The sequence below is a fragment of the Rathayibacter sp. AY1B8 genome (assembly GCF_002932775.1).
GTDB lineage: Bacteria > Actinomycetota > Actinomycetes > Actinomycetales > Microbacteriaceae > Rathayibacter.
Map to the genome: position 1 here is coordinate 110,667 of NZ_PSWJ01000004.1, position 54,451 is coordinate 165,117.

Sequence of the window (54,451 nt, forward strand, 5' to 3'; positions counted from 1 at the left end):
TTCGCGACGAGCTCGGTGCGGTTGAGCGACTTGTCAGCCATGGAGTGTCCTCCCAGGACGTTCTCGCTGTCGGAACAGCTGGTTTCGATGGATCGTCCTCGGCCGGGGACGGACGTCCTCAACCGGTCGGACCGTCGGTAACCTACCAGCCCCGCCCCGGATCTCCGGCGATTCCGGCCTCGAGACGCCCGGAACGACGCCGATCGCGCCGGTCGGTCCCTCCACAGGAGGCGCTCGGCGCCTCTCGTCCACCGGTCCGCCGATCGCCTCTCCGCAGAGTCCGCCGCCTGACGAGGATCGGCTCATGACGACGACGGCACTCCTCCCTCCATCCGCTCCGGCCGACGCGGCCCTCCCCCGGCCGCCCCGGCGGCACCCTCCCGCTAGCCGGCAGTACGAGCCCGGTCTCGCCGCGCTCGCGCTGGGCCTGCTCGCGCTCGCGTCCTCCGTGCATCCGCTCTGGGCCCTCCCCGCCGTCGCCGTGGCGGTCGCCGCGGTGATCGCGTCCGTGCGGGCGCTGCGGTGGGCGGGCGAGCGGAGGAGCGCGGTGGCCGGGCTCGCCTGCGCGGCTCTCGCACTGCTCGTCTGCTCCGTCACGGCACCCGCCTCCGTGCGGGCGGGCCTGGCCGTGCTGGCCTGGATCACCGCCCTGCGGCCCGGCCCGTGAGCGGGCGCGGCTCCGGTCCAGCCCGCCTCGCTACAGTGACGGCGGCCCGCGCCCGAGCGGGCCGGGAGGACGGCCACGATGGCTCAGACGGACGGTTGGATCTCGACGGCGATCTGGTGGCACGTCTACCCGCTCGGCTTCACGGGCGCCGAGGCGAGCGCCTCGGAGGGTCCGGGTCCGGACGACGAGCCGCAGCACCGCCTCCGCGCCCTGCTCCCCTGGCTCGACGACCTGCTGGCGCTGGGCTGCAACGGGCTGCTGCTCGGGCCGGTCTTCGCCTCCTCCACCCACGGCTACGACACGGTCGACCACTTCCGGGTCGATCCCCGCCTCGGCGACGAGGCAGACCTCGACGCGCTGATCGCCGCGTGCCGCGAGCGCGGGATCCGGGTGCTGCTCGACGGGGTCTTCAACCACGTGGGACGGGAGCACCCCTGGTGGCGTGCCGCGGTCGCGGCCGGCGAGGGCTCCCCCGAGGCGGCGCGCTTCTCCCGCAGCGAGCGGTCGCAGGAGGTCGACGGCCTCCGCGTCGACGTGTTCGAGGGGCACGACGCCCTGGTCGAGCTCGACAACGGGAACCCCGAGGTCGCGGAGCACGTGTCGTCCGTGCTCGCGCACTGGCTCGAGCGGGGCATCGACGGCTGGCGGCTCGACGCGGCGTACGCGGTCGCGCCGGCGGCCTGGCACGCGGCGATCGACCCGGTGCGGCAGCGCTTCCCCGACGCGTGGTTCGTCGGCGAGGTCATCCACGGCGACTACACCGGCTACGTGCGGGAGTCCGGGCTCGACTCGGTCACGCAGTACGAGCTCTGGAAGGCCGTCCGCAACTCCCTCGAGGAGGCGAACCTCTTCGAGCTGGCCTGGTCCGTGAAGCGCCACGACGACTTCGTCCGCGAGTTCCTGCCCCTGACCTTCGTCGGCAACCACGACGTGACCCGGATCGCCAGCGCCGTCAGCGACGAGCGCCACCACGGCCACGCCACGGCGATCCTCGGCTTCGTCGCCGGCGTGCCGAGCATCTACTCCGGCGACGAGCGGGGCCTGCGCGGCGTCAAGGAGGAGCGGATCGGCGGCGACGACGCGATCCGCCCGGAGTTCCCGGCCGATCCCGCCGAGTGGCCGGGCGGAGAGGCCTACCGCGCCCACCAGGAGGTCGTCGCGTTCCGCCGACGGAACCCGTGGCTGGTCGGCGCGAGCACCCGCACGGTCGACCTCTCCAACACCGCCGTGCTGCTCGTGGCGGAGGGCCCGGAGGGACGCACCGCGCGGCTCGCGCTGAACATCGGCGACCAGACGGCGACCATCGGCGGCGTCCAGGTCGCTCCCCACTCCTGGTCGCTGCACGACTGACCCGGCGCGCGGGCGGCCCGGCAGTGCGCGACGGAGCGTCGACCTTCAGGGGCCTGTCCTCTACGCTCGGGCGCATGCCGAGACCTGCACGAGGACCCTCCGACGGACGAGCCGACTCGATCGACGACGCCGGGATGCCGGCGTCCGGACTCGAGCAGGCGTTCGCCGCCCCCGTCGACCCGGAGAGCGACCCCGGACCGGGCGAGAGGAGCGGCCTCTCGAGCCGCATCGCCCAGGAGCTGCTCGAGGACGGCTTCGGCCTCGACGCGAGCGACGAGGAGGCCCCGTCCCGCGCCGTCGAGATCGACGATCCCTCCCGCGCCGTCGGTGACGATCCCGCCCACCCCGTGCACGGCTCGATGTCCGGCGAGTTCGAGCGCCGCTGAGCCCGGCCGCCCTCGGTCGGTCGTCGTCGGCCCTGCTCCGCCCTCCGGCCGTCGTCACCCCGCCGGTACCGCGCCGCCCGCCGCCGGAGCCGGGTCCGGGCCGCCCGCCTGCAGCTCGGCGAGGAACCCGGGCCGGAGCACGCGCGCCTCGATCGACGCGGCTCCCGAGGTCCAGCCGTCGCCGAGCGGACGCTCGGGCGTGAGGAGCACGTGGCCCGGCGTCCCTGCTCGGCCGAGGACGGCGGCGACGCGGCCCTCCGGATCGTAGAGGGCGTGGTCGACGAGCGGCCCGTAGACGGCGTGCACCGCGAAGTCCTCGCGGCTGCCGAGAAGGACGGGCAGCAGCTCCTCGCCCGGGCGCAGGCCGTGGGGCCACCAGCGGAAGCGCTCGACGAGCTCGTGGCAGGCGGCGCACGAAGGCGAGAAGAAGACGAGGTGCGTCGCCGGGCGGGACAGCTCCTCGAGCGTCAGGAGCTCGCCGGCCACCGTGACGAACGCGAGGTCGGCGGCCGAGAGGTCGCCCTCATGCGCGGGCCCCGGCGCGGACTCCCTGTCGGCTGCGGACAGGCGGGCGGCCGCCCGGACGCGAGCGGCCGTCGACGCCGCACGGCGGTCGCGCACCAGCACGAGCGAGACCGCGGCGAGAGCGGCGGCGAGCCCGGACGCCGCCGCCGAGGCACCGCCGCCGCCGAGCAGCGCGGCCGGAGCGAGCCCGCCGAGCGCCCCGGCGACCGCCAGCGCGAGCAGCACCGCGTTCCTCGCGACGGTGCGTCCGGTCATCCGCGCCGAGCCCAGACCGCCGAAGCACTCGCAGTCGACGTCCTCCGCCGCGCGGACCGCGCGGACGGCGACGACGAGGAACACGGCGTCGAGGAGCGCCACCGGCACGAGGGCGGTACGGTGCGCCGGAGCGGGCGCCAGCACCACCGCGGCGCCCAGCGCGATCTCGACGACGGGGAAGGCGGCCGCGAACCAGCCGCGGCGCCGGAGGAGGAGGGGGACCCCGAGCGCCTCGAGGGTCGCCCGGAACCGCTCCGCGCGGCCGAGCTTCAGGGCACCGCTGACGACGAGCACCGCGCCCGCGCACCACCCGGCGATCGCGAGAACCGCCTCCAGCATCCGTCGCCCTCCTCGCTCGGCATCGACCCGCGCGACGCTACCGGCGCGGACCGGCCTCCCGCGGCCGAGGCGGGGAACGGGGCGGAGACGGCGCGATCCGGCGCGTTCCGCCCTCCGGACGAGCCGTTGCCGGTGCATCCGGTGCCCCGATCCGGCCAGGCGCGGCGCCCCCGGGCTCTCTCCCGGTCCCGGACGGCCGCTCAGCCGTACACTGCGAGAGGATCGGAGGGGTCATGCGGGGACGGCGAGCGCGCGACGAGCGGCACGGCACGGCGACGACCCCGCCTGCGGACGCCGCTCCCCCGGCAGCGGTCCCGGCTCCGGCCCTCGCGGACTCGCCGGACGACGCCTCGAGCGACGTCTCGACCGGGATGCGGATCGCCGCCGCCTGGTCGTGGCGCTTCCTCGCCGTCGCCGGGCTCCTCTACCTCCTCGTGCGCCTCGTCTCGCTGCTGCCCGTGATCGTCGTGCCGGTGCTGATCGCGCTGCTGCTCACCGCGCTCCTCACCCCGCTGCGGAACCGGCTCGAGCGCCTGCGGCTCCCCCGCCCGCTCGCGGTCCTGGTCTCGATCGTCCTGATGCTCCTCCTGCTGACCGGCCTCGTCGGGCTGGTGATCGTGCAGTCGCGCTCCGGCTTCAGCGGAGTGGGGCAGCGCGCTCTCGACGCGGTCGACGGCGTCGAGGCGTGGCTGCGGAGCCCGCCGCTGTCGTTCTCGGACGTCCAGCTCTCGGACTGGGCGCAGCGCGCGGTCGACTGGGCCGACGCGCAGGCGTCGACGATCGCGTCCGGGGCCCTCGCCGTCGGCTCCCAGCTGGCCGAGGTCTTCGCCGGAACCCTCCTCACCCTGTTCTCGCTGATCTTCCTGCTCCTCGACGGCCGCCGCATCTGGCACTGGTTCCTCCGCCTCCTCCCCCGCCGCGCTCCATCGCCGGGCGGGCGCGGCGGCGCCGCCGGCTGGCGGACCCTCAGCCAGTTCGTGATCGCGCAGCTCGGCGTCGCCGGGATCAACGCCGTCGGCATCGGCATCGGCGCGCTCGCGCTGCAGCTGCCGCTCGTCGTGCCGATCGCGATCGTGGTGTTCCTCGGCTCGTTCGTCCCTATCCTCGGCGCGATCGTGACCGGTGCGCTCGCCGCACTGGTCGCGCTGCTGTTCAGCGGGCCCGTCGCCGCGCTGGTGATGGTCGGCGTCGTGATCCTGGTGCACCTGCTCGAGGGGCACGTGCTGCAGCCGCTCATCCTCGGGACCGCCGTGAAGGTGCATCCGCTCGCCGTGGTGCTCGGAGTCGCGACCGGGCTCGAGGTGGCCGGGCTCGCCGGGGCGCTGTTCGCGGTGCCGACCATCGCGACGCTGAACGCGGCGGTCACCGCCATGCGGGCGCGCACGCCCGGAGCGGAGTGAGCGCGTTCGATCCGGCCGCCCGACCCGGATCGACGGTGCTGCCCGCCCTCGCCTGCCCGGTCTGCGGCGGCGCGCTCGCCCCCGACGCGCTCCCCCGCCCCTCCTCGCTCCGCTGCCCCCTCGGGCACAGCGCCGACCTCGCGCGCCAGGGCTACGCCTCGCTGCTGCGCGGGAGGCACGCGACCTCGGGCGACACCGCGGCGATGGTGCAGGCCCGCGCCGACCTGCTCGGCTCCGGCCACTACCGGGTGATCCAGGACGCGGTCGCCGCGGCCGTCCCCGCCGGCGCGCGGCTCGTGGTCGACCTCGGCTGCGGCACCGGGGCGTACCTCGCGGCCGCGCTCGAGGCGCATCCGGCGGCGGACGGGCTGGGCCTGGACCTCTCGGCCCCGGCCGCCCGCCGCGCCGCCCGCGCGCACCCCCGGGCGGCGATCGCGACCGCGGACCTCTGGCAGCCCCTCCCGCTGGCCGACGCCTCCGCCGACGCGCTGCTCACCGTCTTCGCGCCGCGGAACGCCCCGGAGATGCGGCGGGTGCTCCGTCCGGGCGGCGTCGCCGTCGTCGTCACTCCGCGCGAGAGGCACCTGCACGAGATCCGCGAGCGGTTCGGGATGCTCGGCATCGACGCCGGCAAGGCGGAGCGGCTCGACGAGCAGCTGGCGGGGTTCGCGCTCGAGGAGCGCATCGAGCTCGACACGACGGTGCTGATGAGCGTCGACGAGCTGCGCGCCGAGGTGCTGATGGGGCCGAGTGCCCACCACGTGGATCCCGAGGCGCTGGACGCTCGGCTCGCGGCGGTGGAGGGGACGACCGCGGTGACGGTCGCGGTCACCGTGTCGCGCTTCGTGCGCGCGGAGTAGCGGCGGGCGCGCCGCCGGCCCCGCGTCAGTACGTCTCGCGCAGGCGCTCCTGGTCGACCACCGCTTCGCGGTCCGCGAGGCGGCGCAGGCCCGCGAGGGGCTGGGCCATCCGGTGGTTGCCGCGGAGGACCGGCTCGGCCCGGTCGAGGAAGGCCCAGTACCCGGCGGTCACCGGGCAGGCGTTCTCGCCCAGGCGCACCTTCGGGTCGAAGCGGCAGCCGCCGCAGTAGTCGGACATCCGGTTGATGTAGGCGCCGCCCGAGGCGTACGGCTTCGTCGCGACGACGCCGCCGTCGGCGTGCTGGGACATCCCGATCACGTTCGCCGGCATCACCCACTCCGTGCCGTCGACGAAGACGTCCACGAACCAGTCGTTGAGCTCCGCCGGATCCCACCCCCGCTGCAGCCCCCAGTTGCCGAGCACCATCAGGCGCTGGATGTGGTGCGCCCAGCCGTGCCGGTGCACGTCGTCGAGCGTCTCGTGCAGGCAGTTCGCCTCGATGCCGCTCGGGTCGAGAGCGAGCAGCTCGGCGGGCAGCGGCGTGGAGGCGCCGAGCGCGCGGCTGCGGTTCCGGTACTCCGGCCCGAGGTGCCAGAACAGGTTCCAGACGTAGTCGCGCCAGCCGAGGATCTGGCGGATGAACCCCTCCGTCGCCGCGATGGGCGCGCCCCCGGCGGCGTACTCCGCCTCGGCCGCCTCGACGACCGTCCGCGGATCGAGCACGCCGAGGTTCATCGGGGCGCTGAGCAACGAGTGCGCCATCGTCCAGTCGCCCGAGAGCATCGCGTCCTCGTAGGTCCCGAAGTCGCCCAGGCGCGACGACACGAAGTCGGCGAGCGCCGCTTCGGCCTCGGCGGGCGTCGCGGCGAAGCGGCGCGGACCGTCGGCGCCGACCAGGCGGACCGCCCCCTCGGCCTCCCAGCGCGCGAGGTCGGCGCGCACCTCCTCGTCGATGTCGTCCTCCTCCGGCCACCACGGGTCGGGCAGGCCGAGCCGGGAGGCGCCCTTGGGCGGAGGCTGGCGGTTGTCGTGGTCGTAGTTCCAGCGGCCGCCCTCGGGCTGGTCCCCGCGCATCAGCACGCCGGTGCGCTCGCGGCTCCACCGGTAGAAGTCCTCCAGCAGCAGGCGCTTGCCCGTCCGGGAGAGCGCCCACTCGCGGAAGTCCTCCTCGGCCGTGATGAAGCCGCGGCTGGGCAGGACGCTCATGCCGAGCCTGCGGGCGAGGCGGCGGCCGCCGCGGGTCGGCGGGTCGATCACCTCGAGGTCGTCGCGCCCGGCGAGGGCCTGGCCGAAGGTCTCGGAGCGGACGTACTCGGCGCGGTCCCCGAGCTCGCGGGCGCGGTGGCGGAGCGCCGACAGCAGCAGCTGCGCCTTGGCGCGGTGCATCGGGCGGCGCCCGAACGCCGATCGGGCCTCGACCAGCAGCATCGGACCGCCGTCGTCGAAGGCCGGTCCGAGCTGGCCGATGACGCTCCAGCGGGTGCGAGGGGGTCTGCTCATCCTCGGAGGCTAGGCGGACGGATCCGGCGCCGGTAGGAGTTGCGCGGCACGGATGTGCAGCCGCCACGTCTTGCACCCCCGCCCCCGATGCAGAAGTCTCGGAGCGAGCGCGGCCGATCCGACCGCGCACCGACGCGACGAAGCGAGGAGGCCGCCATGGCCCACCACGACCACGACAACGAGCACCACGAGGGTCACGAGCACCACGACCACCACGAGGGTCACGACGAGCACACCGCCGGCCACGGCCGTCACGTCGCCGAGGGCACGAGCACGGAGGACACCGAGGGCGGCGAGTACACCTCGACGGAGGGCGTCTCGCACACCGCCGGCGAGGCCGAGGGCAGCTACGTCGACACCTCGGTGAACGAGCAGAGCACCGCCGACAAGGGCAGCTACGTCGACACCAGCGCCGCGGGCACCTCCGCCGAGGGCGAGGGCGAGTACACCGACCGCGACGAGTGACCCGCGCCCGGGCGCCGCGCGTCCCGCCGGGACACCGCGCTCCCGCCGGTGTCCCGGCGGGGAGCCGGCGCCTCGGCGGGACGCGGTGGTCCGCCGGCGCTTCAGGCGGGCTTCAGCGGGGCCGCGGCTAGCCTGGGCTCGCGCGGACCCCCGCGCGCCGAGCCCGGGGAGGCCGCCATCCGCATCCTGGTCGTCGACGACGAGATCAACCTGCTCCGTGCCCTCGAGACGGGCCTGGAGGCCGAGGGCTTCGCCGTGGACACCGCCACCACCGGCACCGACGCCCTCTGGTACGCGCAGGAGGCCGACTACGCCGCCATCGTCCTCGACCTGATGCTCCCGGACGTCAGCGGCTTCCGCGTCTGCGAGCGGCTGCGCGCCGAAGAGGACTGGACCCCGATCCTGATGCTCACCGCGAAGGACGGCGACCTCGACCAGGTCGAGGCCCTCGACACCGGCGCCGACGACTACCTCACCAAGCCGTTCTCGTTCCCGGTGCTCGTCGCGCGGCTGCGCGCCCTCATCCGCCGTGGAGCCGCCGAGCGGCCCACGGTGCGCGTCGTCGGCGATCTCGTGCTGGATCCGGCGTCCCGGACCGTCGAGCGGGGCGGAGTCGCCGTGCCGCTGACCGCGCGCGAGTTCAGCGTCCTCGAGTACTTCGTCTCACGGGCGGGCGAGGTCGTCTCCAAACGCGACGTCCTCGGAGCCGTCTGGGACTTCGACTACGACGGCGACCCGAACATCGTCGAGGTCTACGTCCGCACCCTGCGCAACAAGATCGATCGGCCCTTCGGCCGCGATACCCTCCGCACCCGGCGCGGGGCGGGCTACACGCTGGTGGCCGGGTGAGCCGCCGGAGCCTGCGGACCCGCATCACCGCGGCCGCGACCGCCGTGGTGGCCGCCGCCGCGCTCCTCGGGAGCGTGCTCTTCGTCCTGGTCCTCTCCTCCGTGCTCGCCTCGAGCGCCGCCTCCGCCGCCGACGCCGAGGCGGAGCGGGTCGCTGCGCTGGTCGAGCAGGGCGGCCCGGAGGCCGTCCGCGGCTCGGAGGGACTGGTCCAGCTCGTGGTCGACGGGCGGGTCGCCGCCGCGGGCGAGGACGCGGAGGACCTCCCTCCGCTCGCGCTGGCCGAGAGCGACGACCCGGTCACGGTCGACGTGGACGACGAGGGGCCGGTGGTGGTCGCCGCCCGCGAGCTCGACGACGACTCCCTCGTCGTGGTCGGCGTGCCCGACGAGGGCCGCGAGGAGGCGGTGTCCACGACGATCGGGCTGCTCGCGGTCGCCGTCCCGCTGCTGATCGCGCTGGTGGCGGTGGTGTGCGCCGTCGTCGTCGGCCGGGCGCTGCGCCCCGTGGAGCGGATGCGCGAGGAGGCCGAGGCGGTCACCTCCTCCGCCCTGGACCGCCGGATCGCCGCTCCCGGCTCCGGCGACGAGGTCGACCGGCTGGCGCACACCCTCAACCGGATGCTCGATCGGCTGCAGAGCGGGCAGGAGCGGCAGCGGCGCTTCGTCTCGGACGCCTCGCACGAGCTGCGCTCCCCCGTCGCGGCGCTGCGTCAGACCGCGGAGGTGGCGCTCGCGCACCCGGACCGGCTCGACTCCGCCCGGCTGGCGAGGACGGTCGCGGAGGAGTCGGTGCGGCTCGGCGGGCTGATCGAGGGCCTGCTGCTGCTCGCCCGGGCGGACGAGGCGCGCCTGGCCGTGGCGGCGGCTCCCGTGGACCTCGACGATCTCGCCCTCGGCGAGGTGCGGCGCCTGCGCGACTCCGGAGCCCGGGTCGACGCGAGCGGGATCTCGCCCGTGCAGGCGGTGGCCGACGAGGCCCTGCTCTCGCGGGCGCTGCGGAACCTGGTCGACAACGCGGTGCGGCACCGCTCCTCGCAGCTGGCGCTCTCGACCCGGATCGACGGAGCGGAGGCGGTGCTCGCGGTGGACGACGACGGGCCGGGGATCCCGGCGGCGGAGCGCGAGCGGGTGCTCGAGCGCTTCGTCCGCCTCGACGAGGGCCGGGCGCGCGACGCCGGAGGGTCGGGCCTCGGCCTGGCGATCGTCGCCGGGATCGCCCGGGCGCACGGCGGACGGGTCGTCGTCGGCGACTCGGCGCTGGGCGGCGCCCGGGTCGAGGTACGGGTGCCGCTCGTCCGCTGAGCGGGCGCTTCAGGCCTGCTTCAGCGCCCGACCGCGAGAGTGCTGGAGGCGTCGACGAGCGGCGCCGGGACGGAGCCATCGTGCAGAAGAAGACGAAGATCATCGCCGGGATCGCCGGAGCGGTCGTGCTGATCGGAGCCGGGACGGGCATCGCCTACGCCGCGACCGACGGCTTCGAGGGGTCCGACTCCCTCACCGGCAGCGACCTGGACCGCGCGAGCGAGGCAGCGCTCGCCGAGATCGGCGGCGGGACCGTCACCTCGGCCGAGCGCGACGACGACGGCGCCACCGGCTACGAGCTGGACCTGACCGACCGCGCCGGCCTCGAGTACGAGGTGCGCCTCGACGACTCCTTCGCCGTCGTGTCCGTGGACCCCGACGACCGCGCCCTCCAGGCCGGCTCCGACGACGACGGCGTGCCTGCCGGCGACCCGACCGCGGCCGCCGTGGACCCGGACGACCTCACCGGCGACGACCTCGCCCGCGCGAGCGAGGCGGCGCTGGGCGCCGTCGGCTCCGGGACCGTCACCGAGGCCGAGCGCAGCGACGACGCCGGCCACGCCTTCGAGGTGGAGGTCACCCGCGAGGACGGCACGGACGTGGACGTCGAGCTCGACGCGGCGTTCGCCGTGCTCTCGACGCAGGAGTAGCGCTCTAGCGGCCGCCGGGGCCCTTCGCGGCCCCGGGCGCGGCACCGCTGCCCGCGGGGGCGCCGACGCCGGTCGCCGCACCGCGAGCGCCGGGGCCGTTGCCGCCCGCGTTGCCGTTGCCGCCCGCGTTGCCGTTGCCGTTGCCGTTGCCGTTGCCGTTGCCGTTGCCGTTGCCGGGAGCGTTCCCGCTGTTGCCGGGTGCGCCACCGCTGTTCCCCGGTGCGTCGCCGCTGCTCCCCGGAGCGTCGTCGCCGGGAGCGGCCGGGGTCTCCTCCGCGGGCTCCTCCGGCTCGGTCGGCGTCTCCTCCGGCTCCGACTCCTCGGGCGAGGGGGCGGGGTCGTCCTCGGTCTCGACCGGAGCGGGCGTGTCCTCCGGCTCCTCCTCGACCGGGGTCGTCTCCTCGGGAGCCGGGGCGGTCGTCTCGGCCGGCGCCGGCTCCGGGGCTCCCGCGATCAGGGCCTCGAGGTCGGCGCGGACGACGTCGACCTGCGCCTGCACCGTCGCTGCGCGATCGGAGCTGACGGAGTCCTCGGCGAGCGCGGCGTCGAGCGCCGACTGCAGCGAGGCGAGCTCGGTGAGAGCGCCCTGGTAGTCGTCGGCCGAGGCCTTCTCGGCGACGGCGACCACCGCGTCGTCGAGGGTCTGGGCGGTGCCCTCGTCGATGCCCTGCGGCGCGGAGGAGCATCCGCTCAGCAGCAGGACCGAGGCGAGCACGGCGCCGGCAGCGCGCAGTCGGAGGCCCCTCACGAGCGGATGCTCTCGCGCAGCTGACGGAGGTGGTCGCCCAGCTCGCCGTCCACCTGCGGCAGAGGCGACTGGGGACCGTCGATCAGGATGATCGCGAGCCCGACGGCGACCGCGACCAGCGCGAGCACCAGCACGATCAGCCACGGGCTCGGGCCGCGGCGCTGAGGACGGGCGGCCGCGGGGCGGAGCGGAGCCGTGCGCGGCGCCGGAGCGGTCTGCGGTGCCGGAGCGATCCGCGGTGCCGGAGCGATCCGCTCGGTCGCGGTGAAGCGCTGCGTCGGATCGAGCGCCTCCGCCCGCGTGATCGGCTCGGTCTCGGCCAGCGGCTCCGTCGACATCACCCGGGTGGCGGGGACGTCGGGGACGACGATGGCCGCCGGCGGGGAGTCGCGCCGCGGATCGATCAGGCGGCGTGCCGACTCCGCCACCTGGAGCGCGGCGGGACGCTCGCCGGGCTCGCGCCGCGTCATCGAGGTCAGGAGCGAGGTCCACCCGCTGCCGAGCGACTCCGAGACCTCGGGGTCGCGGAGCAGGCGGGCGAGCGTGACCTCGATCGCCGAGCCCGTGAACGGGCGGCGACCGGTCAGCGACTCCAGGAGCACCAGGCCGAGGGAGTAGATGTCGCTCGCCGACGTGACCGGGTCGCCGTGCGCCTGCTCGGGGCTGAGGTAGGCAGCGGTGCCGATGAGGGTGCCCGGCGCGGTGATCCGCGTCGCGTCGATGAGGGAGGCGATGCCGAAGTCGGCCAGCTTCGGGCGGAACTCGCGGCTGGTCAGCGGGCTCGGGACGAGCAGCACGTTCGACGGCTTCACGTCGCGGTGCACGACTCCGGCCGCGTGGACCGTGTGCAGGGCCTCGCCGAGGTCGCCCGCCATCGAGGCGACGTCGTTCGGCGCGACCGGGCCCTCGGCGAGCCGCTCGGACAGGCTCGGGCCCTCGGCGAGCTCCATCACCATGTAGGCCTGGCCGTTGGTGTCGTCGCCGCCGTCGTGCGCGTCGTAGAGGGTGACGAGGGCGGGGTGGTTGAGCGCCGCGAGCAGCCGGATCTCGGACGCCTTGCGCTGCAGGTCCTGCGCGTCGTCGATGCCGGGGGCGAACATCTTCAGCGCGACGGAGCGGCCGAGGACGCCGTCTCGCGCCCGGTAGACCGTGGCCATGCCGCCGCGGCCGATGAGCTCCTCGATCGTGTACCGGCCGTCGACCGTCGTCCCGACGATGCGGGTGTCGCCTGTCCGGTGGGATGCCACGGGTCCTCCTCGCGGTCGGCGGCGGGTGTGCCGCGCCCCCCGGTGCGACCGTCGACCCAGGGTAGTACGTCGACCCTGCACGCCGCCCTCCCCCGGCCGGGCTGTCAAGCGGGTGCCCCCGCGCGCGCCCCGACGTAGCGTCGGAGGTCCCGACGAAAGGCGACGACATGGACCAGGACCGCACGGAGCAGGACGACCAGGGCTCGACCATCGGCAAGCCGGACGGGGCGGCGCCCGCCACCTCCTCCGAGAGCGAGACCATCGAGAAGGACATCTCGGAGTCGCCCGGCAGCGAGCGCGAGACCGAGGCCAAGCAGGACTCGGATCCGGCGGAGAGCCGCACCGAGGTCTCCGGCTCGGCCGAGGTGAAGGCCGTGCCCGGCACGGGCGGCCCGGACGACGTGGGCGACGTCGAGGTCGACCCCGACGAGGTCTCGCTGAACGGCAAGCCGTTCCCGGGTCACGCCGGCACGAAGTAGGACGCCCGGGAGGGGCGGGGCCGCGGCTCCGCCCCTCCCGTGCTCTCCGGTCAGCCCACCGCCCGTCGTCCGCCCTCGCCCGGAGGTTCCGCGGACCGCGCGGATCGTCCCGCGCCTGTCAGGCGAGCGGCGTCAGCCGACCGGCGTCAGCAGGCCCGGGTCGCGGCGGTCGACGGTGCGGGAGTTGTTCACGCGGCGGTCGACCGGGTGGGCCGTGACGGTCGAGGCCATCGCGACGGACGCCCGGTCGAGGGTGGCGAGCATCTCCTCGGCAGAGGCGAGCGGAGCCGGGTCGAGCCAGGCGTCGCGCACGTCGGGCGTGAGGAACACGGGCATCCGGTCGTGCACCTCGCCGGAGGCGTCGCGCGCCTCGCGGGTGATGATCGTGAAGGAGACGCGCCAGTCGTCGCCCTCCTTCCGGGCCGTGTAGAGGCCGGCCGCGGCGAGGATCGGCTCCTCGCCCTGCAGGAACCACGGCTGCTTGCCGTCGGCGCGGGTCTCCCACTCGTAGTACCCGCGCATCGGCACGATCGCGCGCTGCTTGGCGAACGCCCCGCGGAACAGGCCGTTCGTCGCGACCGACTCGAGGCGCGCGTTGATCGGCGAGGGCCCCCTGCCCTTCGACCAGGACGGGGTGAAGCCCCAGGACGCCAGCTCCAGCTCGCGCTCCCGCTCGCCGTCGTGGAGCCGCTCGCGCACGATCGGCGCGACGTCGGTGGGAGCGACGCTGTAGTCGGGCGCCCAGTCCTCGGCGCGCCCGCCCGCGGCGACGAACTCGCGGATCAGCTCATCGGTCTCGGAGTCCATCGCGAAGCGGCCGCACATGCGGGACAGGCTACGCCGCACCTCCGACGCCGCGCGAGGCGCGCGGTGCGACCACCCGGGACTTCGCGGACCAGAAGCGCATCAGCGCGCCGGCGAGGATCGAGCCCAGCGCGCCGGCGGCGAGGTCGCCGAGCGTGTCCTCGTAGCCGACGAAGATCGAGGAGTCGATGAAGCGGTGCCCCGCCCACTCGCCCCACTCCCACAGGACGCCCGCCGTCGTCCCGAAGCAGGCGCAGAGCACGACCGCCGGGAGCAGCGGCCCGCGATCGCCCGCGACCGCCGGCACGACTCCGGCCCGCGCGGCGACGATGTAGGCCACCGCGGCGATCAGCCCGTTGAGCACGCAGTGCACGACCAGGTCCCACTGCGGCCACGCCTCGTACAGGCCGAGGACGCTGCTCCAGGACGCCACGAGCAGCGCGAGCCCGAAGAGGGCGTCGAGCGCCGGACGGATGCCGAGGAAGCGCGGCAGCACCAGCCCGATCGCCGCGAGCGCGAGCACCGCCACGTCGACCAGGTCCCAGCCGATGGCGGCCGCCACGATGCTCGCCGCCCCGATCGCGCGGATGCCGTCGGCCGTCCACTCCCCGCGGGTGCGCGGGGGCTCGAGGAAGGTCTCGACGAGGGCGGAGCCGCTCACGGGTTCGTGAAGCGCAGCACGGCCTGGACCGGCTCGTGGTCGGAGGGCGCCGCTCCCCCGTAGCGGACGGCGTTGATCCCCGCGGAGACGACCTCGAACGCGCCCTCGCTGACGAGCAGCCAGTCGATCCGCTTGCCCGGCGCCGGCGGGCGGTAGTTCGAGAAGGTGCTCCACGAGTGGGTGAGGTGCTTCTCCGCCGTCTCCCACGCGTCCGCGAGGCGGCCCTCGTCGAGGATCGTCCGGTAGGGGACGGTGTCGACGTCGGTGTTGGTGTCGCCCATCACGATCGCGGGGCGTCCGAGCTCGAGGACGCGGCGGGCGATCAGCTCGGCGGAGCGCTGGCGCGAGCGCCGCGAGATGTGGTCGAAGTGGGTCGAGATCACGGTGAGCTCGCGGCTGGTCGCGTGATCGGTCAGCTCCGCGATCACCGCGGTGCGCGGGATGCGATTGCCCCAGCTGCGCGAGCCGGCGACGTCCGGGGTGTCCGAGAGGGCGATCTGGGTCCAGTGCCGGACGGCGTAGCGGCTGCGGTCGACGAAGAGCATCACGCGCTCGCCGCCGCGGTCCGCGTCCCGGCCGAAGCCCATCGCCTCGAAGGAGGAGCCCAGCGCCTCGTGCACGGCGGCCGACTGGTCCGGCAGCGCCTCCTGCACGGCGAGGATCGAGGGGCGCTCCTGCTCCAGCACCCGCTGGACGAGCGGGCGGCGCCGGTCCCACTGGTCGACGGCGCGGGAGGTGAGGCGCGGCATCCGCCGGCGGATGTTGTAGGTCATCACGTGCAGATCGGGCGCCTCGGTCGGGCCGATCAGAGGCGTCGCGTCGGTCATCACTCCACCCTACGGGGGCGGATCGAGGTGCCACGGAGGCTTGCGGTGACCGCTCCCGGCCGCTCTACTTCGGACATGCCCCTCTCCCAGGACCTCACCGCCCTCGCCGACGAGCGCTTCGTCTCGCTCACCACGTTCCGGAAGTCCGGGGACGCCGTCTCGACCCCGGTCTGGATCGCCCGCGACGGCCACGAGCTGATCGTCACCACTCCCCGCCGCAGCGGCAAGGTGAAGCGCCTCCGCAACGACGCGCGGGTGACCCTCGTCCCCTGCGACCGCCGCGGCCGCGTCTCCGACTACGCGGTGCCGGTCGAGGCCGCCGCGGAGATCGACGCCGACCCCGGCGAGGTCGAGCGCCTGGGCCGCGTGTTCCTGGCGAAGTACCGGCTCGAGTACCGCGTGTTCCTCCTGATCGAGGGCCTGGTCACCCGCGCCGACCGCACCCGCGTGATGCTCCGCGTCTCCGACCGCTGACCCGGCACCGCCCTACACCCCCGGAGGCTCCCGCCGGAAGGCCTGGGGGCCGCCGGTCCCGGGGTCTACCGTGGGGCGATCGCCGGTGCCCCTGCGCGCTTCCCGCGTGCGCTCCGGCGGCAGTCAGAAGGAGCACGCAATGAGCATCGGAGCAGGGATCTTCCTCCTCGTCGTCGGCGCGGTCCTCGCCTTCGCGGTGGACGTGCAGGTGTCCGGGATCGACCTGAAGCTGGTCGGCTACATCCTGATGGCGGCCGGAGCGGTCGGCCTGATCCTCGGGCTGGTCCTGCTGACGCGCCGCCGCCAGGCCGTCTCGACCACGCGCTCGGCCGTCGATCCGGCCAGCGGCGAGCAGGTCACCCGCCGCTCGAGCGAGAGCGACGGCCCGCTGATCTGATCGGCGGAACGATGAAGGGCGGGACCTCGCGGTCCCGCCCTTCGTCGTTCACGGCCCTACTCGGCGGGCTCGTCCGGCTCGCCGCCGGAGACGGTGTCGGTGTCGCCGCCACCGGAGGAGGTGTCCGTCCCGGTGCCGTCGGGGAGGTCCTCGGTCTTCTCGGTGTCCTCACCCGTGGTGCGGTCGGTGCTCATGGCGCTCTCCCTTCGCGTCGGCGACCTGCCGACCCTCCCACTCTGCTCCGCCCGCGCCTCGCGGGGCAGGGGGTAGCGGAGGCGGAGGCCGGCGTGGAAGGCGCCTACTCCTCGACGACGATGGTGGTGATGACAGGGTTCCGGCGGTGGCGGCGGGTCAGCCAGCGGCCGAGGGTGCGCGTGATCAGCGCCTCCATGGCCTCGAGCTCGACCGGCTTGCCCGCGGCCTGCAGGACGGCGTCGTCGATCGCCTTGCTCGCGTTGGCCTTCCAGCCCGGCTCCTCGACGAAGCCGCGGGTGAAGAACTCGACCGGCTCGCCGAGCGTGCCGCGGTCGAGGTCGGCGATGGCGAGGACCGTGATGGCCCCCTCCTCGGCGAGGACGATGCGGTCGTTCATCGCGTCCTCGGTGGCGACGCCCATCGTGGTGCCGTCGACCAGGATCTGGTCGGCCGGGATGCGCCCGCTGATGCGCGAGCGGCCCTTCACCAGGTCGATCGAGACGCCGTCCTCGATGACGAAGACGTCCTTCTCGTCGATCCCGGTGCGGGTCGCGATCGCCGCGTTCGCGGTGAGGTGGCGCCACTCGCCGTGCACGGGGAGCACCGCGGTGGGGCGCAGGATGTTGTAGCAGTAGGCGAGCTCGCCCGCGCTGGCGTGGCCCGAGACATGCACCTTGGCGTTGCCCTTGTGCACGACCGTGGCGCCCCAGCGGGTGAAGGCGTTGATGATCCGGTAGATCGCGTTCTCGTTGCCGGGGATCAGCGAGCTGGCCAGCAGCACGGTGTCGCCGGGGCCGATGTCGATGATGTGGTCCTTGTTGGCCATGCGCGAGAGCGCCGCCATCGGCTCGCCCTGCGAACCGGTGCAGATCATCACGATCTCGGTCGCGGGGAGCTTCTCGAGCACCTTCATGTCGACGACGAGGCCGGCCGGGATCTTGAGGTAGCCCAGGTCGGCGGCGATGCCCATGTTGCGGACCATCGAGCGGCCGACGAAGGCGACCTTGCGGCCGTGGCGCTGCGCGGCGTCGAGGACCTGCTGGATGCGGTGCACGTGGCTCGCGAAGCTGGACACGACGATGCGGCGCGGCGCGGTGCGGAACACCTGGTCGATCGCGGGGGCGAGGTCGCCCTCCGAGATCGCGAAGCCGGGGACGTCGGCGTTCGTGGAGTCGACCAGGAACAGGTCGACTCCCTCGTCGCCGAGGCGCGCGAAGCCGGGGAGGTCGGTGGTGCGCCCGTCGAGCGGGAACTGGTCCATCTTGAAGTCGCCCGTGTGCAGCACGAGGCCGGCCTCGGTGCGGATCGCGACGGCGAGCCCGTCCGGGATGGAGTGGTTCACGGCGAGGAACTCGAGGTCGAAGACGCCGGCGTCGATCCGGTCGCCCTCCTTCACCGGACGCGTGCGCGGGGTGATGCGGTGCTCCTGCAGCTTCGCGCTGATCAGCGCGAGGGTGAAGGTCGAGGCGATGATCGGGATGTCGCCGCGCTCCTTGAGGAGGTACGGCACGCCGCCGATGTGGTCCTCGTGGCCGTGGGTGAGGACGATGGCCTCGATGTCCTTCAGGCGCGAGCGGATCGCGGCGAAGTCGGGGAGGATCACGTCGATGCCGGGCTGGTTCTCCTCGGGGAAGAGGACGCCGCAGTCGACGATGAGCAGCTTGCCCTTGTGCTCGAAGACGGTCATGTTGCGGCCGATCTCGCCGAGGCCGCCGAGCGGAGTGATCCGCATGGCGCCCTTCTCGAGGGGCTTGGGCTTGGGGAGCTCGAGGTGGTGGCGGGCGGGCTTGGCGGTTCTGGCGTTTCTCATGCGGTTCTTCCGGGAGGGAGTGGCTGGACGCGGGCGCGCGGCGCAGGGTCCGACCGCGCGCCCGGTCGGGCCGCGGTGATGTGTCGCTCCGGCGCTGTGAGCGCTGTCGGGAGCGGGTGGAGGTGTGCGGGACGGGGCCGGGCGGGGCCGCTCTCAGCGGGCGGTGCCGTCCGTGCGGCGCGCTCTCGCGCACCGACCGTCCCGTACATCCTGCCAGCGTTCCCTGGGTCGCGGGTCCAGGAGGCGGGATCCGGGCCTCGCAGCCGCTCAGGCGCGCGCGTCCTCCGGGGTCTCGGCGGCCTCCTCCGCCGCGCGGAGCACGCGCAGGGTGTTGCGTCCGGCGAGGTCGAGCAGCTCCGCGTCGCTCCAGCCGCGGTCGGCCAGCTCGGCCAGCAGGCGCGGGTAGCCCGAGACGTCGCCGAGCCCCTCGGGCAGGTCGGCGACGCCGTCGAAGTCGCTGCCGAGGCCGACGTGCCGGGACCCGACGGCCTCGCGGGCGGCGTCGACGTGGTCGGCGACCTGCGCGACGGTGACGAGCGGCGCCGGATGCGCGCGGCGCCACTGCTCGAAGGCGGCGAGCGCGGCGGGGTCGGCCACCGGGAACGCGGCCCGGTTCGCCCGCGCGGCGTCCTCGGGCGCCTCGGCGGGGCGGGGGGCGCGGGGCCAGGGCATCGACGTGGTGAGCCCGAGCGCGGCGCGGGCGGCGTCGGCCTCGGCCGACCAGTCGGCGAAGGCGCGCGAGACGAACTGCGCGACGAAGGCGATCTGCAGCACTCCTCCGTTCGCGGCGAGCGCCGCGAGGGCCCGGGCGGAGACGTTGCGCGGATGCGCGGCGACGTCCGCGACTCCGGAGTGGGAGTAGAGGACGGGAGCGGAGGTGGCGGCGAGCGCGGCGAGCTGGGTGCGCTCGGAGGTGTGCGAGAGGTCGACGACGACGCCGAGCCGGTTCAGCTCGTGGACGACGGCCACCCCGTCCGCCGTGAGCCCGCCCTCGACCGGGGTGCCGGTGGCGGCCTCCGCCCAGTCGAGGGAGCTGTTGTGCGTGAGCGTCATCGTCCGCACGCCCAGCCGGGCGAGCATCCGGAGCACGCCGAGGGAGGAGGCGACGGAGTGGCCGCCCTCGATCCCGAGGAAGGAGGCGATCCGGCCGGAGGCGACCGCCTGCTCCGCCTCCCGCACCGTGGTCACGATGCGCAGGTCGCGCGGGTGGGCGGCGGCGAACCGGTACGCGGCGTCGATCTGCTCCAGCGTCGCGGCCACCGCGTCGCCCTCGCTCTGCAGCGCCGAGACGAAGACCGACCAGACCTGCGCCGAGACGCCTCCCGCGCGCAGCCGCGGCAGGTCGGTGTGGAACTCCGGGCGGGGCCGGTCGAAGCCCTCGACGCGGTACCCCTCGTAGCGCCGCAGCCCGCAGAGCAGGTCGTTGTGCGTGTCGAGCAGCACCTCGCCCTCGAGGAGCCGGCGGAGGCGCTCGGCGCTCACGCGTCGTCGTCGGTGGGGATCGGCCCGACGCCGCGCCAGCGGGAGAACACCAGGGTCGTGTAGGTGTCGGCGACCACCGGATCGGAGGTGACGCAGTCGAGGACGAAGTCGCTCAGCTCGTCGGGGCTCGCGGCGACCACCTCGATCAGGTAGTCGTCCTCGCCCGCGACCAGCCACAGGTTCACCACCTGGGGCAGCTTCGACATCGCCTCGGCGAAGCGGGCGTTCTCGGCCCGCGAGTGCTCGCGCAGCTGGACGCGGAGGATCGCGCGGATGCCCTTGCCGAGCAGGCGCGCGTCGACCTCGGCGTGGAAGCCCGAGATGACTCCGCTCTCGATCAGCGCCCGCACCCGGGCCAGCGAGGAGGAGGGCGCGAGGCCGATCCGGTCGGCCAGCTCCTTGTTCGGGATGCGCCCGTCCTGCACCAGGACGTTGATGATCGCGCGGTCGACCTCGTCGAGCCGGACCGGCCTAATTATGTTCGGCAAGGGAGACACCTTTCGCGGGCGTGAGCCGCTTCTGTGCGGCCAGAGTGGGAATCGCTGTACAGGATACAGAACGTTTGCCTCGACGGGCATCGACGTGCAGACTTTCTGCGAGATCACCGAACGCATGCGCCAGTCCCCTCGATGACGCCGCACCCTCCCGACTCCCCCGAGTCTCCCGATGCACCACACACGAAGGGGTACCTCCTCCCATGAAACGGCTCCCGAAGCTCCTGATGGCGGCGGTCGCGATGACCGCGGCCGTCGGCCTGCTGTCCGCCTGCGGCACCGACTCGACGTCGTCGAGTCAGGCCGGCACGTCCTCCCACGTCCTCACCGTCGGCAAGCTGCTCCCCCTGCAGGCCGTCGATCCGCACAAGGTGAACGACGGCATGTCGAACGAGGTGCTCACCGCCGTCTTCGACGGCCTCTACACGCTCGACGCCGACGGCCAGATCGACCCGCTGATGGCCGAGAGCGTCGAGAAGTCCGACGACGGCCTGACCTACACCTTCACGATCCGCGACGCGTCGTGGAGCAACGGGACGCCGGTCACCGCGCAGGACTTCGAGTACTCGTGGAAGCGCCTGGTGAACCCGGCCACCGCGGCCCCGAACAGCAACGAGGCGGTCGCCGCCGGCATCAGGAACGCGAACGAGATCGTCAACGAGGGGATGGACTACACCCAGCTCGGCGTCACGGCGCTGGACGACAAGACCCTGCAGGTGCAGCTCGCCGCGGACGTGCCCTACTTCCAGGCGCTGCTGGTGCGGCCGGCGTTCCTCCCGGTGAACCAGGCCTACCTGGAGAGCGTGGGCGACACCTACGGCCAGACCCCCGAGACGACGATCTACAACGGGCCCTTCGTCTGGGACTCCTGGGACTTCGCGAACAACTTCTCGGTCGCCAGGAACGCCGACTACTGGAACGCCTCCGGCATCGACCTGGACGCGATCAAGTGGCAGGTCGTGAAGGACTCGCAGACCGCGGCGCTCCTCCAGGAGAGCGGCGACCTCGACTTCACCGAGATCTCCGGAAGCCTGATCGACCGCTACACCGACTCCCCCGAGCTGACCACGGCGCTCGAGGTGCACATGTGGTACTTCTACCCCAACCTCCAGAACCCGGCGCTCGCGAACGAGGACATCCGCACCGCGCTGGCCACCTCCTTCGACAAGGAGGCGCTCGCCGACGAGGTGCTGAAGAACGGCGCCCAGCCCGCCGACTACTTCGTCGGGCAGAACCTGGCGGTCGGACCCGACGGGAAGCAGTTCCGCGACACGGGCGGCAGCTACCTCGCCTACGACCTCGACGCGGCGCAGGCCGCCTGGACGAAGGGCCTCGCCGCCCTGGGCACCGACTCGGTGAGCCTCAAGCTCTCGTACTGGGACGACGAGGCCTCGATCGCGCAGGCCGAGTACGTCGCCTCGCAGTGGGAGGCGAACCTGCCAGGTCTGAGCATCGAGCTCACCAGCCAGCCCAAGGCGACGGCGAACGAGCAGGCCACGGCCGGCGACTTCGACCTCTACCTCTTCCGCTGGGGCCCCGACTACAAGGATCCGATGGCGTTCCTGGAGCTGCTGTCCTCCACCTCCGCCCGCGACTTCGGCGGCTATGCGAACCCGGAGTACGACTCGATCATCGCCGCGGCCCGCACCGCCGACATGCTCTCCCAGCCGGAGGCGCGCTGGCAGAGCCTGCACGACGCGGAGGACATCCTGATGGGCGACGTGGCGGTGATCCCGACCGTGCAGAACGGCATCGCGATGCTGATCAACCCCGCCGTGCAGGGCATGGAGGTCCGCAACGTGAGCCTGACCTGGAACTACCGCCTCGTCACGAAGGACGACTGATGCGCACCACCCCCCGAGAGGAGACGGCACGATGACCGCGACGAGGACCCTGCGCGAGCTGATGGAGTCCGGGAGCGTCCTGGCCCCCTGCGTCTTCGACTGCTCCTCCGCCCGAGCGGTCGAGCTGGCCGGCTTCGAGGCGATGCTGCTGAGCGGATCGGAGGTGTCGATGTCGATGAAGGGCATCCCCGACCTCGGACTGCTCTCGCTGGAGGAGCTCCTCTGGGCGGTGGAGCGGATCGTCGACATGTCGCCGCTGCCGCTCGCGGTCGACATCGAGGACGGCTTCGGCGCGAGTCCCCTGCAGGTGTACGAGACCTGCAGGCGGGTGGCCAAGGCCGGCGCGATGGCGGTGCTGATGGAGGACGAGTTCGAGCCCGGCTACGCCCGGGACGTCTCGGCCGACAACATGATCCCCCGCGAGGAGTACTACGCGAAGGTGCGGGCCGCCGTCCGCGCCGTCGAGGGCACCGACTGCATGGTGATCGCGCGCAGCAACTACGGCAGCGCAAATCTGGAGGAGGGCATCCAGCGGATGATCGACTGCGTCGCCCTCGGAGCGCACGCGACGGTCGTGGTCAACGTCACGACCCTCGCGGACGCCGCCGAGGTGGCCCGCCGGGTGCCGGGGCTGAAGATGTTCGCCGACATCAACGCCAAGCGCGGCCTCGAGCAGATGTCGTTCGCGCAGCTGGCGGAGCTGGGCTTCCAGCTGGTCACGATGCACTTCACGATGAAGGCGTCCATGGCAGGGATGATCGAGGCCGGCCGGGCGAACCTCGCCGAGATGGGCAACACCTACTCGAACGAGCTGATGCCGGAGGAGTACCCGGGCCACAGCGGCATGGCGTTCTTCGCCGCGCAGGAGCTGCTCGACCTCGAGTCGGAGTTCTCGGGCCGCGTCCAGTCGTTCAACGACCCGCGGACCGTGCACGCGGCCCCGGCCGGCTGAGCGCGACCGCACCTCTGCAGGGCCGTCCGCCCGCGCCTCGAGCGCGGCGGGCGGCCCTTCGTCGTGCGCGGGGCGCGAGGGGCGCGGCGCCGAACATCGTTCGGCCGAGAGCCCTCACTGCCGCACGCAGCCGAATCCGCTTCGGCAGCAGCGTCGCATCGGCGCTTCTGTTCGGCTGACTTGCCGCTCGCCCGCGTTCTATGCAGACTTGAGCCATTACCACCGAACGACCGAGGCTCCGAAGCCGGATCAACGAAAGAGACTCACTCCCATGACTGAACTGGCACAGACGAGCGGAACCGCCACGATCGGCTCCTCTCAGCCCGACTTCGTCGAGATCGACGGCTTCACGCTCACGATCGAGGACATCGCGCTCGTCGCCCGCGGGCTCTCGGACGGCACGTTCCCCGAGGTCGTCCTCAGCGACGAGGCCCGCCGGGTCACGAACGAGGCCCGCGCCTACGTCGACGAGCACTTCCTCGCCCCCGACGCCCCCGCCATCTACGGCATCAACACCGGGCTCGGCCGGCTGATGGACGTCCGCGTCCCCGCCGAGGACCAGGCCCGCTTCCAGCGCCTGGTCATCAACTCCCACTCCGCCGGAGTCGGCGAGCCGCTCCCCCTCGACGAGACCCGCGCGCTGCTGCTGCTGCGCACCAACGCGATCGCCAAGGGCATGTCGGGCGTGCGGATCGAGTGCATCGACCGCCTGATCGCGATGCTCAACGCCGACGTCCTCCCGGTCATCCCGGGCCAGGGCTCGGTCGGCGCCTCGGGCGACCTCGCCCCCCTCGCGCACATGGTCAGCGTGATGGTCGGCCACGAGAAGGCCGAGGCCTACCACCGCGGCGTGCGGATGCCCGCCGTCGAGGCCCTCACGGCGGCCGGACTCGCCACCGAGTTCGAGCTCAAGCCCAAGGACGTCCTCGCCCTGATCAACGGCTCCACCATCTCGCTCGCCACCGCCTGCCTCGCCCTGCACGACGCGTGGAGCCTCACCCGCCAGGCGGACGTGGCCCTCTCGCTCTCGCTCGAGGCGATCCGCGGCGAGCTCGACGCGTTCGACGAGCGCATCCACCTCGCCCGCAACGCCCCCGGCCAGGTCGACGTGGCCGCGAACGTCCGCGCCCTCACCGCGGGCAGCGAGCGCACCGTCGAGGAGGCGCGCCGCCTCCGCCTCCCGGACGAGCAGCGCGTCGGCGGCGTCTACAAGCCGCGCGTGCAGGACGCCTACTCGCTGCGCTGCGCGCCGCAGGTGCACGGCACGACCCGCGAGTCGCTCCTGTTCGCGCAGACGCTGCTGGTGCGCGAGGCCAACGCCGCGACCGACAACCCGCTGGTGCTCCCGGACGGCGAGGGCGGCTACGACGTCCTCTCCGGCGGCAACTTCCACGGCGAGCCGATCGGCGTCGCGGCCGACCTCATCGCGATCGCGGTCGCCGAGATCGGCGCCATCTCGGAGCGCCGCTCGTTCCGCCTCACCGACCCCAACCTCAGCTACGGCCTGCCGCTCAACCTCGTCGGCGGCCAGCTCGGCCTCAACACGGGCTTCTCGATCGTGCACTGCGCGGCGGCCGCCATCGCCTCCGAGAACAAGGTGCTGTGCTTCCCCTCCGTCGTCGACTCGATCCCGACGAAGGCGAACCAGGAGGACCACGTCTCGATGTGCACCTTCTCCTCGCGGAAGGCGCGCAGCATCATCCACAACACGCAGGTGATCCTCGGAGTGGAGTTCATCCTCGCCACCCAGGGCATCGACCTCGCGTCGCCGCACCTGGAGGACCGGGCGCTCGGCGAGGGCAGCACGGCCGCCTACGAGGCGGTCCGCTCGATCGTGCCGATGACCCGCGAGGACATCTACCAGTCGGAGCAGATGATCAACGCGCAGGCGATGGTCGTGCTCGGCACCGTCCTCACCGCCGTCGAGGCGCGCATCGGAGCCGTGCGGTGACCGCGGGCGGGACGGTCGTCCACGGCCGCGTCGTCACGCCGGGCGCCGTGATCGAGGACGGGGCGGTGGTCGTCGAGGACGGCCGCATCGCCGCCGTGCTCGGCGGACGCGAAGCGGCGCGCGCCCTCACGGAGGCCTCGGTCGTGATCGGCGGCGCGGGGATGCTCGTCCTGCCCGGCGCGGTCGACGCGCACGTCCACGCCTTCTCGGAGCCGGCCGAGACGTTCACCGGCGCGACCTCGGCCGCCGCCGCGGGCGGGGTGACCACGATCCTCGACATGCCCTACGACGCGGGCAGCCCGGTGAACACGGCCGCCGCCGTCGTCGCCAAGCGCGAGCGCCTCGAGCGCGAGGCCGTCGTCGACGTCGCCCTGCACGGCACGGTCCGCCCCGGGGACGGCGCGCGGGACGTGGCCGGGATGATCGACGAGGGCGTCTGCGGATTCAAGGTCTCGCTGTTCGAGACCGACCCGATCCGCTTCCCCCGCATCCCCTCCGACCAGCTGCTCGAGGCCTTCGCGATCATGGCCGAGCGCGGCGTCCGCGTCGGCGTGCACGCGGAGGACGGCGAGATCATCGGCGCGCTCGTCGCGGCGGCGAAAGCCGCGGGCCGCACCGCCCCCCTCGACCACGTCCGCAGCCGCCCGCCCGTGTCCGAGACCTCCTCGGTGGCGCTCGGGCTCGAGCTCGCCTCGGCGGCCGGTGTGCCCTTCCACATCTTCCACGCGAGCCTCCCCGGCACCGTCGAGCTCGTGACGGCGAGCGCCGCCCGCGGGCTCGACGCGACGCTGGAGACCTGCCCGCACTACCTCGTCCTCACCGAGGACGACATGGAGCGGCTCGGCGCCCTCGGCAAGATCAACCCGCCGCTGCGCACCGCCGAGCACGCCCGCGGGATGTGGGAGGCGCTCGCCGACGGCCGGATCGGCCTGGTGACCTCCGACCACGCGCCGTGGCCGCTGGCGAAGAAGAGCGCCGACGTGATCTTCGACAACGCCTCCGGAGCGCCCGGCGTGCAGACCCTGCTGCCGATCGTGATCGGCGCCGGCTACCTCGGCGGCCGCCTCTCGCTGCTGCGCGCCGCCGAGGTCCTCGCGACGAACCCCGCCCGCGCATTCGGCCTCGGGCACCGCAAGGGCGCGATCGAGGCGGGCCTGGACGCGGACTTCGCCGTCGTCGACCCGTCCGGCACGACCGTGATCGACGACACCCCGATGCTCTCGACCGCCACCTGGAGCCCCTACGCCGGGATGTCCTTCCCCGGCCGCCTCGAGACCACCGTCGTCCGCGGCACCCCCGTCTTCAGCCGGGCCGAGGGCCTGCTCGCGGAGCCGGGCGACGGACGCTTCGTCGCGAGGGCCGCCTGATGGGAGAGCAGTCCCTCCGCGCCTTCGTCGACGCGCTGCCCGCCGACGAGCTCGTCACCGTCGAGCGCACCGTCGACGCCCGCTTCGAGCTGGCGAGCGTGCTCGCGCTGCTGGACCGCGGCCCGGCCGTGCGCCTGACCTCGGTCGCCGGCTCGGCCCACCCGGTCGTCGGCAACGTGCTCTCCAGCCGCGAGCGGATCGCCCGCGCCGTCGGCTGCCGGGTCGACGAGCTGCTCGACCGGCTCACCGCCGCGGTCGCCGACCGCACCCCGGTGCGCGTGGTCGAGGACGCTCCGGTGCAGGCCGTGCGCCTGCCCGCCGCGTCCGTGTGGGAGGAGGTCGTCGCTCCGGTCTGGTTCGAGAAGGACTCCGGCGGCTACCTCACCGCCGGGCTCATCGTGGCGTTCGACCCGGTGACCGGGCACCGCAACGCCTCCTACGCGCGGATCAAGCCGCTCGACGCGACCACCGGCTTCGTCGGGATCGCGCCGAACCACCACCTCACCGCGCTCTCGCGCTCGGCCGCGGCCGTCGGCGGGCTCCCCGTCGCCGTGGTCCTCGGCGCGCACCCGGCCGTGCAGCTCGCCGCCTGCTGCTACCTCGCCCTGGGCGACGACGAGCTGGAGCACGCCGCCCACCTGCTCGGCGAGGAGGTGCGGGTCGCGCGGGCCACGACGAGCGACGTGCTCGTCCCCGCCGACGCGGAGATCGTGATCGAGGGGATCCTGCACGCCGACCGGCCGGTGCACGAGGGCCTCGTGAACGAGTACCACGGCATGTACGAGGACTACGGCGACGGCATCACCCTCGAGGTCACCGCCGTGACCCGCCGCGAGTCCCCCGAGGTCCAGGTGATCCTGCCCGGCCTCTCCTCGGAGCACAGCTACATCGCGGCGCTGCCCATCGCCGCCGGCATCCGGCACGCGCTGCGCAACGTCGGCTGCGACATCGTCGACGTGGCGGTCACGCACTCCGGCGGCGGCCGGGTCGACGTGGTGGTCGCGATCGCGAACGGCCGTCCGGGCACCGCCAAGCGCGTGATGTTCGGCGCGTTCGCGGCCGTCAGCATGGTCAAGCAGGTCACCGTCGTCGACTCCGACGTGGACGCCTGGGACATGGAGCACGTGCACTGGGCCCGGACGAGCCGGATGCGGTGGGACCGCGACCTGATGCTGGTCGACGGGGTCGCCACCGACCGCAACGTGCCGATGCAGGTCGGCGGCACCGTGACGAAGGTCGGGATGGACGCGACCCGCAAGGAGGGCGACCGCGCCCTCGGCGCCGAGCTGGCCGTCCCGCCCGGGGACGTCCTCCGCCGCGTGCGCGACGCCCTCGTCGCCGACGGAGTCGCCCTCCGCCCCGCCGTCGTCGTGTACGGCTCCCTGGCCGACGACGGGGAGGACCCGCGATGACCCCCGACGTGCGCTTCCCCGACGCCGGCCGGCTGGCCCTCGACCTCGACGAGATCGCCGGCCTCGTCGACTCCTCTCGCCCCGGCTGGAGCCGCGTGGCGATGACCGAGGTCGACACCGACTCCCGCCACTGGGTCGCCGAGCGGATGCGCTCCGCGGGCCTGGAGGTCCGGATCGACGGGATCGGCAACGTGATCGGCACCCTCGCCGGCACGGGAGCCGCCCGCCGCGCGATCGTGATCGGCTCGCACACGGACACGGTGGACGGCGGCGGGCGCTACGACGGCGTCGTCGGCGTGCTGGGCGCGATCGAGGTGGCGCGCCTGCTGCAGGAGTCGGGGATCCGGCTCCACCACGACCTGCGCGTCGTCGACTTCTACAACGAGGAGGCCAACCGCTTCGAGCTCTCCTGCCTGGGCAGCCGCGCGCTGGCCGGCTCCCTCACGGGCGAGCACCTCTCGGCGACCGACGACACCGGGCGCACCCTCGGCGCCGCCCTGGAGGCCGCCGGATGGTCCGACCCGCTCTCGGGCACCCGCTGGAGCCCCGACGAAGTGCTCGGCTTCCTCGAGCTGCACATCGAGCAGGGCCCGGTCCTCGAGCGTGAGGGGCTGCCGCTCGGAGTCGTCACCTCGATCGCGGGCATCTCGCGGTTCCGCACCCTCTTCTCGGGCCGCCGCGACCACGCGGGCACCATGCCGATGGCGCTGCGGCACGACGCCGGCTGCGCCGCGGCCGGCGTGGTCCTCGCGGTCGAGCGCATCGCCTCCCGGGCCGCGGAGGCGGTCGGCACCGTCGGCTCCGTCACCTTCACCCCGGAGGCGACCAGCGTCGTCACCGAGAGCGCCCTGGTCACCGCGGAGTTCCGCAGCCCCGACCCCGGCTGGTTCACCGTCGCCCGCGAGCAGATCGCGGAGGCCGCGGCCTCCGAGGCGGCGGCGCGCGGCCTCGGCCACGAGGTGACGTGGCTGCCCTGGGAGCGACCGACGGCCATCGACCCCCGCCTCGCGGACGGCATCGGCCGCTCCATCGAGCGCCTCGGCCACCCCGCCGCCCGCCTCTACAGCGGAGCCGGGCACGACGGGGTGCAGATGGCGAGACTGGGACCCATCGGCATGATCTTCATCCCCTCGCAGGACGGGCGCAGCCACTGCCCGGAGGAGTACACCGGGATCACGGACATCGCGGTGGGCGTGCACGCGCTCGCGCAGTCCGTGCTCACCCTCGACAAGGAAGGCCTCGCATGAACCGCACCCGCCAGGAGCCCCCCGGCCGCGTGATCGTCGCCATCACCGGCGCCTCCGGAGTCGGGATCGGGGTCCGCATCCTCGAGCTGCTGCGGATGGATCCGGGGCTGCGCAGCGACGTCATCGTCTCGAAGGCGGGCGCGATGACGCTCGACCAGGAGTGCGGCCTCACCCAGAAGCAGGTGGAGGCGCTCGCCGACACGGCCCACCGGCCCGCGCACATCGGCGCCTCCATCGCGTCGGGGTCCACGCCCGCCACGGCGATGGTGATCGCGCCCTGCACGATCAAGACCCTGAGCGGCATCGCGTACGGCCTCGCCGACAACCTGATCACGCGGGCGGCCGACGTCTGCCTGAAGGAGGGCGTGCCGACGCTCCTGATGGTGCGGGAGTCGCCGCTGCACCGCGGCCACCTCGCCGCGATGGACGCGGTGGCCCGCTCGGGCGGCATCATCGCGCCGCCGGTCCCCGCCTTCTACACGCGGCCCGCCTCGGTGGAGGAGATCATCGACTCCCTCGCCCGCCGCGCCCTGGTGCGCGTGGGGCTGACCCAGTTCCACGCCCGCTCCTGGGCCGGCATCCCCGAGGACGGCGAGCGCGCCGTGCTCGCCGAGGGGTCGAGCCGGTGACGAAGTACGTCGCCACCCGGCTGCTCACCTCGGTCTTCACGATCGTCGCGATCGCGATCGTGATGTTCGCGCTGCTGCAGCTGCTCCCGGGTTCGCCCTTCAACAGCGAGAAGCTCGACGCGGTGCAGAAGGCGCTCCTCACGCAGAAGTACGGGCTCGACGAGCCGGTGCTGCTGCGGCTGGGCACCTACCTGGTGAACCTCGCCCGCGGCGACTTCGGCATCTCGTACAACCTCATCCCGGACTTCCCCGTCTCGGAGATGCTCGGCAGCCGCCTGCCCGTCACGATCCGCATCGGCCTGCAGGCCCTCGTCCTCGGCGTGGTGCTGGGCCTGCTGATCGGCATCGTCTCGGCGATCCGCCCGCGCGGCTGGTTCGACAACCTCTCGACGTTCGTCTCGGTGATCGCCTTCAGCGTCCCGTCGTTCGTCATCGCGCTGCTGCTGGTCTACTTCGTCGGCTTCGAGTGGAAGCTGCTGCCGATCCGGTACTCCGAGTCGAACCCCTTCACCTCGAGCGTGCTGCCGACGATCTCGCTCGCCGCCTACGTGATGGCGGTGACCGCCCGCTACGCCCGCTCCGAGATGCTCGACTGCCTCGAGAGCGACTACATCCTCCTGGCGAAGGCGAAGGGCATCGGCCCCTCCAAGGTGATCGGCCGGCACGCGCTGCGCAACACCCTGGTCTCGATCATCACGGTGCTCTCGCCGCTGCTGATCGGCCTGATCACCGGCTCCGTCGTCATCGAGCAGATCTTCGGAGCGCCGGGCCTGGGCCAGCTGCTGCTCACGGCGATCCAGAACGTCGACTACAACATCGTCATCGCGATCAGCCTCGTCTACAGCATCATCTACATCCTCGTGATGCTGCTCGTCGACGTGCTCTACGGACTGATCGACCCCCGCATCCGACTGGCAGGACAGGCAGCATGAGCGACCGCGTCTCCCCCACGGCCGGCCTCGACGCCGGCGTCCCGCCCGAGGGCCTGCGCCTCGTCTCGCCGGGCAACCGGCCCGCCGGGCCGCCGACCACCTCCACCCGCATCATCCGCGGCGGCGGCCGCGACATCGCCCGGCGCTTCCGCGGCAACTGGCCGGCGATGGTCGGCCTGGTGCTGCTGGTGGTCATCGTCGTGCTGAGCCTGGTGGTCCCCTTCTTCCCCGCGGCCGGAGGAGGAGCGGACGTCGGCTCGCGCTTCCTCCCGCCGCGCGTGCCGCTGCTCGAGGGCCTCGGGATCCTCGACGGCACCCGCGACGGCCAGGACGCGTACGCCGCGGCGGGCCTGCCGCCCGGCACCTACTTCCTCTTCGGCACCGACGAGCTGGGCCGCGACGTGTGGTCGCGGGTCTGGAGCGGCACCCGCGTCTCGCTCCTGATCGCCGTGATCGCCTTCGCGATCGACGTGGTCATCGGCATGACCTACGGCCTGGTCTCGGGCTACTTCGGCGGTCGCACCGACTCGGCGATGCAGCGCGTGGTCGAGGTGCTCTCCGGCATCCCGCAGCTGGTGATCGTGACGCTCTTCGTGGTCGCCGTCGGGCCGGGCATCGGCGCCATCGTCTTCGGCCTCCTGCTGAGCAACTGGCTCGCGATGAGCCGCGTCAGCCGCGCGCAGGCGCTGCGCCAGAAGACGGAGGAGTACGTGCTCGCCTCGCGCACCCTCGGAGCGCGGGACAGCCGGATCGTGTTCGTCGAGATCCTCCCGAACATCATCGGCCCGATCGTGACGATGAGCATGTTCTCGATCCCGTCGGCGATCTTCACCGAGTCGTACCTGTCGTTCGTGGGCCTGGGCGTCCAGGCGCCGATGGCCTCGCTCGGCTCGCTCGTCAGCGTCGGCTACAAGTCGTTCCTCTCCTATCCGTTCCTCGTGATCGTCCCCGTGGTCGTGCTGGGCCTGCTCATGGTGGCGTTCACGCTCGTCGCCGACGGGTTGAAAGAGGCCACCGATCCGCGACTGTCCCACTCGAGAGGCCACTGACATGACCGAGAGCAGCACGGGCACGACCCGTCAGGACACGGCCGGACCGGAGCGCGGCAGGGTCCTCCTGTCGGTGCGAGATCTGGCGATCTCGTTCGACAACGAGGGCGGCAGCGTCGAGGCGATCCGCGGACTGGGCTTCGACCTGCACGAGGGCGAGGTGGTCGCGATCGTCGGCGAGTCCGGCAGCGGCAAGTCGGTCACGGCGCGCGCGATCCTCGGCCTGATGGCCCGCAACCAGCGGATCACCGCGGGCAGCATCGAGTTCTCGCACCGGAGCGACGACGGCACGGTGACCGCGAAGGACATCGCGGCGATGCCCGAGTCGGCGATCCGTCGCGAGATCTGCGGGCGCCGCATCGCGATGGTGTTCCAGGACGCCCTGACCTGCCTCGACCCGACGATGTCGGTCGGCAAGCAGGTGATGGAGGGGATCCAGGAGCACTTCGGGCTCGGCCGTCGCGAGGCGCGCGCCCGTGCCGTGGAGCTGCTCGGCGAGGTCGGCATCGACGATCCGGAGCGGCGGTTCAAGCAGTACCCCCACCAGCTCTCCGGAGGCATGTGCCAGCGGGTCAACATCGCCATCGCGCTGTCGTGCAACCCGGACGTGCTGATCTGCGACGAGCCGACGACCGCGCTCGACGTGACGATCCAGCTGCGGATCCTCGAGCTGCTGAAGCGCCTGCAGGCGGACCGCGGGCTCTCGGTGATCTTCATCACCCACGACCTCGGCGTCGTCGCGACCGTCGCCGACCACGTCAGCGTGATGTACGCCGGACGGATCATCGAGCAGGGCACCGCCGAGCAGGTCTTCTACGACCCGCGGCACCCCTACACCTGGGGCCTGCTCTCGGCGATGCCGGACCTGACCACCGACTCCCCCGAGCTGTTCGCCATCCCCGGCAGCCCGGCGAGCCTGGTGAACCGCGCGCCGGGAGACCCCTTCGCTCCGAGGAACCCGTTCGCGCTCGAGATCGACTTCGTCGAGGAGCCGCCCCTCTTCGACGTCGGCGGCGGGCACCGGGTCGCCTCGTGGCTCTGCCACCCCTCCGCTCCCCCGGTCGAGATGCCGGCGCCGCTGCGCGCCAAGATCGACGCCATGCTCGCCCCCAGTGAAGGACCGACCCCGTGACCGCACTCGCTCCGACGCCCGACTCCGCGCCCGCCCTGCTCTCGGTGCGCGGCCTCACCCAGGTGTTCCGGCTGGGCCGGCGGCACCACGTGACCGCGATCGGCGGCGTCGACTTCGAGATCCGGCGCGGCGAGACCTTCGGGCTGGTCGGCGAGTCCGGCAGCGGCAAGTCCACGATCGGCCGCTCGATCATCCGGCTGATCGACCCGACCGACGGCCAGGTGGTGCTCGCGGGCCGCACGATCAGCGGCCGGCTCGACGCCGCCCAGCGCGACCACCTGCGATCCAGCATCCAGATGATCTTCCAGAACCCGATGTCGAGCCTCAATCCGCGCAAGACCGTCTTCGACATCGTCGCGCAGGGACTCACCACCCAGCGCCGGTACTCCTCGGCGGCCGAGCGCGACGAGAAGGTCTACGCGATCCTCGAGAAGGTCGGCCTCGACCGCTCCCACGCCGACCGCTACCCGCACCAGTTCTCGGGCGGCCAGCGGCAGCGCATCGGCATCGCCCGCGCGCTCGTGATGCAGCCCGACCTCGTGATCGCGGACGAGTGCGTCTCGGCGCTCGACGTCTCGATCCAGGCGCAGGTCGTGAACCTGATGCGCGCGCTCCAGGAGGAGCTCGGCACCGCGTACCTCTTCATCGCCCACGACCTCGCGATGGTGAAGTACATCTCCGACCGGATCGGCGTCATGCACAAGGGCCACCTGGTCGAGACGGGCACGACCGCCGAGATCTTCTCCGGCCCCGTGCACCCCTACACCCGCTCGCTGCTGCGCGCCGTGCTCTCAGCCGACCCGCGCGCGATGCGCCGCCGCGCCCCCTCCGAGCCGTACGACCCGGTCGCGCTCGGGATCGACTACTCGGCCGGGAGCGTCCACGAGCTCTCGCCGACCCATCGCGTTCTGGCGACCCCGGAGGAGCTGGCGGCCTGGCGCGCATGACGGCCGCCCGGCGTCAGGACTCGTCGGCCTCGAAGCGCAGGGGCCGGTCGGCCACCGGCAGCCCGGAGTCGCGCACGGCGGCCTCGATCGCGGCGTGCCCGCCGTCGGGCGCGACGATCCGCAGGCCGTCCTCGGTCGCCCAGTAGGCGGTGACGCCGTGCTCCTCGACGAGGGTCGTGAGCAGCGCGGCGGTCCGCTCCTGCTCGCCGGGACCGACGGTGATCGCGGCCCAGGGACCGGAGATCTCGACCGGGGCGCCCCGCTCCGCGCCCGCAGCGTCCCGCAGGTCCTCCGCCGCCCGGACGATCGGGAGCAGCGCGGGCAGTCCGCCGGAGACGTCCTCGAAGGAGTCGAGGGCGAAGGCGCCCTCGCGGAGCGACGCGTGCAGCTCCAGGCCGCGGCCGAAGCCGTCGATCCGCTCGAGCAGGGCCGACGCGTCGACAGCGGGAGCGGGGCACGCGGCGGTCGGCTCCTCCGCACCCGCGAAGGAGAGGGTGTTCCCGCCTGCGGACGTCGCCCGGAACGACCACAGCACCGGATCCGCGTACTCGGTCGCACAGGCCGTCGCGAGGGCGTCGGCGAGCGCCGGCTCCTCGACCGCGACCCCGACCCAGGAGGTCGGCGGGCCGAACGCCGGCGCCTCGACCCAGCGCTCGGCGCCGTCGAGGGAGACTCCGGGCACCGCGGCGACCTCGCTCGTCAGACGGTCGAAGCCGGCGTCGGGCCGTGCGAACGGCGTCTCGTCGATCGTCCAGACGAGGAGCGTCAGCCCGCCGGCGGCGAGGGCCGCGGCGAGGACGCCGGCGACGGGGAGGAGGAGGCGACGGGACACGCCCCCATCCTCGCTCCCCTCCTCCGCGGCGTCACGTGGACATCGGGTGAACGGACGGTGCGCCGGCGTCGACGGCTCCCGCCTCGATCGAGCGCATCATCCGGGTGTTCACGGGCGACGGGTGGACCGAGTCGACCCGGACGCCGGTGCCCGCGACCTCGAGGGCCGCGCTCCTGGTGAGCCCGGCGACCCCGCGCTTCGAGGCGACGGAGGGGCTGAGGCCCGGGGCGCCGTCGAGCCCGGCGACGGAGGAGGTGGTGATCACGCTGCCCCGCCCCTGCTCGATCATCCGCGGCAGCACGGAGCGGAGCCGGTGCCGGCCCGCTCCCAGCACGCTGGGCGGCGGCCGGCCGCCTGCCACGGGGGTCTACCTCCGCGGGGGGCAGGGGTTACCGGCGCAGTCCCGAGACGAGCGCGAGGAGCCCGTCCATCGACTCGACGACGAGGGGCGGGAGGTCGCCGCGCTCGGCGACGAAGGCGACCGCGAGCACGCCCGCTCCGGACGCGTCCGACTGCTCCCGCTCCGGCACAAGGCCCAGCGCGCGGGCCGCCGTCTCCGCTTGACTGGGGGCGACGCGCCGACCCTCGGCGCACCCGGGAGGCGACATGGCGAACCACCGTTTCGAGCTGCGGTCCGGCCGCGGGATGGGCGTCTCGGCGGCGGGCGATCCCGTCGCCGACCGGCTGGTGGTGTTCTGCCACCCCACTCCCGGAGCGGGCGGCTTCGACCCCGACCCGACCGTCACCGGTCCGTGGGGTCTGCACCTGCTGATCCTCGACCGCCCCGGCTACGGCGCCTCGGACCCGGTCGACGCCGCTCACGGCCGCGTCGAGGACCGCGCGGACGACCTCGCCGAGTACCTGCGCCGCTCCGAGCGCACCGCCCGCATGGTCGAGGGCGCCCGCTTCGGCAGCGTCGGCGTGGTCGGCTGGGGCTCCGGCGGCGCGTTCGCGCTCTCGCTCGCGGCCCGGCACCCCGACCTCGTGGACCGCCTCGCGCTGGTCGGCACCCCCGCGCCCCCGCAGGCCGGCGCGATCGTGCACCCCACGAGCGCGTGGGAGCGGCGCGAGACCCTCCGCGGGGAGGACGCCGACGCGATCGCCGCCGCCCTCCCGCAGACGCAGCCGGGCCTGGACGCGCTCGGGATCGACTCCGACGACCCGGTGCTCGCCACCCACGGCGGACTGCGCAACCGGCTGGAGCGGATGCTCGCCGAGGGCTGGCGGCAGGGCCCGAGCGGCGCCGCGACCGACCTCGCGGCCCTCCGCGACGGCTCCTGGGCCGACGACCTCGACCGGGTGACCGCCGAGACGCTCCTGGTCCACGGCGACGCGGACCCGGTGGCGAGCGCCGAGGACGGCCGCTGGTACCGCGGCCGCCTCGCGCGGGCGCGCACAGTGACCGTCGACGGAGCCGGCCGGCTGGCGCTGGTGCGTGAGTGGCGCCGGATCCTCGACCACGTCGCTCCGCTCGAGCGCGGGGCGGAGGGCCGATGAGCGGCCTGGGCGCGGGCCCGCTCGTGCTCGTGTCGGCGATGGCGGTCTCGGGAGTCGTCCACCTGGTGCACCCGCGGACCTTCGACGCGGTGGTCCCGCGCGGGATGCCCGGCTCGGCGCGCGGCTGGGTCCTCGTCTCGGGAGCGGCGGAGCTGGTCTGCGCGGCCGCGACGCTGCACCCGCGGACCCGCGCGGCCGGCGGTCTCGCCTCCGCCGCCCTGATGGCCGCCGTCCTCCCCGGCAACGTGCAGATGGCGCGGGACGCCCGTCGGCCTCGGACCCGGGTGATCACGCTGCTGCGCCTCCCGCTCCAGATCCCGCTCGTGCTCTGGGGTCTTCAGGCGGCACGCAGCCGCTGACGCAAGCCCGCGCGGGCGCGGATCGCCCGCTGCTACCGTCCAGGCATGACCGACCAGAGCGCGGACGACCGCTACGACCAGCTGACCAGCGCCCCGAAGGCGACGGAGGCCGACGCGGCCCCGCGCATCGAGGTCTCCACCACCGAGGCCGGCGACACCCGCATCGACATCCGCGAGGACGCCGCCGTGCGTCCGGGCCGTGTCGACGAGAACGGCGACGAGCTCGACGAGAGCCGCGACGATGCCTGAGCGCCGCCGCGCCGCCCTCGTCTACAACCCCGTCAAGGTCGACCTGGAGTCCGTGAAGGCCGCTGTGAAGCGCGCCGAGGAGGCCGCCGGCTGGGAGGAGACGCTCTGGTACGAGACCTCCGTCGAGGACCCCGGAGCCGGTCAGACGAAGGAGGCCCTCGCCGCGGGCGCCGACGTCGTGATCGCGGCCGGCGGCGACGGGACGGTCCGCGTCGTGGCGGAGGCCCTCCGCGGCTCCGACGCCTCGCTCGCGCTGCTGCCCTCCGGCACCGGCAACCTGCTCGCCCGCAACCTGAACCTCACGCTCGACGACATCGACAACTCCCTGACCGTCGCGTTCTCCGGACAGGACCGGGCGATCGACCTCGGGATGATCGACATCGAGACCTCCACGGGCCGCGACCGCCACGCCTACGTCGTGATGGCGGGCCTCGGGATCGACGCGAAGATGCTCGCCAACACCGACGACGACCTCAAGAAGCGGGCCGGCTGGCTCGCCTACGTGGACGCGCTGCGGAAGGCCCTGCTCGACAAGAACCAGCTCGAGTTCCGCTACCGCCTCGACGGCTCGAGGACCCGCAAGGTGCGCGCGCACACGATCATCGTGGGCAACTGCGGCGCCCTGCCGGCGAACATCCTCCTGCTGCCGGACGCGGCCGTCGACGACGGCGAGTTCGACATCGTCCTGCTGCGCCCCGAGGGCTTCTTCGGCTGGGTGCAGATCATCTTCAAGGTGGTGTGGGAGAACGGCGTGCTCCGCCGCAGCGGCGTCGTCGGCAAGAAGCTGATGGGCCTGACCAAGGAGGTGTCGGCCCTGCGGTACGTGAAGGGCCGCGACCTCACGGTCCGCCTCGAGCACGCGCAGGAGATCGAGCTCGACGGCGACCCGTTCGGCTCGACCTCGGCGTTCCGCACCTGGATCGAGCCCGGCGGGCTGACGGTGCGCGTCCCGGCGTAGCGCCGGCGGCGGCCGGGCGGATCCGCCCGGTCCGCCTCCCGCCGGGAGAGAGGATCGTCATCCCTCCCGGCGGAGGCGTCTGCTCCGAGCAGGGCGGTGCAGTGCGGCTTCGGGTACCGCACCCCATGCACCTGCATGAACACGGCGACTGTAGTGCGGAATCCGTCGCCGACGCAACGATCCGCGGGGCTCCGGCGGCTCGAATGGGTAATTCCACCGTGCGATGCTCCGTGGCCGCGACGGATTCCGCAGCTGACTCGCCCCGGCAGGAGCGTGATCGCCCGTCCGTCGATCGACGGGGCTTCTCCTCGGCACGGTGCCGACACGCGCACGAAACGCCCGCCCGCTAGCGTGCGGACATGACATTCCGTGCGTCAGCCGCGCTCAGCGCGCTTGTGGCCTCCTCCCTCCTCCTCGCACCCGCCGCCATCGCCTCCCCCGCCGCCCGCGCGGGCGCCGTCGACGGGGGCACCAGCGCCGGCGATCCCTACTTCCCCGGCCTCGGCAGCAGCGGCTTCGACGCCCTCACCTACAGCCTCGTCCTGAAGTACGATCCGGCGACCCGGGCCCTCGGCGGCAGGGCCGTGGTCACCCTCGCGCCCCAGAAGGACCTGCGCTCGCTCTCCTTCGACCTGACCGGCCTCACCGTCTCGAAGGTCACCGTCAACGCCGGGGGCGCCCGGTTCTCGCAGTCGGGGGACGAGCTGACCGTCACGCCCGCCCGGACCCTCCGGAAGGGCCTGCCCGCACTGGTGAGCATCGACTACGCCGGGACCACCGGGAACCCCGTCGACGGCACCGGGGCCCCCTTCGGCTGGTGGTCGACGGACGACGGCGCCCTGGTCGCCAGCGAGCCGGACGGCGCCTCGACCTGGTACCCCGTCAACGACTCGCCCGCCGACAAGGCGCGCTACACCTTCAGCATCACGGTCCCGGAGGGCCGGACGGTGGTCGCGAACGGCCTGCCGGTCGGCTCCCCCACCACGTCGAAGGGGTGGACGACCTCCCGCTGGGTCGAGACCAGCCCGATGGCGAGCTACCTCGCCATGGTGAACATCGGCGACTACGACCTGGTCCGCTCCACCCAGGGCGGCGTGACGACCATCGACGCGATCGACCGGGACATCACCGGCGACACCCGCGCCCGCACCGAGGCGGCGCTCGCGAAGCAGGGCGCGATCATCGACTACTTCTCCTCCGTCTTCGGCCCGTACCCGTTCCGCTCGGCCGGAGCCGTGGTCGACGACGAGCGGATCGGCTACGCCCTCGAGACCCAGGGCCGCTCGTTCTACTCCGGCGGCGCGGACGAGTCGACCGTCGCGCACGAGACCGCGCACCAGTGGTACGGCGACAGCGTCACTCCGGAGACCTGGTCCGACATCTGGCTGAACGAGGGCTTCGCGACCTACGCCGAGTGGCTCTGGGAGGAGCACACCGGCGGCGCGAGCGTCACCGAGTCCGCCGCCCGGGTCGCAGCCGCTCCCGCCGACGACCCGTTCTGGTCGACCGCCGTCGCCGACCCCGGAGCCGCAGGCCTCTTCGACGCGCCCGTCTACGCCCGCGGCGGCCTGACGCTCGTCGCCCTCCGCGACCGGATCGGCGCGGACGCGTTCGGCGTGCTGCTGAAGCGCTGGGCCTCCGAGAACCGCTACTCGAACGCGACGACCGCCGACTTCCAGGCCCTGGCCGAGAACGTCTCCGGCTCCGACCTGGCGGACTTCTTCGACACCTGGCTGCGCACGCCGGAGAAGCCCGCCGGTCTCTGACCCCCGGATCTTCGCGGCGCGGCCGGGGTGTCAAGGAGGGACGGCAGGTCGGTCCGAGCCGATACCGTCCCTCCATGGGCTTCTTCGACCGCAACGACTCCTCGACCAGCGTCGCCGCGCCGCAGCCGAGCGCACCCGATCCGCAGCGGCGGGTCTGGAGCGACGGCCTCGGCCGGTTCGCCACCCGCTGCCTCCAGGTGGTCATCGTCCTCCTGCTGGCCTCGGTGCTCGTCTTCGCGATGACGCAGCTCACGCTGGTGCTCATCCCCGTGATGATCGCGCTCATCCTCGCCGCGGCGATCCACCCGGTCCTGGCGTGGATGCGGCGCAAGGGCGTGCCGTCGATCCTCGCGACCTGGCTGGCGCTGATCGGGCTGCTCGCGGTCCTCGGCGCGGTCGGCTGGCTGATCACGGTCGCGGTCCGCAACCAGTGGGACGAGCTGGTCAGCAGCGCCTCCGACGGCATCACCTCGCTGCAGGACTACGTGCAGCACCTGCCGTTCCAGATCACCGACGAGCAGATCGAGTCCGCCCGCCAGTCGGTCGTCGACTTCCTCACCTCCAGCTCGTTCGGCAACGGCGCGCTCGCGGGCGTCTCCGCGGCGGCGAACTTCATCACCGGCCTCGTGCTGATGATCGTGGTGCTGTTCTTCTTCATGAAGGACGGCCCGAAGATCTGGGAGTTCCTCCTGCGCCCCTTCACCGGCTCGGGCTACGAGCGCGCCAAGCGCGTCGGGCACAAGACGGTCGACGTGCTGGGCGGCTACGTCCGCGGAACGGCGACCGTCGCGGCGGTCGACGCGATCGGCATCGGCGTCGCGCTGGCGATCATCCAGGTGCCGCTGGCGATCCCGCTGGCCGTCATCGTCTTCCTCACCGCGTTCATCCCGATCGTCGGAGCCACGGCCGCCGGCATCCTCGCCGCTCTCGTCGCCCTGGTCGCCAACGGCCCGGTCGCCGCGCTGATCGTGATCCTGGTCGTCATCGGGGTCAACCAGCTCGAGGGCAACTTCCTCCAGCCGGTCGTGATGGCGCGCTCGCTGAAGCTGCACCCGCTGATCGTCCTGATCGCCCTGACCGTGGGCACCGTCCTCGCCGGCATCGTCGGCGCCGTGCTGGCCGTGCCGATCGCGGCCGTCGTCTGGGGCATCGTCTCGATCTGGAACGGGCCCTCCGACCCCGCCGAGCCCGCGCGGCAGAAGCGCGCCGAGACGGTCTAGGCCCCCGGGACCGTCGAGCGCGGGCCTAGCGCTCGACGATCCCGTCGCGCAGCGCCTGCCGGCGGAGCGAGATCTTCGTGCCGACGGCCAGCCCCTCCGCCCGGTACTTGCCCCGGGCGCTGCGCAGCGAGCTCCGTGCGGCGTCCTGGGTGATGCCGAGGAGCGTGGCGACCTGCTTCAGCGGCATCCCGTCGACGAAGAGGCGGACGATCTCCCGCTCGCGGTGCGTCAGGGTGCCCGGGCGGTCGGCCCCGAGCAGCTCCCGCGTCTGCGCCGTCAGGAAGCGCTCGCCGCGCGCCGCCGCCCGGATCGCCGCGAGGATCGTCTCGGTCCGCTCGCTCTTGACCACGTAGCCGTGCGCCCCGGCCTCGAGCGCCCGGCTGATCGTGCCCGGCTCGGAGTGCGTGCTGATGATGATCGTGGCGGCGCCGGCGGCCGCGATGATCCGGATCTTCATGGCGAGGTCGAGCTCGTCGCCGAGGTCGATGTCGAGCAGCACCATGTCGGTCGGGAAGGCCGGATGCGCGAGCAGGTCCGTCCAGGTGCCGACCGTCGCCGCCACGCGGATGTCCGTGCCCGAGCGGCGGATCCACTCCGCCAGCGCCGCCAGCAGGATCGGGTGGTCGTCGAGGATGGCCAGCGTGATCGCGGGCTCGTCGCTCATGTCGCCGTCCTCCTCCGGGGCCGGTGGGCGACGAGGATCCTCGTCGCGCCGTGGTCGGTCGTCGTGCGGTGCTCGCCGAGCTCGCTGAGGATGCCCCAGACCGAGCGGTCGAGGTCGCGGGTGCGGATGCCCGCGGCGACCAGGGCGAGCTCCACCCCGCCGCCCTGGCCCGGCTCCAGGCGGACGGCGAGCGGAGTCCTCCCCGCGGGGGCGGTGAGCAGCCAGAGCACCGAGAGCAGCCGCGAGCGGTCGAGCGGGGCCAGCAGCGCCGCGGCCCCGCTCGGATCGTCGAGCGCGACAGCGGAGGACAGCAGCGCCGACTCCTCCACCGCGATCCTCAGCCAGGTGCGGTCGTGGCTGCGGGCGAGCGCCTCGCGGAGCTCGTCTCCGAGCACCCGCGCCCGCTCGCCCAGCTCCTCGTCCAGCGGCACCGGCGTCCGGACCCGCTCGAGGAGCTCCTCGATGCGGGCGTCCACCTGCGAGAACTCGTCGTCCGCGGCGTGGACGGTGCCGTCGGCCAGGCTGCGGTCGAGCGTGCGCCGCACGTACTGGTCGAGCGAGGTGAGCACGACGACGCACACGGCCGCGGGCGCGACGGCGAGGAGGACGTTGCTCACCGCGAGGGCGGCGCCTCCGTCGCCGAGGAGCGCCTGGCCGACGAGGCCGAGCGCCGTGAGCCCGACCAGGACCACCAGAGCGAGGAACGAGCGCGAGAGCGGCTGGAAGGTGATCAGCGCGATCACGCCCGCGCCCACTCCCACGCAGACCGACGGGTAGTACATCGGAGCCGGTGTCGGCAGGGCGTGGTCGGCGAACTCGAGCAGCAGCGCGGCCACGTCCACAGCGAGGACGCCCGCGAAGGCCCGGCGCGGCAGCTCGCCGTGGCGGCGGAGGGCGATCGCGACCCCCACCGCGCTCGCGGCCACGACCAGCAGCCAGGAGAGTCCGCTCAGCCAGGTCGCGGACCGCGCGTCGAGGGACCAGAGGTACGAGATCACTCCGCGGATGTCGAGCAGCACCGCCATCGTGAGGAAGCCCAGCCCGAGGTAGCTCCCGCTCAGGCGGTTCGGCCGGGTGAGGCGCTCGCGGATGCTCCACAGCGCGCCCGGGCTCCTGTCCGCCGCCCGGACCAGCTCCAGGAGCGTCCCCTCCTCCTGCCGCGACCCGCTCACAGCGGCACGCTCAGCAGCACGGTCGCGCCGGACCCGGGCGCCGAGAAGACCCGGACCGCGCCGCCCACCGCCTCGATCCGGCCGACGACCGACTCCGCGAGGCCGAGGCGTCCGGCCGCCACCGCGGCCGGGTCGAAACCGCGCCCCTCGTCCGAGACGACGACGCGGAGCGTGCCCGCCTCCTCCGCCACGCTCACGTGGGCCAGGGCCGCTCCGGAGTGGCGCCGCACGTTCTCGAGGCACTCCCCGGTCGCGCGCACCACGGCGTCGAGCACCTCCGGTCGGATCCGCGGCTGCGCACCGCCGTGCCAGCGCACCTCCACGCCCACCGCCGCCGAGCGCCGACCGAGCGCGAGGAGCGCCTCCGGCACCCCGGCCGCCCCGTCCGGGTCCGGCTCCTCCGCCGTCTCCAGGCCGCGCAGGAGGGCCAGATCGGCGGCCGCCCGGTCGCGCAGCACGGGAGCGGGCACGCCCTCCCCCCGGTGCGCCACCAGCGTCAGCGTCGCCAGGATCGTGTCGTGCATCAGCCGCGCGTCGGCGCGGTGCCGGGACTCGCTCTCGCTCGAGCGGCGCTCGGCGTCGTGGGCGGTCCGGAGGCGGGCGGTGCCGACGTGCGCACGCGCGACGCTGCCCGCGAGCCACCGCGCGGCGGTCAGCAGCAGCGCCCAGCAGACGACGACCGAGATCAGGACGAAGGGAGCGCGCCCGGACGCGCCCGTCGCCGCCGCGCCGAGGGCGAGGACCGGGAGCAGCGCGAGGACCGCGGCCCACGGCATACCCCGCCAGGAGCCGACGGCGAGCAGCGCGCACGGCAGCGCCATCGAGGCGAGCATCGTGATCCCGCCCAGAACGGCGCGGAGGGAGGCGTCGACGCCCGGCGAGAGGAAGGCGGCGAGTGCCGCGACGTCCAGCGCGGATCCCAGGATCACGGCCCTCGTCCCGGTCGCGACCGATCGGCCGGGCGCGAGCTGCACGAGCGCCGAGACGACCAGCAGCGCCAGGCTCGGCAGCACCGTGATCAGCTGCGCGGGCGTCAGGGCGAGCAGGTGCAGCGCGGAGGCGGCGGTCAGCACCCCGCCCGCCCGCCGGGCGCAGAGCACGCCGACCTCGCGCTGCTCGCGCAGCAGCACCGCGGCGTCGGCGGGCCGGGGAGGCAGGGGCACGGTGACCTCGGGAGGACGGGCTCCGGGCTCGTTCCGGGGCGACGGTGGCGGGGAGGCTGTGGCGGGGATCGGCGGCGGGGAACGGCGCGATCCGAGTCGTATCGTGGCACAACGCGACCCGCCCGGACAGCGGTTCCGGCCGCCTCGCGCACGCGGATCGGCGCGCCGTCTGACGCGGGCGGTCGCGCTCGGGGGCCGTGATCCCGTAGAGTCGAGACATCTCCTGGGCGATCGCCCGAATTCCACGGCTGAGAAGTCGCACGACGACGAAGAGACTCAGCCCCTGATAGAGACCGCACCGACCGAGAGCATCGTCCTCGGTCGTCCGGTTCGAACGCCCGCCTCGCACGCGGGTACCGCCCTTCACAGGACGCCGCGGAAGCCGCGCCGTTCCTCGTTCGACCCCCGCTCCACCGGCTCGCCCGGTCCGCGGGACGTTCTCCCCCGCAGAGCCGCCCTCCCCCGGAGGCGCGAGCTCAGCCCCTAGACGACCCGGACGACTCCGGCAGACGCGTGTTTCACCCGCGGAGGCCGAGTCGAGCGGGTACCGCACACTCGTGCGGACTCTGACGACGCCGGCCCCGGTCGGCGTCATTAACACATAAGGAAAAGAAATGCCTACTGGCACCGTTAAGTGGTTCAACTCCGAAAAGGGCTTCGGCTTCATCGCTCCCGACGACGGAGGCGCCGACGTGTTCGCGCACTTCTCCGCCATCGCGAAGCAGGGCTACCGCGAGCTCGTCGAGAACCAGCACGTCGAGTACGACGTCGAGCAGGGCCGCAAGGGCCCGCAGGCCGCGAACATCCGCGGCGTCGGCGAGTAATCTCCGACTTCCGACGCCCCGTCGACCAGGATCCCCGGATCCGGTCGGCGGGGCGTCCGTCGTTGACGGGGTGATTCCGCCCCCGGCCGGCGGAGGCGGAACCCGTGTCACCCCTCCGGGCCGCAGGATCGGTATCCTCTCCGTGGCGGCTCCCGAGCTCACGGAGCCCGCGACGCCGTCCGGGACTCCGGCGCGTCGGCACCACTTCACGGCGGAGACAATGGGACGACTGATCTACGGACCGCAATCACTCGAGATCGACTTCGAGGACCGGCTCCTCGCGCACCTCAAGGTCGCGATGTTCACCAAGATGCGGCGGAACGAGTCGTTCAGCCTCTCCTGGAGCGAGCCGGAGTCGTCCGGCTACGGCCGCAGCTCCGTCTGGGTGCACCCGACGACTCCGCTGCACTTCCGGTTCCACGGCAGCAAGCGGCCGTCGCTGAACCGCCTGTGGATCGAGCAGTTCATCGCGAGCGCGAACAACACCGGCGAGATGACCGTGGTGCCGGAGCCGGCCGAGGGCTCCTGACCCGCGACGCTCCTCAGACCACGAGCGGCCGGGCCGTGTGCACGAGCTCCTCGTGCGGCAGGGCCCGGAGGCGCTCGGCGATCTCGGCACGGGCGCCCGCGTCGACCGACGCCCGGGCGTGCTCCTGCGGCCGCAGCGGCGTGAGGGTGACCAGGTCGGCGTGACCGGTCGCCAGGTCGAGCCGCTCGGGCAGGCCGGGGCTGCGCAGGCCCAGGAGGACACCGACGGTGCCCTGCTCATCGGTCCAGGCGGGCGGCGCCGCGACGTTCGCGAGCCGCGCCGTGTCGAGGGAGCTGCGGCAGCACACCCCCTGGAGGGCGGCCCGTCGGGCGGCCTCGTACAGCAGGCGGAAGTGCCAGTGGTTCCAGAGCTCGGCGGTGGGGACGCCGCGGACGGCGGACGTCTCGAGGCACAGCTCGAGGCCGAGACCGGTGCCGGGATGCGCGAGCCGGTCGAAGGGATCGCTCAGCCCGTCGGTCGCGAGCACCACGGAGGCGCCGCGGTCGACGCGCAGGAACGCACGGTGATCGGTGGGCCAGCGCGCGCCGCCCCGGACGCCGGGATCCTCGGTCGAGACGACGACGGTGCGATCGAGCGCACCCACTCCGCGCCAGGCGTCGGCCCGGTCCTCCGCCACCGCCTCGGCCAGCGCCCGCCTCTCGTCCTCGGTCCATCGGACCTCACGAGTGCGATTCAGGAACAACGACATGGGACTCCCCGTCCGCGCGACCGGCGTGCCGCGCTCCCGGAACGCTACGGCGCCCACCCCTGCTCCTCCTCCGAGCAACCGGAACGCCAGCTGTGTGCGCGGTGTTCACTCCCGCGGCGGTCCCCGCCCGCCGCGGCGCGGTCGGCTCCCAGGAAAGGCCGGGCAGGTGGAGCGGGTCGCGTCCGGCTACGCCGAAACGCTGGAACGCGTTTCGACGGTTCGCCTCAGGCGGTGTTCGTTCCCGCGGCGGTCCCCGCCCGCCGCGGCGCGGTCGGCTCCCGCAGACGGCCTGGCAGGTGGAGCGTGTCGCGACCGGCTACGCCGAAACGCTGGAACGCGTTTCGACGGTTCGCGACCGGCGGTGGTCGTTACCGCGGCGGTAGCCGGCCGCCGCGGAAGCAGGCTCAACCCAGCGGGTTGATGCCGTTGGTGCGCCAGCGCTCGTCGGCGAGCTGGCCGGGGGTGCCGGCGCTCGCGTTCTCTCCCAGGGGCTCGCCGCCCTCGACGGCGTCGGCGCCGAGCGCGGTGCCGGCTCCCTCGGCGGTGCTGCCGGGGGGAAGCAGGCCCTCCTCGTCCTCGCGGGGGCCGACCTCGTCCTCGGGGGCGTTCTCGGAGCCGCTCTCGCTCATCGGGTCGTAGCCGTGGTCCGGGTCGCGGCTCTCGTCGGCCGTCGTGTTCTCCTCGACCTCGGAGTCGGCGGGGCGGACGTCGTCGGCCTTCTCCGCATCGGTGGAGGGGGTGGCCTCGAAGCCTGCGAACTCGGGGCTGTCGTCTGCGCTCATGGCCGCCACGGTAGCACCGGGCCCGCGGGTACCGGAGGGGGTTCCGCCGGGCGCCCGCGACGCCTCCGCTCAGCGGCCACGCCCTAGGCTCGGGGGGCTGGCACGGACGACGGGAGCGACATGCGACGACTCGGGTACGACAGGTTCGGCGGGCCCGATCTGCTCTCGTGGCGGGAGGCGCCGGTGCCGATGCCGGGTCGCGGCGAGGTCCTGGTGCGCACGCGCGCGGCGAGCATCAACGCGACCGACGAGAAGATCCTGTCCGGCTCCGCGCGGATCATGGCCGTCGGCCGCTCCCGTCCCTACGGGTTCGGCCTCGACATCGCCGGCACCGTCGAGGCGCTCGGCCCGGGGTCGCACTCGGTCGCGATCGGCGACCGCGTGGTGGGGATGACCCGCGACGGCGACGCCTTCGCCGGTGCGTCCATCGCGCGCAGCCGCTCGCTCGTCCCGATGCCCGACTCCCTCGGCTTCGTCGAGGCCGTCACGCTCGCGATGTCGGGCGGCACCGCGGTGGGCCTGGTGGACGCACTGCACGTGCGCGCCGGCGAGCGCGTCCTCGTCAGCGGCGGCTCGGGAGCCATCGGCGATCCGACGATCCAGCTGCTGGTGCGGGCGGGCTGCACGGTCGCGGCCACCGGCTCGGCCGCCTCCGCCGACCTGCTCCGCTCGCTCGGCGCCGAGCCGCACGACTACCGCGCGCTCGACCTCGGGGTGCTGGGCGGCCGCTTCGACGTGGTCGTCGACGTCTCCGGCCACCTGCCGGTCGACGACGCGGCGATCCTCCTGGCCGAGGGCGGGCGCATCGCGACGCTGGTGCCGAGCGGTCCGGCGCTGGTCTCGCAGGCGACGGGCCTCGTCCGCCGCGACCGCCCGCGGGTGCGCAACATGATCGTGGTGGCGACGGCGGAGCGGATCGGGCGCGCGGTCTCGCTCGCCACCTCCGGCGAGCTGCGGCCCCGGCCGGGCGCCGTGCATCCGCTGGGCGACGTCGTCGACGTGCTGTCGCGCCGAGCGACCGGCGCCGACCGCACGATCGGCAAGATCGTCTTCACCGCCGACGACTCGGCTCCGCTGAGCTGACCTCCGGCCCCTCCTCCTCTGCCGGGCGGCCGAGCGAGAGCGTGGCCAGGAAGCCGACGGCGAGGAACCCGGCGGCGGCGAAGGCCGCGTAGCGGGTGCCGTCCGAGAACGCCTCGCCCGCCGCCCGGGCAGCGTCGGCGGTGTCCGGTGAGGCGGCCAGCCCGGCGATCGCGGCGCCGGAGGAGTCGACCACCGCGTCGACGGTGCTCGCGACCTGCTCCGCGGGGAGGCCCTGCTGCTCGAGCGAGGTCGTGAGGACCCCCGCGGTCGAGGTGTAGAGGATCGTCCCGAGCACGGCGATGCCCAGCGCCGAGCCGATCTGCCGCGCGGTCGACTGCGTGCCCGAGCCCTGCCCGCTGAGCTCGACGGGCACGTCCCGGAGCACGACCCCGGTCAGCTGCGCCGTCGCGAGGCCGACGCCGAAGCCGTAGACGGCGAGGAACGGGACGAGGGCCCACCACGGAGTGGAGTCGGAGACGACCAGGCCGATGCCCGCGACGCCGACGATCTCGGCCGCGAGGCCCACCCGCACGATCAGCACCGGCGCGACCCTGTTGCCGAAGGCGCCGGCGAAGCCCGAGGCGACGAAGGAGCCGAGCGCGAGCGCGAGGAGCACCAGGCCGGTCTGCACGGCCGTGTAGCCGAGGACGCTCTGGAGCCAGATCGGCAGCGCCAGGATGATCCCGAACTCGCCGAGCGAGACGATCATCGCGGCGAGGTTGCCGTTGCGGAACGAGGCGAGGCGGAAGAGCCCGATCGCGAGCATCGCCGAGCGCCCGGCGCGCTCGCGGGCCCGCGCCCAGAGGACGAAGGCGACCCCGGCGAGCACCGCGACGGCGAACGCGATCGGGACCGGCGAGAGACCGAGCGGCCAGCTCCAGCCGCCGACGCTCAGGCGCTCGTCGACGCCCCACCAGCCGAGGGTGCGCCCCTCGATGAGGGCGAACACCAGGGAGGCGGAGGCGATGATCGAGAGCGCGGCGCCGACGAGGTCGACCCTCCGCCCGTCGGGCTGCCGCGACTCGTCGACGAACAGCAGCGCTCCGACCACGATGATCACGCCGAGCGGGATGTTGATGCCGAACGCCCAGCGCCAGGAGAAGTCGGTGGTGAGCCAGCCGCCGAGCAGCGGGCCGACCGCGGTCATGCCGCCGATGGTCGAGCCCCAGACGGCGAAGGCGATGGCGCGCTCGCGCCCGCGGAAGGTGGCGTTGATCAGCGAGAGGGTCGTCGGCAGCACCATCGCTCCTCCGACGCCCTGCACGACCCTGGAGAGGATCAGCAGGTCGCCGGTCGGAGCGAGGGCCGCCGCGACGGAGGAGAGCGCGAAGAGCGAGACGCCGACGATCAGCATGCGGCGCCGGCCCCAGCGGTCGGCGAGGGTGCCGAAGACCAGCAGGAGCGCGGCGAACACGAGCGTGTACGACTCCTGCACCCACTGCACCTGGGTCGAGGTGATCCCGAGATCGGCGACGATCGACGGGATGGCGACGTTGACGATGGTCGAGTCGACGATGATCGTCGCCACTCCGAGGCTGATGACGACCAGCCCGATCCACTTGCGGTTGCGCACGACGCTCTCCTCCGACGATTTAGTAAGCCAGCTGACTATATGCCCGCGGAGGGCGCCGTGTCGAAGGGAGGGCCTGGAAGATTAGCGGGAGGCGGGCGCGGCGACAAGGGCGCGAAGCTCCCGGAGCCGCCCGGTCAGGATGGACGCATGCCCGCATCCCCCCGTTCCTTCCCGTATCCCCTCGGCGTCTCCCTCCGCGGCGACGCCGGCGCCGGCGTCGCCGTCTACTCCGAGACCGCGGACAGCGTCGAGGTCTGCCTCTTCGACGAGTCCGGAGCAGAGACCCGCGTCGCCCTCACCGAGCGGACCGGCCACGTCTTCCACGGCCTCGTCCCCGAGATGGGCATCGGCACCCGCTACGGACTGCGCGTCGACGGCCCCTGGGACCCCGCCAACGGCCTCCGCCACAACGCCGCCAAGCTCCTCCTCGACCCGCACGCCACCGCGATCGAGGGCTCGTACACCTGGTCCGAGGACGTCTTCGGCCAGTTCTACGAGGACGCCGACTCCCGCAACGACGCCGACTCCGCGCACGCGGTCCCCCGCTGCGTCGTCACCGACCCCGACTCCTTCGACTGGAGCGGCGACACCGCGCCGCGCATCCCGCTCGAGGAGACCGTCGTCTACGAGGTGCACGTGAAGGGCTTCACGAAGCTGCACCCCGACGTGCCCGAGGACATCCGCGGCACCTACCGCGGCCTCGCGCACCCCGCCGCGATCAAGCACTTCACCGACCTGGGCGTGACCTCGGTCGAGCTGCTCCCCGTGCACCAGTTCGTGCAGGACTCGCACCTCGAGGAGAAGGGCCTGCGCAACTACTGGGGCTACAACTCCCTCGGCTTCTTCGCGCCGCACAACGAGTACTCGCACGCCGGGGACGACGGCTCGCAGGTCGACGAGTTCAAGGCCATGGTCAAGGCGTTCCACGAGGCCGGCCTCGAGGTCATCCTCGACGTGGTCTACAACCACACCGCCGAGGGCAACGACAAGGGCCCCACCCTCTCGTTCAAGGGCATCGACAACGGCTCCTACTACCGACTGGTGGAGGAGGACCGCGCGAACTACTTCGACACCACCGGCACCGGCAACAGCCTCAACGTCGCGCACCCGGCCGCGCTCGGCCTGATCATGGACTCGCTGCGCTACTGGGTGACCGAGATGCACATCGACGGCTTCCGCTTCGACCTCGCCACCACCCTCACCCGCCAGACCGGTGAGGCCGAGGTGCACAGCGCCTTCCTCGACCTGATCGCGCAGGACCCGGTGCTCGCGCCCGTCAAGATGATCGCCGAGCCGTGGGACACCGCCGGCTACCAGGTCGGCGGCTTCCCCGCGGACTGGTCGGAGTGGAACGGGAAGTTCCGCGACGACGTGCGCGACTTCTGGAACGGCGCCGACTCGGTGCTCGGCACGACCGCGCAGCGCGTCCTCGGCTCCCCCGACGTGTACGAGGCCGACCGCCGCTCGCCGGTCTCCAGCATCAACTTCGTCACCGCGCACGACGGCTTCACCCTCGCCGACCTCACCGCGTACTCGCGCAAGCACAACGCGGCCAACGGCGAGGACAACAACGACGGCGAGAGCGACAACCGCTCCTCCAACAACGGCGCCGAGGGCCCGACCGAGAACGAGGCGGTCAACGAGCGCCGCGACCGCATGCGCCGCAACTTCCTCGCGACGCTGCTGCTCTCGGCCGGCGTGCCGATGATCCTGGGCGGCGACGAGATCGCCCGCACGCAGGGCGGCAACAACAACGCCTACTGCCAGGACGACGAGATCTCGTGGTTCGACTGGGAGAACGCGGACCGCGAGCTGCTCGCCTTCACCCGCGAGCTGATCGCCCTCCGCGCCGCGGAGCCGGCGCTGCGCCCGAAGTGGTTCCGCCGCGCCCCCGGCGACGGCGGCCCCGACACGGTCGACATCCTCCGCTCCGACGCGCAGGGCTTCGCCGACGAGGACTGGGACAACCCCGACGCCCGCTCGATCACCTTCGTGTTCGAGCACGAGGGCAGCGCGAGCTTCGCCCTGCTGCTGAACGCGGCGGAGAACGGCGTCGAGTTCACCGTTCCCGAGGCGCCCGGCGCCGAGTGGAGGCTGGCCGCCTCGAGCGACCCGGAGCAGGTCGTCGAGGGCGAGGTCACCACGCTGATCGTCCGCGACGGCTCGTTCACGCTGCTGCGCTCGGCCTCCTGATGACCGGCCGGACCCCGCGGCTCCTCCGCTTCGGCGGGCGCATCGCGGGGTTCGGCACGTCCTCGGGCACGAGGATCGTGCTGGGCCTCTGGGAGGACACCCCCTTCGGCCCGTTCGCCGACGCGATGGTCGAGGACGGCGACGGCCACCGCCTCCTGATCGCACCGACCCGCGAGGTCGCGGACTTCATCGGGTCGACGTACGCGTTCGACGAGGTGCGGATCGCGCCGGTGTCGTGGCGGAGGATCGCGGGCGGCCTGTCCGTCGCGGCCGGACCGCTCGCGGTGCGACTGGAGCTCGGCGGTCTCACTCCGCTCGGCCGGCTGCTGCGGATCGTTCCACGACCGCTCGCCGAGCACCCGGCATGGCTGACCGCGATCTCGCCGGTCGCCTCCCTGCTCGTCCGCGGGGTCAGTACGGCCGGGTCGGCTGGGCACGGACGCCGCGAGTACTACGGCGTGCGGGCGATCCGCCGCGTCGAGGGCGTCCACGCGGTGCTGGCGGAGGAGGACCTCGGCCCGTTGCGCCCGCTCTCGCCGCCCGTGCGGTTCGGCTTCTCGTCGGCGCCCGCCGCTCCGGCGATCGTCGACGTCACCACCACCATCGCGCTTCCGCGCGAGGGGACCACCGCGCTCCGGCGCGACCGAGAGAGAGGAGCCGCCTCGTGAAGAAGGGCGACAAGATCAGCTGGAACACCTCGCAGGGCGAGACCCACGGCGAGCTGGTCGAGAAGAAGACGAAGGAGTTCCAGTTCGAGGGGCAGAAGTTCAACGCCTCGGACGACGAGCCCTACTGGATCGTGCAGAGCGACAAGACCGACGCGAAGGCCGCGCACAAGGAGTCGTCGCTGACGAAGAAGTGAGCGGGCGCAGGCCGAGCGGCTGCGGACCGGGCTCCGGATCGACTCCGGGGCCCGGCCCGCGCCCGTCTCACGCGATGCGGATGAGCTTCTTGTTCACGAACTCCTCGAGGGCGGGGCGGCCCATCTCGCGGCCGGTGCCCGAGCGCTTCACGCCGCCGAAGGGCAGCTCGGCCGCGTCGCCGAGGACGAGGTTGATCCAGACCATCCCCGCGTCGATCCGGTCCGCCAGGCGCAGCGCCTGCTCCTGGTCGGTCGTGTAGAGGTAGGAGCCGAGGCCGTAGGGGGTGTCGTTCGCGAGGGCGATCGCCTCGTCCTCGTCGCGGACGCGGTAGAGCGCGGCGACGGGGCCGAAGAACTCCTCGCGGTAGGCGTCCATCTCGGGCGTGACGCCCTCGAGCACGGCGGGCGGGAAGAAGTTGCCGGTCACCTCGCCGCTGGCGCGGACGGTGGCCCCCTGCTCGCGCGCGGCCGCCAGCTGCGCCTCGAGTCGCTCCGTCGCGGCGGAGGAGGAGAGCGGGCCGAGGAGGGTGCCCTCCGCGAACGGATCGGCCGGCTGGGCGCGGGTGAACGCCTCCGTGAACTTCTCGGCGAACGCGTCGTACAGCTCGTCGATCACGATGAAGCGCTTCGCGGCGTTGCAGGACTGGCCGTTGTTGTCCAGGCGCGCGGCGACCGCGTCCTCGACCGCCTTGTCGAGGTCGTCGGTCGACAGGAGCACGAACGGGTCGGAGCCGCCGAGCTCGAGCACGACCTTCTTCAGGTGCCGGCCCGCGAGCTCCGCGACGGCCGCGCCGGCCCGCTCGGAACCGGTGACGGAGACGCCCTGGACCCGGGGGTCGGCGATGACGGTCGCGGCCTGCTCGTTCGTGGCGTAGAGGTTCACGTAGACGCCGGCGGGCGCACCCAGCTCCTCGGCCGCGGTGCGGAACATGTCGGCGATGGCGGCGGCCGACTCCGGGCACTGCGGCGCGTGCTTGAGCAGGATCGTGTTGCCCGCGACCACGTTCGGGCCGGCGAAGCGGGCCACCTGGTAGTAGGGGAAGTTCCACGGCATGATGCCCAGCAGCACGCCCAGCCCGGCGCGGCGGATCAGCGCGGAGCCGGTGCCCTCGGCGAGCTCGATCGGCTCGTCGGCGAGGAAGGCCTCGCCGTTCTCGGCGTAGTAGCGGTAGATGTCGGCGGCGAAGCCGACCTCGCCCTGCGCCTGGTCGAGTGGCTTGCCCATCTCGCGGACGATGATCGCCGCGAGCTCGTCGGCGCGCTCGACGTGCAGCTCTGACACGCGGGCGATCAGCGCCGCGCGGGTCGCGACGGGCACGGTTCGCGACCACGAGGAGTAGGCGTCCTGCGCCGAGCCGATCGCCGCGGTCAGCTCGGCGTCGCCGAGGGTCGGGTACTCGCGGAGGGTCTCCCCCGTGGCCGGGTCGATCACGGCGTAGTGGGTGCTCATGCGGGCTGTGCTCCTTCGCTGCGGGGGGCCGGTGCGGTCGCGCCGTCCTCGTCGATGATCTCCTGTGCCAGGCGCCTGCCGACGCGGATGGCGCCGTCGACGTGCTGGTAGCCCTCGGCGGCGAGGTCGCTCGTGCCGAAGCGGAGCGGACCCACCGGCTCCAGCTGCAGCGCGCCGTACCGGGTCAGCCCGCCCAGGTCGAAGCTCGCGGCGTACGCGCCCTGCGTCCACTCCTCGGACGCCCAGTCGCTCTCGTAGTAGACGACCGGATCGAGTGCGGCCGGGCCGAAGTAGGCGGCGAGCGAGTCGAGGATCGCGGCCTTCCGCTCCGCCTCGTCGAGCGCGAGCACGCGGTCGGCCTTCTCGTCCGAGACGAAGCCGACCAGGGTGCCGCGCTCCTCCCCGTGGTTCGAGTTGTCGTAGGCCTCGTGGACGAGCGAGTGCGGGCTGAACGCGGTGCCGGAGAGGCCGTCGGCGCGCCAGAAGGGCGTGGCGTAGGTGGCGTGCACCTTGATCACGAGGCCGAGCGACTGGTGCTGCAGGGCCTGCTGCCGCAGGCGCGGGAGCGGCGGGTCGAACGAGATGCGGCCGACGAGGTTCGGCGGCACGGCGACGATCGCGCGGCGGGCGCGGAGGACGACGCCGTCAGCGCGCACCTCGACCCCGTCGTCGCCGTAGCGGACGGAGCGGACCGGGTGCCCGAGCAGGACGCGCTCGGCGCCGAGGCGCTCGGCGAGCCGCTCCGGGACCTGCTGGAGGCCGCCGATCACGCGCTTGTCGAGGATGAAGTCGGCGTCGACCAGGTTGCTGAAGCTCCCCGCGCTCGCGGCCATGAGGAGCGCCTGGAGGAGGGAGAAGGCGTGCGCAGGCTTGGTGAGCATGGCGTCGGCGAGGAAGAGGGCGATGTTGGCCCGCGCCTCCTCGTCGTCGCTCTGCGG

General features: G+C 73.4%; 58 protein-coding genes (2 of these 58 only partly in view). 35 read left to right on the forward strand and 23 right to left on the reverse strand.

Annotation, left to right across the window (positions count from 1 at the left end; translation table 11 throughout):
- On the reverse strand, positions 1 to 41 hold the start of the coding sequence (locus C5C63_RS04715) for an HU family DNA-binding protein (RefSeq protein ID WP_056037903.1). 247 nt of this gene lie to the left of the window's left edge; only the first 41 of its 288 coding nucleotides appear in the window; the start codon lies at positions 39 to 41; the stop codon falls past the left edge of the window.
- A 263-nt stretch (positions 42 to 304) separates the two neighbouring features.
- Here C5C63_RS04715 and C5C63_RS04720 point away from each other — a divergent pair, with 263 nt between their 5' ends.
- The 3 genes from C5C63_RS04720 (at position 305) to C5C63_RS04730 (ending at position 2,403) form a co-directional block, all read left to right on the forward strand.
- Positions 305 to 667: a hypothetical protein gene (locus tag C5C63_RS04720; protein ID WP_104292694.1), complete on the forward strand. Its 363-nt coding sequence runs from the start codon at positions 305 to 307 to the stop codon at positions 665 to 667.
- A gap of 78 nt (positions 668 to 745) precedes the next feature.
- Entirely contained in the window at positions 746 to 2,017 is a 1,272-nt protein-coding gene (locus C5C63_RS04725) for an alpha-amylase family glycosyl hydrolase (RefSeq protein WP_104325587.1), read from the forward strand.
- A gap of 74 nt (positions 2,018 to 2,091) precedes the next feature.
- Entirely contained in the window at positions 2,092 to 2,403 is a 312-nt protein-coding gene (locus C5C63_RS04730) for a hypothetical protein (RefSeq protein ID WP_146078496.1), read from the forward strand.
- A 54-nt stretch (positions 2,404 to 2,457) separates the two neighbouring features.
- Here the strand turns inward: C5C63_RS04730 and C5C63_RS04735 are convergent, their stop codons facing one another.
- Positions 2,458 to 3,522, reverse strand: a complete 1,065-nt coding sequence (locus C5C63_RS04735) for a MauE/DoxX family redox-associated membrane protein (protein WP_104233069.1) — start codon at positions 3,520 to 3,522, stop codon at positions 2,458 to 2,460.
- Positions 3,523 to 3,755: 233 nt separating this feature from the next.
- Between C5C63_RS04735 and C5C63_RS04740 the strand changes: the two genes are divergently transcribed.
- Positions 3,756 to 4,922 carry an AI-2E family transporter gene (locus C5C63_RS04740; RefSeq protein ID WP_104233068.1) on the forward strand — a complete coding sequence of 389 codons (1,167 nt, stop codon included), beginning with the start codon at positions 3,756 to 3,758 and terminating at the stop codon, positions 4,920 to 4,922.
- Positions 4,919 to 5,782 carry a methyltransferase domain-containing protein gene (locus tag C5C63_RS04745; protein WP_104233067.1) on the forward strand — a complete coding sequence of 288 codons (864 nt, stop codon included), beginning with the start codon at positions 4,919 to 4,921 and terminating at the stop codon, positions 5,780 to 5,782. The genes C5C63_RS04740 and C5C63_RS04745 overlap by 4 nt, the downstream gene beginning before the upstream one ends.
- 25 nt (positions 5,783 to 5,807) lie before the next feature.
- On the opposite strand, the gene C5C63_RS04750 is transcribed toward C5C63_RS04745, so the two are convergent.
- A complete protein-coding gene (locus tag C5C63_RS04750; RefSeq protein ID WP_104325588.1) occupies positions 5,808 to 7,283 on the reverse strand; it encodes a cryptochrome/photolyase family protein in 1,476 nt (491 codons plus the stop codon).
- Positions 7,284 to 7,439: 156 nt separating this feature from the next.
- On the opposite strand from C5C63_RS04750, the gene C5C63_RS04755 reads away from it, so the two are divergent.
- From C5C63_RS04755 to C5C63_RS04770, 4 genes are all read left to right on the forward strand, one after another.
- Entirely contained in the window at positions 7,440 to 7,748 is a 309-nt protein-coding gene (locus tag C5C63_RS04755; RefSeq protein WP_181027115.1) for a hypothetical protein, read from the forward strand.
- Between the two features lie 177 nt (positions 7,749 to 7,925).
- Complete coding sequence (locus C5C63_RS04760) at positions 7,926 to 8,597, forward strand: response regulator transcription factor (RefSeq protein WP_104233165.1); 672 nt, start codon at positions 7,926 to 7,928, stop codon at positions 8,595 to 8,597.
- Positions 8,594 to 9,898 carry an ATP-binding protein gene (locus C5C63_RS04765; RefSeq protein WP_258065387.1) on the forward strand — a complete coding sequence of 435 codons (1,305 nt, stop codon included), beginning with the start codon at positions 8,594 to 8,596 and terminating at the stop codon, positions 9,896 to 9,898. Before C5C63_RS04760 ends, C5C63_RS04765 begins: the two co-directional genes overlap by 4 nt.
- 80 nt (positions 9,899 to 9,978) lie before the next feature.
- Complete coding sequence (locus C5C63_RS04770; RefSeq protein ID WP_104292689.1) at positions 9,979 to 10,548, forward strand: PepSY domain-containing protein; 570 nt, start codon at positions 9,979 to 9,981, stop codon at positions 10,546 to 10,548.
- Between the two features lie 4 nt (positions 10,549 to 10,552).
- On the opposite strand, the gene C5C63_RS04775 is transcribed toward C5C63_RS04770, so the two are convergent.
- Positions 10,553 to 11,296, reverse strand: coding sequence for a hypothetical protein (locus tag C5C63_RS04775; protein WP_104325589.1), 744 nt, complete (start codon positions 11,294 to 11,296; stop codon positions 10,553 to 10,555).
- Complete coding sequence (locus C5C63_RS04780; protein WP_104295240.1) at positions 11,293 to 12,543, reverse strand: serine/threonine-protein kinase; 1,251 nt, start codon at positions 12,541 to 12,543, stop codon at positions 11,293 to 11,295. Before C5C63_RS04780 ends, C5C63_RS04775 begins: the two co-directional genes overlap by 4 nt.
- Before the next feature lie 167 nt (positions 12,544 to 12,710).
- Between C5C63_RS04780 and C5C63_RS04785 the strand changes: the two genes are divergently transcribed.
- Positions 12,711 to 13,022 (forward strand): hypothetical protein, encoded by a 312-nt coding sequence (locus C5C63_RS04785; RefSeq protein WP_104222919.1) that lies wholly within the window; start codon positions 12,711 to 12,713, stop codon positions 13,020 to 13,022.
- A 132-nt stretch (positions 13,023 to 13,154) separates the two neighbouring features.
- Here the strand turns inward: C5C63_RS04785 and C5C63_RS04790 are convergent, their stop codons facing one another.
- Genes C5C63_RS04790 through C5C63_RS04800 form a run of 3 tightly spaced genes read right to left on the reverse strand, consistent with a single transcriptional unit; the run spans position 13,155 to position 15,314 of the window.
- A complete protein-coding gene (locus C5C63_RS04790) occupies positions 13,155 to 13,847 on the reverse strand; it encodes an SOS response-associated peptidase (RefSeq protein ID WP_104258002.1) in 693 nt (230 codons plus the stop codon).
- Between the two features lie 10 nt (positions 13,848 to 13,857).
- Positions 13,858 to 14,487 (reverse strand): hypothetical protein, encoded by a 630-nt coding sequence (locus tag C5C63_RS04795; RefSeq protein ID WP_104233061.1) that lies wholly within the window; start codon positions 14,485 to 14,487, stop codon positions 13,858 to 13,860.
- On the reverse strand, positions 14,484 to 15,314 hold the full coding sequence (locus C5C63_RS04800; protein ID WP_104325590.1) for an endonuclease/exonuclease/phosphatase family protein: 831 nt from the start codon (positions 15,312 to 15,314) through the stop codon (positions 14,484 to 14,486). The genes C5C63_RS04795 and C5C63_RS04800 overlap by 4 nt, the downstream gene beginning before the upstream one ends.
- 75 nt (positions 15,315 to 15,389) lie before the next feature.
- On the opposite strand from C5C63_RS04800, the gene C5C63_RS04805 reads away from it, so the two are divergent.
- Both C5C63_RS04805 and C5C63_RS04810 read left to right on the forward strand, forming a co-directional pair.
- Entirely contained in the window at positions 15,390 to 15,788 is a 399-nt protein-coding gene (locus tag C5C63_RS04805) for a PPOX class F420-dependent oxidoreductase (RefSeq protein WP_104246944.1), read from the forward strand.
- A 139-nt stretch (positions 15,789 to 15,927) separates the two neighbouring features.
- Positions 15,928 to 16,185, forward strand: coding sequence for a DUF6458 family protein (locus C5C63_RS04810; RefSeq protein WP_104222924.1), 258 nt, complete (start codon positions 15,928 to 15,930; stop codon positions 16,183 to 16,185).
- A 56-nt stretch (positions 16,186 to 16,241) separates the two neighbouring features.
- Here C5C63_RS04810 and C5C63_RS16935 read toward each other — a convergent pair whose 3' ends face one another.
- From C5C63_RS16935 to C5C63_RS04825, 4 genes are all read right to left on the reverse strand, one after another.
- Complete coding sequence (locus C5C63_RS16935) at positions 16,242 to 16,379, reverse strand: hypothetical protein (RefSeq protein ID WP_159940924.1); 138 nt, start codon at positions 16,377 to 16,379, stop codon at positions 16,242 to 16,244.
- A 104-nt stretch (positions 16,380 to 16,483) separates the two neighbouring features.
- Positions 16,484 to 18,190 (reverse strand): ribonuclease J, encoded by a 1,707-nt coding sequence (locus C5C63_RS04815; protein ID WP_104222925.1) that lies wholly within the window; start codon positions 18,188 to 18,190, stop codon positions 16,484 to 16,486.
- Between the two features lie 267 nt (positions 18,191 to 18,457).
- Positions 18,458 to 19,672: a dipeptidase gene (locus C5C63_RS04820; RefSeq protein WP_104295238.1), complete on the reverse strand. Its 1,215-nt coding sequence runs from the start codon at positions 19,670 to 19,672 to the stop codon at positions 18,458 to 18,460.
- Entirely contained in the window at positions 19,669 to 20,160 is a 492-nt protein-coding gene (locus C5C63_RS04825; protein ID WP_208543320.1) for an Lrp/AsnC family transcriptional regulator, read from the reverse strand. The genes C5C63_RS04820 and C5C63_RS04825 overlap by 4 nt, the downstream gene beginning before the upstream one ends.
- 209 nt (positions 20,161 to 20,369) lie before the next feature.
- Between C5C63_RS04825 and C5C63_RS04830 the strand changes: the two genes are divergently transcribed.
- From C5C63_RS04830 to C5C63_RS04880, 11 genes are all read left to right on the forward strand, one after another.
- Positions 20,370 to 22,010 (forward strand): peptide ABC transporter substrate-binding protein, encoded by a 1,641-nt coding sequence (locus C5C63_RS04830; protein ID WP_104295237.1) that lies wholly within the window; start codon positions 20,370 to 20,372, stop codon positions 22,008 to 22,010.
- Positions 22,011 to 22,041: 31 nt separating this feature from the next.
- Positions 22,042 to 22,962, forward strand: a complete 921-nt coding sequence (locus C5C63_RS04835; protein ID WP_104284021.1) for an oxaloacetate decarboxylase — start codon at positions 22,042 to 22,044, stop codon at positions 22,960 to 22,962.
- Positions 22,963 to 23,233: 271 nt separating this feature from the next.
- Positions 23,234 to 24,913: a histidine ammonia-lyase gene (hutH, locus tag C5C63_RS04840; RefSeq protein ID WP_104238813.1), complete on the forward strand. Its 1,680-nt coding sequence runs from the start codon at positions 23,234 to 23,236 to the stop codon at positions 24,911 to 24,913.
- Positions 24,910 to 26,280, forward strand: coding sequence for a dihydroorotase family protein (locus C5C63_RS04845; protein ID WP_104249935.1), 1,371 nt, complete (start codon positions 24,910 to 24,912; stop codon positions 26,278 to 26,280). The genes hutH and C5C63_RS04845 overlap by 4 nt, the downstream gene beginning before the upstream one ends.
- A complete protein-coding gene (locus tag C5C63_RS04850) occupies positions 26,280 to 27,692 on the forward strand; it encodes a UbiD family decarboxylase (protein WP_104325591.1) in 1,413 nt (470 codons plus the stop codon). Before C5C63_RS04845 ends, C5C63_RS04850 begins: the two co-directional genes overlap by 1 nt.
- Positions 27,689 to 28,939: a M20 family metallo-hydrolase gene (locus C5C63_RS04855; RefSeq protein ID WP_104295234.1), complete on the forward strand. Its 1,251-nt coding sequence runs from the start codon at positions 27,689 to 27,691 to the stop codon at positions 28,937 to 28,939. Before C5C63_RS04850 ends, C5C63_RS04855 begins: the two co-directional genes overlap by 4 nt.
- A complete protein-coding gene (locus tag C5C63_RS04860) occupies positions 28,936 to 29,568 on the forward strand; it encodes a UbiX family flavin prenyltransferase (protein ID WP_104238809.1) in 633 nt (210 codons plus the stop codon). Before C5C63_RS04855 ends, C5C63_RS04860 begins: the two co-directional genes overlap by 4 nt.
- Positions 29,565 to 30,500, forward strand: coding sequence for an ABC transporter permease (locus C5C63_RS04865; RefSeq protein WP_104325592.1), 936 nt, complete (start codon positions 29,565 to 29,567; stop codon positions 30,498 to 30,500). The genes C5C63_RS04860 and C5C63_RS04865 overlap by 4 nt, the downstream gene beginning before the upstream one ends.
- Positions 30,497 to 31,549 carry an ABC transporter permease gene (locus C5C63_RS04870; protein WP_104238807.1) on the forward strand — a complete coding sequence of 351 codons (1,053 nt, stop codon included), beginning with the start codon at positions 30,497 to 30,499 and terminating at the stop codon, positions 31,547 to 31,549. The genes C5C63_RS04865 and C5C63_RS04870 overlap by 4 nt, the downstream gene beginning before the upstream one ends.
- A 1-nt stretch (position 31,550) precedes the next feature.
- A complete protein-coding gene (locus tag C5C63_RS04875) occupies positions 31,551 to 32,681 on the forward strand; it encodes an ABC transporter ATP-binding protein (protein WP_104249940.1) in 1,131 nt (376 codons plus the stop codon).
- Positions 32,678 to 33,628, forward strand: coding sequence for an ABC transporter ATP-binding protein (locus tag C5C63_RS04880; RefSeq protein ID WP_104249941.1), 951 nt, complete (start codon positions 32,678 to 32,680; stop codon positions 33,626 to 33,628). The genes C5C63_RS04875 and C5C63_RS04880 overlap by 4 nt, the downstream gene beginning before the upstream one ends.
- Before the next feature lie 13 nt (positions 33,629 to 33,641).
- Here the strand turns inward: C5C63_RS04880 and C5C63_RS04885 are convergent, their stop codons facing one another.
- From C5C63_RS04885 to C5C63_RS16675, 3 genes are read right to left on the reverse strand one after another with little or no spacing between them, the layout of a single operon-like run.
- Entirely contained in the window at positions 33,642 to 34,460 is an 819-nt protein-coding gene (locus tag C5C63_RS04885; protein ID WP_104325593.1) for a hypothetical protein, read from the reverse strand.
- A gap of 31 nt (positions 34,461 to 34,491) precedes the next feature.
- Positions 34,492 to 34,821 (reverse strand): SDR family NAD(P)-dependent oxidoreductase, encoded by a 330-nt coding sequence (locus C5C63_RS04890; RefSeq protein ID WP_219814045.1) that lies wholly within the window; start codon positions 34,819 to 34,821, stop codon positions 34,492 to 34,494.
- Positions 34,822 to 34,849: 28 nt separating this feature from the next.
- A complete protein-coding gene (locus tag C5C63_RS16675; RefSeq protein ID WP_146078495.1) occupies positions 34,850 to 35,068 on the reverse strand; it encodes a hypothetical protein in 219 nt (72 codons plus the stop codon).
- On the opposite strand from C5C63_RS16675, the gene C5C63_RS04895 reads away from it, so the two are divergent.
- The 6 genes from C5C63_RS04895 (at position 35,067) to C5C63_RS04920 (ending at position 40,509) form a co-directional block, all read left to right on the forward strand.
- Complete coding sequence (locus tag C5C63_RS04895) at positions 35,067 to 35,957, forward strand: alpha/beta fold hydrolase (protein ID WP_104239584.1); 891 nt, start codon at positions 35,067 to 35,069, stop codon at positions 35,955 to 35,957. The two genes, C5C63_RS16675 and C5C63_RS04895, sit on opposite strands and share 2 nt — an antisense overlap.
- The gene (locus C5C63_RS04900) at positions 35,954 to 36,316 is read left to right on the forward strand and encodes a hypothetical protein (RefSeq protein ID WP_181068405.1); all 363 of its coding nucleotides are present in this window, start codon (positions 35,954 to 35,956) and stop codon (positions 36,314 to 36,316) included. The genes C5C63_RS04895 and C5C63_RS04900 overlap by 4 nt, the downstream gene beginning before the upstream one ends.
- A 45-nt stretch (positions 36,317 to 36,361) precedes the next feature.
- Positions 36,362 to 36,565, forward strand: a complete 204-nt coding sequence (locus C5C63_RS04905; protein WP_104292681.1) for a multidrug transporter — start codon at positions 36,362 to 36,364, stop codon at positions 36,563 to 36,565.
- Positions 36,558 to 37,523, forward strand: coding sequence for a diacylglycerol kinase family protein (locus C5C63_RS04910; protein WP_104233056.1), 966 nt, complete (start codon positions 36,558 to 36,560; stop codon positions 37,521 to 37,523). The genes C5C63_RS04905 and C5C63_RS04910 overlap by 8 nt, the downstream gene beginning before the upstream one ends.
- Positions 37,524 to 37,882: 359 nt before the next feature.
- Complete coding sequence (locus C5C63_RS16940) at positions 37,883 to 39,289, forward strand: M1 family metallopeptidase (protein ID WP_104257996.1); 1,407 nt, start codon at positions 37,883 to 37,885, stop codon at positions 39,287 to 39,289.
- A gap of 74 nt (positions 39,290 to 39,363) precedes the next feature.
- Positions 39,364 to 40,509 carry an AI-2E family transporter gene (locus tag C5C63_RS04920; protein WP_104292680.1) on the forward strand — a complete coding sequence of 382 codons (1,146 nt, stop codon included), beginning with the start codon at positions 39,364 to 39,366 and terminating at the stop codon, positions 40,507 to 40,509.
- Between the two features lie 25 nt (positions 40,510 to 40,534).
- Here the strand turns inward: C5C63_RS04920 and C5C63_RS04925 are convergent, their stop codons facing one another.
- The 3 genes from C5C63_RS04925 to C5C63_RS16950 are packed head-to-tail and all read right to left on the reverse strand — an operon-like array spanning position 40,535 to position 43,508.
- Positions 40,535 to 41,173, reverse strand: a complete 639-nt coding sequence (locus C5C63_RS04925) for a response regulator (RefSeq protein ID WP_104325594.1) — start codon at positions 41,171 to 41,173, stop codon at positions 40,535 to 40,537.
- Positions 41,170 to 42,345 (reverse strand): hypothetical protein, encoded by a 1,176-nt coding sequence (locus C5C63_RS16945; RefSeq protein ID WP_104325595.1) that lies wholly within the window; start codon positions 42,343 to 42,345, stop codon positions 41,170 to 41,172. Before C5C63_RS16945 ends, C5C63_RS04925 begins: the two co-directional genes overlap by 4 nt.
- Complete coding sequence (locus C5C63_RS16950; RefSeq protein ID WP_104325596.1) at positions 42,342 to 43,508, reverse strand: sensor histidine kinase; 1,167 nt, start codon at positions 43,506 to 43,508, stop codon at positions 42,342 to 42,344. The genes C5C63_RS16945 and C5C63_RS16950 overlap by 4 nt, the downstream gene beginning before the upstream one ends.
- A 614-nt stretch (positions 43,509 to 44,122) precedes the next feature.
- On the opposite strand from C5C63_RS16950, the gene C5C63_RS04940 reads away from it, so the two are divergent.
- The gene (locus C5C63_RS04940; RefSeq protein ID WP_055786246.1) at positions 44,123 to 44,332 is read left to right on the forward strand and encodes a cold-shock protein; all 210 of its coding nucleotides are present in this window, start codon (positions 44,123 to 44,125) and stop codon (positions 44,330 to 44,332) included.
- Between the two features lie 220 nt (positions 44,333 to 44,552).
- Positions 44,553 to 44,861: a hypothetical protein gene (locus tag C5C63_RS04945; RefSeq protein WP_104226101.1), complete on the forward strand. Its 309-nt coding sequence runs from the start codon at positions 44,553 to 44,555 to the stop codon at positions 44,859 to 44,861.
- Between the two features lie 13 nt (positions 44,862 to 44,874).
- Here C5C63_RS04945 and C5C63_RS04950 read toward each other — a convergent pair whose 3' ends face one another.
- A complete protein-coding gene (locus tag C5C63_RS04950; RefSeq protein ID WP_104238971.1) occupies positions 44,875 to 45,570 on the reverse strand; it encodes a hypothetical protein in 696 nt (231 codons plus the stop codon).
- Positions 45,571 to 45,974: 404 nt separating this feature from the next.
- On the reverse strand, positions 45,975 to 46,352 hold the full coding sequence (locus C5C63_RS04955) for a hypothetical protein (RefSeq protein WP_146086357.1): 378 nt from the start codon (positions 46,350 to 46,352) through the stop codon (positions 45,975 to 45,977).
- Between the two features lie 120 nt (positions 46,353 to 46,472).
- Here C5C63_RS04955 and C5C63_RS04960 point away from each other — a divergent pair, with 120 nt between their 5' ends.
- Positions 46,473 to 47,435, forward strand: coding sequence for an NADP-dependent oxidoreductase (locus tag C5C63_RS04960; RefSeq protein ID WP_104295223.1), 963 nt, complete (start codon positions 46,473 to 46,475; stop codon positions 47,433 to 47,435).
- Here the strand turns inward: C5C63_RS04960 and C5C63_RS04965 are convergent.
- Positions 47,404 to 49,008 (reverse strand): DHA2 family efflux MFS transporter permease subunit, encoded by a 1,605-nt coding sequence (locus C5C63_RS04965; protein ID WP_104325598.1) that lies wholly within the window; start codon positions 49,006 to 49,008, stop codon positions 47,404 to 47,406. The genes C5C63_RS04960 and C5C63_RS04965 overlap by 32 nt on opposite strands.
- Positions 49,009 to 49,155: 147 nt before the next feature.
- Here C5C63_RS04965 and glgX point away from each other — a divergent pair, with 147 nt between their 5' ends.
- The 3 genes from glgX to C5C63_RS04980 are packed head-to-tail and all read left to right on the forward strand — an operon-like array spanning position 49,156 to position 52,063.
- Entirely contained in the window at positions 49,156 to 51,201 is a 2,046-nt protein-coding gene (gene glgX, locus C5C63_RS04970; RefSeq protein WP_104325599.1) for a glycogen debranching protein GlgX, read from the forward strand.
- Positions 51,201 to 51,869: a hypothetical protein gene (locus C5C63_RS04975; RefSeq protein WP_104246956.1), complete on the forward strand. Its 669-nt coding sequence runs from the start codon at positions 51,201 to 51,203 to the stop codon at positions 51,867 to 51,869. Before glgX ends, C5C63_RS04975 begins: the two co-directional genes overlap by 1 nt.
- Positions 51,866 to 52,063 carry a DUF2945 domain-containing protein gene (locus tag C5C63_RS04980; RefSeq protein ID WP_056866275.1) on the forward strand — a complete coding sequence of 66 codons (198 nt, stop codon included), beginning with the start codon at positions 51,866 to 51,868 and terminating at the stop codon, positions 52,061 to 52,063. Before C5C63_RS04975 ends, C5C63_RS04980 begins: the two co-directional genes overlap by 4 nt.
- A 67-nt stretch (positions 52,064 to 52,130) precedes the next feature.
- Here C5C63_RS04980 and C5C63_RS04985 read toward each other — a convergent pair whose 3' ends face one another.
- Both C5C63_RS04985 and C5C63_RS04990 read right to left on the reverse strand, forming a co-directional pair.
- A complete protein-coding gene (locus tag C5C63_RS04985; RefSeq protein ID WP_104233045.1) occupies positions 52,131 to 53,513 on the reverse strand; it encodes an NAD-dependent succinate-semialdehyde dehydrogenase in 1,383 nt (460 codons plus the stop codon).
- A protein-coding gene (locus C5C63_RS04990; protein ID WP_104325600.1) for an NAD(P)/FAD-dependent oxidoreductase crosses the window boundary here: on the reverse strand, positions 53,510 to 54,451 show its 3' portion. Its footprint extends 459 nt past the window's final position; only the last 942 of its 1,401 coding nucleotides appear in the window; its start codon lies beyond the right edge, outside the window; it ends in the stop codon at positions 53,510 to 53,512. Before C5C63_RS04990 ends, C5C63_RS04985 begins: the two co-directional genes overlap by 4 nt.

Bases quoted from the DNA above. Each gene is read 5' to 3' on its own strand.
- C5C63_RS04730 (WP_146078496.1), top strand. From the start codon at position 2,092: ATGCCGAGACCTGCACGAGGACCCTCCGACGGACGAGCCGACTCGATC.
- C5C63_RS04725 (WP_104325587.1), top strand. From the start codon at position 746: ATGGCTCAGACGGACGGTTGGATCTCGACGGCGATCTGGTGGCACGTC.
- C5C63_RS04815 (WP_104222925.1), bottom strand. From the start codon at position 18,190: ATGAGAAACGCCAGAACCGCCAAGCCCGCCCGCCACCACCTCGAGCTC.
- C5C63_RS04910 (WP_104233056.1), top strand. From the start codon at position 36,558: ATGCCTGAGCGCCGCCGCGCCGCCCTCGTCTACAACCCCGTCAAGGTC.
- C5C63_RS04830 (WP_104295237.1), top strand. From the start codon at position 20,370: ATGAAACGGCTCCCGAAGCTCCTGATGGCGGCGGTCGCGATGACCGCG.
- C5C63_RS04855 (WP_104295234.1), top strand. From the start codon at position 27,689: ATGACCCCCGACGTGCGCTTCCCCGACGCCGGCCGGCTGGCCCTCGAC.
- C5C63_RS04790 (WP_104258002.1), bottom strand. From the start codon at position 13,847: ATGTGCGGCCGCTTCGCGATGGACTCCGAGACCGATGAGCTGATCCGC.
- C5C63_RS04900 (WP_181068405.1), top strand. From the start codon at position 35,954: ATGAGCGGCCTGGGCGCGGGCCCGCTCGTGCTCGTGTCGGCGATGGCG.
- C5C63_RS04870 (WP_104238807.1), top strand. From the start codon at position 30,497: ATGAGCGACCGCGTCTCCCCCACGGCCGGCCTCGACGCCGGCGTCCCG.
- C5C63_RS04850 (WP_104325591.1), top strand. From the start codon at position 26,280: ATGGGAGAGCAGTCCCTCCGCGCCTTCGTCGACGCGCTGCCCGCCGAC.
- C5C63_RS04960 (WP_104295223.1), top strand. From the start codon at position 46,473: ATGCGACGACTCGGGTACGACAGGTTCGGCGGGCCCGATCTGCTCTCG.
- C5C63_RS16940 (WP_104257996.1), top strand. From the start codon at position 37,883: ATGACATTCCGTGCGTCAGCCGCGCTCAGCGCGCTTGTGGCCTCCTCC.
- C5C63_RS04875 (WP_104249940.1), top strand. From the start codon at position 31,551: ATGACCGAGAGCAGCACGGGCACGACCCGTCAGGACACGGCCGGACCG.
- C5C63_RS04835 (WP_104284021.1), top strand. From the start codon at position 22,042: ATGACCGCGACGAGGACCCTGCGCGAGCTGATGGAGTCCGGGAGCGTC.
- C5C63_RS04750 (WP_104325588.1), bottom strand. From the start codon at position 7,283: ATGAGCAGACCCCCTCGCACCCGCTGGAGCGTCATCGGCCAGCTCGGA.
- C5C63_RS04950 (WP_104238971.1), bottom strand. From the start codon at position 45,570: ATGTCGTTGTTCCTGAATCGCACTCGTGAGGTCCGATGGACCGAGGAC.
- C5C63_RS04920 (WP_104292680.1), top strand. From the start codon at position 39,364: ATGGGCTTCTTCGACCGCAACGACTCCTCGACCAGCGTCGCCGCGCCG.
- C5C63_RS04945 (WP_104226101.1), top strand. From the start codon at position 44,553: ATGGGACGACTGATCTACGGACCGCAATCACTCGAGATCGACTTCGAG.
- C5C63_RS04805 (WP_104246944.1), top strand. From the start codon at position 15,390: ATGCCCCTCTCCCAGGACCTCACCGCCCTCGCCGACGAGCGCTTCGTC.
- C5C63_RS04740 (WP_104233068.1), top strand. From the start codon at position 3,756: ATGCGGGGACGGCGAGCGCGCGACGAGCGGCACGGCACGGCGACGACC.
- C5C63_RS04860 (WP_104238809.1), top strand. From the start codon at position 28,936: ATGAACCGCACCCGCCAGGAGCCCCCCGGCCGCGTGATCGTCGCCATC.
- C5C63_RS04755 (WP_181027115.1), top strand. From the start codon at position 7,440: ATGGCCCACCACGACCACGACAACGAGCACCACGAGGGTCACGAGCAC.
- C5C63_RS04735 (WP_104233069.1), bottom strand. From the start codon at position 3,522: ATGCTGGAGGCGGTTCTCGCGATCGCCGGGTGGTGCGCGGGCGCGGTG.
- C5C63_RS04895 (WP_104239584.1), top strand. From the start codon at position 35,067: ATGGCGAACCACCGTTTCGAGCTGCGGTCCGGCCGCGGGATGGGCGTC.
- C5C63_RS04800 (WP_104325590.1), bottom strand. From the start codon at position 15,314: ATGACCGACGCGACGCCTCTGATCGGCCCGACCGAGGCGCCCGATCTG.
- C5C63_RS04955 (WP_146086357.1), bottom strand. From the start codon at position 46,352: ATGAGCGCAGACGACAGCCCCGAGTTCGCAGGCTTCGAGGCCACCCCC.
- C5C63_RS04975 (WP_104246956.1), top strand. From the start codon at position 51,201: ATGACCGGCCGGACCCCGCGGCTCCTCCGCTTCGGCGGGCGCATCGCG.
- C5C63_RS04785 (WP_104222919.1), top strand. From the start codon at position 12,711: ATGGACCAGGACCGCACGGAGCAGGACGACCAGGGCTCGACCATCGGC.
- hutH (WP_104238813.1), top strand. From the start codon at position 23,234: ATGACTGAACTGGCACAGACGAGCGGAACCGCCACGATCGGCTCCTCT.
- C5C63_RS04720 (WP_104292694.1), top strand. From the start codon at position 305: ATGACGACGACGGCACTCCTCCCTCCATCCGCTCCGGCCGACGCGGCC.
- C5C63_RS16935 (WP_159940924.1), bottom strand. From the start codon at position 16,379: ATGAGCACCGACCGCACCACGGGTGAGGACACCGAGAAGACCGAGGAC.
- C5C63_RS04925 (WP_104325594.1), bottom strand. From the start codon at position 41,173: ATGAGCGACGAGCCCGCGATCACGCTGGCCATCCTCGACGACCACCCG.
- glgX (WP_104325599.1), top strand. From the start codon at position 49,156: ATGCCCGCATCCCCCCGTTCCTTCCCGTATCCCCTCGGCGTCTCCCTC.
- C5C63_RS04985 (WP_104233045.1), bottom strand. From the start codon at position 53,513: ATGAGCACCCACTACGCCGTGATCGACCCGGCCACGGGGGAGACCCTC.
- C5C63_RS04905 (WP_104292681.1), top strand. From the start codon at position 36,362: ATGACCGACCAGAGCGCGGACGACCGCTACGACCAGCTGACCAGCGCC.
- C5C63_RS04940 (WP_055786246.1), top strand. From the start codon at position 44,123: ATGCCTACTGGCACCGTTAAGTGGTTCAACTCCGAAAAGGGCTTCGGC.
- C5C63_RS04810 (WP_104222924.1), top strand. From the start codon at position 15,928: ATGAGCATCGGAGCAGGGATCTTCCTCCTCGTCGTCGGCGCGGTCCTC.
- C5C63_RS16675 (WP_146078495.1), bottom strand. From the start codon at position 35,068: ATGTCGCCTCCCGGGTGCGCCGAGGGTCGGCGCGTCGCCCCCAGTCAA.